This window comes from Dyella sp. C11, from assembly GCF_003121485.1.
Taxonomy (GTDB): domain Bacteria; phylum Pseudomonadota; class Gammaproteobacteria; order Xanthomonadales; family Rhodanobacteraceae; genus Dyella.
On sequence record NZ_QAVX01000002.1, the window covers coordinates 214,454 to 271,791 of the forward strand.

53 protein-coding genes, 1 tRNA gene and 1 riboswitch are annotated in these 57,338 nt (G+C 64.5%); of the genes, 15 read left to right on the forward strand and 39 right to left on the reverse strand.

The genetic code is table 11. The annotated features are described in order from the left end of the window. The 4 genes from DK366_RS03325 to DK366_RS03340 form a co-directional block, all read left to right on the forward strand. The coding region (locus DK366_RS03325) for a YadA-like family protein (protein ID WP_198651398.1) at nt 1–1,199 on the forward strand (1,199 nt) is incomplete at its 5' end. 79 nt (nt 1,200–1,278) lie between these two features. Then, on the forward strand, nt 1,279–3,171 hold the full coding sequence (locus tag DK366_RS03330) for a S8 family peptidase (protein WP_109124092.1): 1,893 nt from the start codon (nt 1,279–1,281) through the stop codon (nt 3,169–3,171). A 143-nt stretch (nt 3,172–3,314) separates the two neighbouring features. After that, nucleotides 3,315–4,259 (forward strand): DNA-binding transcriptional regulator OxyR, encoded by a 945-nt coding sequence (oxyR, locus tag DK366_RS03335; protein WP_109124093.1) that lies wholly within the window; start codon nt 3,315–3,317, stop codon nt 4,257–4,259. A 7-nt stretch (nt 4,260–4,266) separates the two neighbouring features. Then, nucleotides 4,267–4,878, forward strand: coding sequence for a hypothetical protein (locus DK366_RS03340; protein ID WP_109124094.1), 612 nt, complete (start codon nt 4,267–4,269; stop codon nt 4,876–4,878). Between the two features lie 127 nt (nt 4,879–5,005). Here the strand turns inward: DK366_RS03340 and msrA are convergent, their stop codons facing one another. From msrA to DK366_RS03355, 3 genes are all read right to left on the reverse strand, one after another. Next, entirely contained in the window at nt 5,006–5,662 is a 657-nt protein-coding gene (msrA, locus tag DK366_RS03345; protein ID WP_109124095.1) for a peptide-methionine (S)-S-oxide reductase MsrA, read from the reverse strand. Between the two features lie 81 nt (nt 5,663–5,743). After that, complete coding sequence (locus DK366_RS03350) at nt 5,744–6,265, reverse strand: adenine phosphoribosyltransferase (RefSeq protein WP_109124275.1); 522 nt, start codon at nt 6,263–6,265, stop codon at nt 5,744–5,746. 101 nt (nt 6,266–6,366) lie between these two features. Then, nucleotides 6,367–6,645 (reverse strand): DUF2007 domain-containing protein, encoded by a 279-nt coding sequence (locus tag DK366_RS03355; protein WP_109124096.1) that lies wholly within the window; start codon nt 6,643–6,645, stop codon nt 6,367–6,369. A gap of 195 nt (nt 6,646–6,840) precedes the next feature. Between DK366_RS03355 and DK366_RS03360 the strand changes: the two genes are divergently transcribed. From DK366_RS03360 to DK366_RS03375, 4 genes are all read left to right on the forward strand, one after another. Continuing rightward, complete coding sequence (locus DK366_RS03360) at nt 6,841–8,613, forward strand: glutamine--tRNA ligase/YqeY domain fusion protein (RefSeq protein WP_109124097.1); 1,773 nt, start codon at nt 6,841–6,843, stop codon at nt 8,611–8,613. 351 nt (nt 8,614–8,964) lie between these two features. Continuing rightward, on the forward strand, nt 8,965–9,522 hold the full coding sequence (locus DK366_RS03365; RefSeq protein ID WP_109124098.1) for a nucleoside deaminase: 558 nt from the start codon (nt 8,965–8,967) through the stop codon (nt 9,520–9,522). Beyond that, nucleotides 9,519–10,256: a VTT domain-containing protein gene (locus DK366_RS03370; RefSeq protein ID WP_109124099.1), complete on the forward strand. Its 738-nt coding sequence runs from the start codon at nt 9,519–9,521 to the stop codon at nt 10,254–10,256. Before DK366_RS03365 ends, DK366_RS03370 begins: the two co-directional genes overlap by 4 nt. A 110-nt stretch (nt 10,257–10,366) precedes the next feature. Further along, on the forward strand, nt 10,367–12,265 hold the full coding sequence (locus DK366_RS03375) for a hybrid sensor histidine kinase/response regulator (protein ID WP_109124100.1): 1,899 nt from the start codon (nt 10,367–10,369) through the stop codon (nt 12,263–12,265). A 3-nt stretch (nt 12,266–12,268) separates the two neighbouring features. Here the strand turns inward: DK366_RS03375 and DK366_RS03380 are convergent, their stop codons facing one another. Continuing rightward, the gene (locus tag DK366_RS03380) at nt 12,269–14,035 is read right to left on the reverse strand and encodes a type VI secretion protein IcmF/TssM N-terminal domain-containing protein (RefSeq protein WP_109124101.1); all 1,767 of its coding nucleotides are present in this window, start codon (nt 14,033–14,035) and stop codon (nt 12,269–12,271) included. Nucleotides 14,036–14,590: 555 nt separating this feature from the next. Here DK366_RS03380 and DK366_RS03385 point away from each other — a divergent pair. Then, a complete protein-coding gene (locus DK366_RS03385; protein ID WP_109124102.1) occupies nt 14,591–15,274 on the forward strand; it encodes a response regulator transcription factor in 684 nt (227 codons plus the stop codon). Nucleotides 15,275–15,309: 35 nt separating this feature from the next. Next, nucleotides 15,310–16,431: a phosphate/phosphite/phosphonate ABC transporter substrate-binding protein gene (gene phnD, locus DK366_RS03390; protein WP_109124103.1), complete on the forward strand. Its 1,122-nt coding sequence runs from the start codon at nt 15,310–15,312 to the stop codon at nt 16,429–16,431. A 10-nt stretch (nt 16,432–16,441) separates the two neighbouring features. Here the strand turns inward: phnD and DK366_RS03395 are convergent, their stop codons facing one another. Next, nucleotides 16,442–16,963, reverse strand: coding sequence for a DUF3617 family protein (locus DK366_RS03395; RefSeq protein ID WP_109124104.1), 522 nt, complete (start codon nt 16,961–16,963; stop codon nt 16,442–16,444). Nucleotides 16,964–17,349: 386 nt separating this feature from the next. Between DK366_RS03395 and DK366_RS03400 the strand changes: the two genes are divergently transcribed. Further along, nucleotides 17,350–18,798 carry a HAMP domain-containing sensor histidine kinase gene (locus DK366_RS03400; protein WP_109124105.1) on the forward strand — a complete coding sequence of 483 codons (1,449 nt, stop codon included), beginning with the start codon at nt 17,350–17,352 and terminating at the stop codon, nt 18,796–18,798. Nucleotides 18,799–18,866: 68 nt separating this feature from the next. On the opposite strand, the gene DK366_RS03405 is transcribed toward DK366_RS03400, so the two are convergent. From DK366_RS03405 to clpB, 32 genes are all read right to left on the reverse strand, one after another. Beyond that, nucleotides 18,867–18,942: transfer RNA gene (locus tag DK366_RS03405), tRNA-Lys, on the reverse strand. A 61-nt stretch (nt 18,943–19,003) separates the two neighbouring features. After that, entirely contained in the window at nt 19,004–19,690 is a 687-nt protein-coding gene (gene queC, locus DK366_RS03410; protein WP_109124106.1) for a 7-cyano-7-deazaguanine synthase QueC, read from the reverse strand. Nucleotides 19,691–19,845: 155 nt separating this feature from the next. Next, nucleotides 19,846–20,544, reverse strand: a complete 699-nt coding sequence (gene queE / locus DK366_RS03415) for a 7-carboxy-7-deazaguanine synthase QueE (RefSeq protein WP_109124107.1) — start codon at nt 20,542–20,544, stop codon at nt 19,846–19,848. Nucleotides 20,545–20,548: 4 nt separating this feature from the next. Then, nucleotides 20,549–21,421 (reverse strand): tol-pal system protein YbgF, encoded by an 873-nt coding sequence (gene ybgF, locus DK366_RS03420; protein WP_198651400.1) that lies wholly within the window; start codon nt 21,419–21,421, stop codon nt 20,549–20,551. After that, nucleotides 21,421–21,927, reverse strand: coding sequence for a peptidoglycan-associated lipoprotein Pal (gene pal / locus DK366_RS03425; protein WP_109124108.1), 507 nt, complete (start codon nt 21,925–21,927; stop codon nt 21,421–21,423). Before pal ends, ybgF begins: the two co-directional genes overlap by 1 nt. A gap of 252 nt (nt 21,928–22,179) precedes the next feature. After that, nucleotides 22,180–23,508 carry a Tol-Pal system beta propeller repeat protein TolB gene (gene tolB / locus DK366_RS03430; protein WP_109124277.1) on the reverse strand — a complete coding sequence of 443 codons (1,329 nt, stop codon included), beginning with the start codon at nt 23,506–23,508 and terminating at the stop codon, nt 22,180–22,182. A gap of 8 nt (nt 23,509–23,516) precedes the next feature. After that, on the reverse strand, nt 23,517–24,464 hold the full coding sequence (gene tolA / locus DK366_RS03435) for a cell envelope integrity protein TolA (RefSeq protein WP_109124109.1): 948 nt from the start codon (nt 24,462–24,464) through the stop codon (nt 23,517–23,519). Further along, a complete protein-coding gene (gene tolR / locus DK366_RS03440) occupies nt 24,461–24,898 on the reverse strand; it encodes a protein TolR (RefSeq protein ID WP_109124110.1) in 438 nt (145 codons plus the stop codon). The genes tolA and tolR overlap by 4 nt, the downstream gene beginning before the upstream one ends. 16 nt (nt 24,899–24,914) lie before the next feature. Then, entirely contained in the window at nt 24,915–25,601 is a 687-nt protein-coding gene (tolQ, locus tag DK366_RS03445; RefSeq protein ID WP_109124111.1) for a protein TolQ, read from the reverse strand. Between the two features lie 32 nt (nt 25,602–25,633). Continuing rightward, nucleotides 25,634–26,065 carry a tol-pal system-associated acyl-CoA thioesterase gene (ybgC, locus tag DK366_RS03450; RefSeq protein WP_109124112.1) on the reverse strand — a complete coding sequence of 144 codons (432 nt, stop codon included), beginning with the start codon at nt 26,063–26,065 and terminating at the stop codon, nt 25,634–25,636. Further along, on the reverse strand, nt 26,058–27,107 hold the full coding sequence (gene ruvB / locus DK366_RS03455; protein ID WP_109124113.1) for a Holliday junction branch migration DNA helicase RuvB: 1,050 nt from the start codon (nt 27,105–27,107) through the stop codon (nt 26,058–26,060). The genes ybgC and ruvB overlap by 8 nt, the downstream gene beginning before the upstream one ends. Nucleotides 27,108–27,203: 96 nt before the next feature. Then, nucleotides 27,204–29,105 (reverse strand): potassium transporter Kup, encoded by a 1,902-nt coding sequence (locus tag DK366_RS03460; protein ID WP_109124114.1) that lies wholly within the window; start codon nt 29,103–29,105, stop codon nt 27,204–27,206. A 1-nt stretch (nt 29,106) separates the two neighbouring features. Then, entirely contained in the window at nt 29,107–29,706 is a 600-nt protein-coding gene (gene ruvA, locus DK366_RS03465; protein ID WP_109124115.1) for a Holliday junction branch migration protein RuvA, read from the reverse strand. Further along, complete coding sequence (gene ruvC, locus DK366_RS03470) at nt 29,703–30,221, reverse strand: crossover junction endodeoxyribonuclease RuvC (RefSeq protein ID WP_109124116.1); 519 nt, start codon at nt 30,219–30,221, stop codon at nt 29,703–29,705. The genes ruvA and ruvC overlap by 4 nt, the downstream gene beginning before the upstream one ends. Nucleotides 30,222–30,258: 37 nt before the next feature. Continuing rightward, on the reverse strand, nt 30,259–30,993 hold the full coding sequence (locus DK366_RS03475; protein WP_109124117.1) for a YebC/PmpR family DNA-binding transcriptional regulator: 735 nt from the start codon (nt 30,991–30,993) through the stop codon (nt 30,259–30,261). Nucleotides 30,994–31,095: 102 nt separating this feature from the next. Then, nucleotides 31,096–31,728, reverse strand: a complete 633-nt coding sequence (locus DK366_RS03480) for an alpha/beta hydrolase (RefSeq protein ID WP_109124118.1) — start codon at nt 31,726–31,728, stop codon at nt 31,096–31,098. A 6-nt stretch (nt 31,729–31,734) separates the two neighbouring features. Further along, nucleotides 31,735–33,111 (reverse strand): hypothetical protein, encoded by a 1,377-nt coding sequence (locus DK366_RS03485; RefSeq protein ID WP_157956437.1) that lies wholly within the window; start codon nt 33,109–33,111, stop codon nt 31,735–31,737. Between the two features lie 8 nt (nt 33,112–33,119). Beyond that, nucleotides 33,120–34,880 carry an aspartate--tRNA ligase gene (aspS, locus tag DK366_RS03490; protein ID WP_109124120.1) on the reverse strand — a complete coding sequence of 587 codons (1,761 nt, stop codon included), beginning with the start codon at nt 34,878–34,880 and terminating at the stop codon, nt 33,120–33,122. 130 nt (nt 34,881–35,010) lie between these two features. Further along, nucleotides 35,011–35,589, reverse strand: a complete 579-nt coding sequence (locus DK366_RS03495; protein ID WP_232820888.1) for a DUF3011 domain-containing protein — start codon at nt 35,587–35,589, stop codon at nt 35,011–35,013. Between the two features lie 118 nt (nt 35,590–35,707). Next, entirely contained in the window at nt 35,708–36,010 is a 303-nt protein-coding gene (locus DK366_RS03500) for a zinc ribbon domain-containing protein (protein WP_109124122.1), read from the reverse strand. Nucleotides 36,011–36,122: 112 nt separating this feature from the next. Then, nucleotides 36,123–36,842 (reverse strand): adenosylcobinamide-GDP ribazoletransferase, encoded by a 720-nt coding sequence (locus DK366_RS03505; RefSeq protein ID WP_109124123.1) that lies wholly within the window; start codon nt 36,840–36,842, stop codon nt 36,123–36,125. Beyond that, entirely contained in the window at nt 36,839–37,417 is a 579-nt protein-coding gene (locus DK366_RS03510; protein ID WP_109124124.1) for a histidine phosphatase family protein, read from the reverse strand. The genes DK366_RS03505 and DK366_RS03510 overlap by 4 nt, the downstream gene beginning before the upstream one ends. Then, entirely contained in the window at nt 37,414–38,460 is a 1,047-nt protein-coding gene (gene cobT / locus DK366_RS03515) for a nicotinate-nucleotide--dimethylbenzimidazole phosphoribosyltransferase (protein ID WP_109124125.1), read from the reverse strand. Before cobT ends, DK366_RS03510 begins: the two co-directional genes overlap by 4 nt. Further along, entirely contained in the window at nt 38,457–38,978 is a 522-nt protein-coding gene (cobU, locus tag DK366_RS03520) for a bifunctional adenosylcobinamide kinase/adenosylcobinamide-phosphate guanylyltransferase (protein WP_109124126.1), read from the reverse strand. The genes cobT and cobU overlap by 4 nt, the downstream gene beginning before the upstream one ends. Further along, complete coding sequence (locus tag DK366_RS03525) at nt 38,966–40,450, reverse strand: cobyric acid synthase (RefSeq protein WP_109124127.1); 1,485 nt, start codon at nt 40,448–40,450, stop codon at nt 38,966–38,968. Before DK366_RS03525 ends, cobU begins: the two co-directional genes overlap by 13 nt. Next, nucleotides 40,447–41,445 carry a threonine-phosphate decarboxylase CobD gene (cobD, locus tag DK366_RS03530; RefSeq protein WP_109124128.1) on the reverse strand — a complete coding sequence of 333 codons (999 nt, stop codon included), beginning with the start codon at nt 41,443–41,445 and terminating at the stop codon, nt 40,447–40,449. The genes DK366_RS03525 and cobD overlap by 4 nt, the downstream gene beginning before the upstream one ends. Further along, on the reverse strand, nt 41,438–42,364 hold the full coding sequence (gene cbiB / locus DK366_RS03535; RefSeq protein WP_232820897.1) for an adenosylcobinamide-phosphate synthase CbiB: 927 nt from the start codon (nt 42,362–42,364) through the stop codon (nt 41,438–41,440). The genes cobD and cbiB overlap by 8 nt, the downstream gene beginning before the upstream one ends. Beyond that, on the reverse strand, nt 42,364–43,659 hold the full coding sequence (locus tag DK366_RS03540; RefSeq protein WP_198651412.1) for a cobyrinate a,c-diamide synthase: 1,296 nt from the start codon (nt 43,657–43,659) through the stop codon (nt 42,364–42,366). The genes cbiB and DK366_RS03540 overlap by 1 nt, the downstream gene beginning before the upstream one ends. 45 nt (nt 43,660–43,704) lie before the next feature. Then, on the reverse strand, nt 43,705–44,331 hold the full coding sequence (gene cobO, locus DK366_RS03545) for a cob(I)yrinic acid a,c-diamide adenosyltransferase (protein ID WP_109124278.1): 627 nt from the start codon (nt 44,329–44,331) through the stop codon (nt 43,705–43,707). Beyond that, nucleotides 44,328–44,906 (reverse strand): hypothetical protein, encoded by a 579-nt coding sequence (locus DK366_RS03550; RefSeq protein ID WP_109124131.1) that lies wholly within the window; start codon nt 44,904–44,906, stop codon nt 44,328–44,330. Before DK366_RS03550 ends, cobO begins: the two co-directional genes overlap by 4 nt. Nucleotides 44,907–44,970: 64 nt before the next feature. Beyond that, the gene (btuB, locus tag DK366_RS03555) at nt 44,971–46,842 is read right to left on the reverse strand and encodes a TonB-dependent vitamin B12 receptor (RefSeq protein ID WP_109124132.1); all 1,872 of its coding nucleotides are present in this window, start codon (nt 46,840–46,842) and stop codon (nt 44,971–44,973) included. A gap of 109 nt (nt 46,843–46,951) precedes the next feature. Then, a riboswitch (cobalamin riboswitch) is annotated at nt 46,952–47,192 on the reverse strand. A 691-nt stretch (nt 47,193–47,883) separates the two neighbouring features. Beyond that, nucleotides 47,884–50,466, reverse strand: coding sequence for an ATP-dependent chaperone ClpB (gene clpB / locus DK366_RS03560; protein ID WP_109124133.1), 2,583 nt, complete (start codon nt 50,464–50,466; stop codon nt 47,884–47,886). Between the two features lie 201 nt (nt 50,467–50,667). Between clpB and otsB the strand changes: the two genes are divergently transcribed. Genes otsB through otsA form a run of 3 tightly spaced genes read left to right on the forward strand, consistent with a single transcriptional unit; the run spans nt 50,668 to nt 54,657 of the window. Next, entirely contained in the window at nt 50,668–51,477 is an 810-nt protein-coding gene (otsB, locus tag DK366_RS03565; RefSeq protein WP_157956438.1) for a trehalose-phosphatase, read from the forward strand. Next, nucleotides 51,443–53,269, forward strand: a complete 1,827-nt coding sequence (locus tag DK366_RS03570; protein WP_109124135.1) for a glycoside hydrolase family 15 protein — start codon at nt 51,443–51,445, stop codon at nt 53,267–53,269. Before otsB ends, DK366_RS03570 begins: the two co-directional genes overlap by 35 nt. Beyond that, a complete protein-coding gene (gene otsA, locus DK366_RS03575) occupies nt 53,269–54,657 on the forward strand; it encodes an alpha,alpha-trehalose-phosphate synthase (UDP-forming) (protein WP_109124136.1) in 1,389 nt (462 codons plus the stop codon). Before DK366_RS03570 ends, otsA begins: the two co-directional genes overlap by 1 nt. A gap of 30 nt (nt 54,658–54,687) precedes the next feature. Here otsA and pgeF read toward each other — a convergent pair whose 3' ends face one another. Both pgeF and rluD read right to left on the reverse strand, forming a co-directional pair. Further along, nucleotides 54,688–55,434, reverse strand: coding sequence for a peptidoglycan editing factor PgeF (gene pgeF / locus DK366_RS03580; protein WP_109124279.1), 747 nt, complete (start codon nt 55,432–55,434; stop codon nt 54,688–54,690). A 2-nt stretch (nt 55,435–55,436) separates the two neighbouring features. After that, nucleotides 55,437–56,414: a 23S rRNA pseudouridine(1911/1915/1917) synthase RluD gene (gene rluD, locus DK366_RS03585; RefSeq protein ID WP_109124137.1), complete on the reverse strand. Its 978-nt coding sequence runs from the start codon at nt 56,412–56,414 to the stop codon at nt 55,437–55,439. A 69-nt stretch (nt 56,415–56,483) separates the two neighbouring features. On the opposite strand from rluD, the gene DK366_RS03590 reads away from it, so the two are divergent. Continuing rightward, entirely contained in the window at nt 56,484–57,326 is an 843-nt protein-coding gene (locus tag DK366_RS03590) for an outer membrane protein assembly factor BamD (protein ID WP_109124138.1), read from the forward strand. Nucleotides 57,327–57,338 lie beyond the last annotated feature (12 nt).

Below are 57,338 nucleotides of genomic sequence, written 5' to 3' on the forward strand. Positions count from 1 at the left end.
CCAACAGCGTCGCGCGCGGCGCCGGTTCGCTGGCGGATCGCGCGAACAGCGTGTCGGTCGGCGCATCGGCCGACTGGACCGATGCCGCCGGCGTGGTGCATTCGGCCATCGATCGCCAGATCACCAATGTGGCTGCGGGCACCGACGACACCGATGCCGTCAACGTCGCACAGCTCAACCAGGCACTCGCCACCAGCAGCGGCAATCTCGGTGGCTCCATGTCCGCCATTGGCGAAGGCATGGCGCAGATCCTTGGCGGCGGCGCGAGCTACGGCGTGAACGGCTTCACGCCTCCCGCTTACCTGATTCAAGGCACCAGCTACGGCAACGTGGGCGATGCGCTGTCCGCACTCGATGGCGCCATGACGAATGCCGTGTCGAGCATCAACAGCCTGGGCAACCGGGTGAACCAGCTGACGGGTGGTCCGGCCATGGGAGACGGCAATGGCCTGGCCATCGGACAGGGAAGCGTGGCCACGGATGGCCGCGATACCGCTGTCGGCAACGGTGCCGTGATCGGCGCGGACGGCAGCACGGCGCTGGGCAACAACGCCACCATCGCTGCCGCCGCCACCAACGCGGTCGCCGTGGGCGCGGACAGCAACGTTACCGCTGCTTCGGGTACAGCCGTGGGCCAGGCGGCCTCCGTTACGGCAGCCAACAGCGTCGCACTGGGTGCGAACTCCGTGGCCGATCGCGCCAACACCGTCTCGGTGGGCAGCGTGGGGGCCGAGCGCCAGATCACGAATGTGGCCGCCGGCACGGCAGCCACCGATGCGGCCAACGTCGGCCAGGTGAACGAAGCACTCGCCACCGCCAAGACGTATGCCGATGCGGGTGACGTCACCACGCTCAACAGCGCCAAGGCGTACACCGATTCCAAGCTCACCAACACCGTCAGCACCAGCGACTTCAACGCCTTCCGCGACCAGGTCAACGACCAGTTCCATTCGGTGAACACGCGACTCAACCGCGTGGGCGCCATGGGCTCGGCGATGGCCGGCATGGCGGGCGCCATTGCAGCCGCACCGGGCACCGACAACCGCGTCAGCGCGGCGGTCGGGAACTACAGCGGCCAGGGTGCACTCGCCGTGGGCTATGCCCGTCACTTGCCGGGCAATGGCGCGGTGATCGTCGGCGGCACCATCGCCGGCGGCGGTGAATCCAGCGGCACGGTCGGCGTCAGCTTCGGCTGGTGACGACATCTCGCGGCCCGGCAGATCACTGCCGGGCCGTTGCTTTGCAGACCAACGTCAATGTCATTCGGGGAACTCACACATGTCCTATGCCTGCCTTTTCCGGCGCGCCACGCTGGCCGTTGCCCTTTCCTTCGCCCTGCCCTGCGCGTTTGCCGCCACGGTGTCGCCTGCCAAGGACGCACACGATCGCTTCATCGTCACCTACAAGCCCGGTACCGCAACGCACGGCAATAGCGCCGTGGTGGTGCAGAACGCCGCCGCCGCGCTGACCCGCGGCGGCATCAAGCTCACCGCCACGCGCGTGCAATCGGCACCGGTGATCTATCAGCGCAAAGTCGGTGCTGGCAGCGACCTGGTGCGCACCAACCGCAAACTCACCGTGGCCGAAGCCAACGCGTTCATGCAGCAGCTGGCGTCCGATCCGAACGTGGTGAGCGTGCAGCCCGACGTGCTGATGAAGAAGCTGGATGTTGCGCCCGTCACGCCGAACGATCCGAACTACACCAAGTATCAGTGGCACTTCCGTGCCGGCGACGGCACGCAGGAAACCATTGGCACCGACACCACGTCCTTCGCGAATCTCGGTGGTGCGAACGTGGCCAAGGCCTGGAACCTCGCCGACGGCCATGGCGTGACGGTGGCCGTGCTCGACACCGGCATCACCCAGCATTCGGACCTGGACATGTCGCTGGCCAATGCGGGCTACGACTTCATCAGCAGTGCCTTCATCTCCGGCCGTGCCGACGACTCGCGCGTGCCGGGCGGCTGGGACCTGGGCGACTGGACCACGGATGCGAAGTACACCGATCCGGCGAACGGCTGCGTCGACGCTTCGCAGGCGGAAGACAGCAGCTGGCACGGCACGCATGTGTCCGGCACCATCGCCGAGCTCACCAACAACAACCTCGGCATGGCCGGCATCGCCAACAAGGCGCGCGTGCTGCCGGTGCGCGTGCTTGGCCATTGCGGCGGTTACACCTCTGACATCGCCGACGCCATCACGTGGGCGTCGGGCGGTCACGTGGACGGCGTGCCGGACAACACGACGCCGGTGCAGGTGATCAGCATGAGCCTTGGCGGCGGTGGCGCCTGTTCCGATGACCCGGTGACGCGTGACGCCATTGCCGGCGCGATCAGTCGCGGCGTGCCAGTGGTGGTGGCCGCCGGCAACAGCAACGCGGACGTCGCCAACTTCACGCCCGCCAGCTGCCCCGGCGTCATCGCCGTCGCGTCGAACGGCATCGCCGGCAAGCGCGCCTTCTACTCCAACTACGGCAGCGGCGTGTCGCTTTCTGCGCCCGGTGGCGGCGTCTACGCCAACGACGCCAGCACCGGCACGTCCCCGGTGAAGGCGGGCTTCGTGTGGTCCACCCTCAACAGCGGCACGCATGAGCCCCTTGCGGAAACCTACGGTGGCATGGCCGGCACCTCGCAGGCCACTCCTCACGTGAGTGGCGTGGTGGCGTTGATGGCCAGCGCGCGCATGACGCTTGGCCTGCCGGCACTCACGCCGGCCCAGGTGCGCAGTGTGCTTATCAGCACCGCGCGCCCGTTCCCGAGCAAGCCGGACCAGACGGTCGGCAGTGGCATCCTCGATGCGTACGCAGCGGTGGTGAAGGCATCGAACCCGGCAACTACCGACCCGACCGCGACGCAGCTGATCAACGGCACCGCCGTGGCCAACCTGTCCGGTGCGGCAAGCGACACCCTGCTGTACGCGATCGACGTGCCCGCTGGCGCCCGCAGCCTCAACCTGCGCACGCTCGGCGGCACCGGTGACGTCTCGCTGTTCGTGAAGGTCGGCACCGCGCCGGCACTCGACGGCTCCGATGCCACGTACAAGTCGGTGAAGCCCGGCAATTCCGAATCCGTGGTGATCAGTGTGCCAACCGCCGGCACGTACTACCTGCGCGTGGTCGGCGTGGTCGACTTCAGCAAGGTCACCGTGATCGGCAGTTTTGTAGCCCCGTAAGACCCCGCAACCTTTGCCCCGCCTCCTAGGCGCCCCGGCGGCAACGCCGGGGCTTTTTTTTGGCCTCGCCCAAGCATTGCCTCAAGCGATCAACAACCCCACAATCATAGACACGACCTATCACAAGGACATGGACCCCACCCATGAACCTGCGCGACCTTCATTACCTCGTGGCCCTCGCCGAACATCGCCACTTCGGCCGCGCGGCCGAGGCCAGCTTCGTGAGCCAGCCCACGCTTTCCACGCAGATCAAAAAGCTCGAAGACGAGCTGGGCGTCGCCCTGGTGGAACGCACGCCGCGCAAGGTGCTGCTGACGGAGACCGGCCGCGAAATCGCCCGTCGCGCACGCGGCGTGCTGTCGGAGATCGAAGAGATCAAGCAGATTGCGCAACGTACGCGCGATCCGGAATCGGGCACCTTGCGCCTGGGCATCTTTCCCACGCTGGGGCCTTATCTGCTGCCGCATCTCGTGCCGCTGGTACGCAAGCATTTCCCGCGACTTGAACTGCTGCTCGTCGAAGAGAAAACCGAGCAAGTCATCCGCATGCTGCGCGAAGGTTCGCTGGATGTGGGCATCCTTGCATTGCCGCTGCACGAAGACAGCCTGCATGCGGAGTTCCTGTTCGAAGAACCCTTTGTGCTTGCCGTCCCCGAAGGGCACCCGCTTGCACACAAGCAGAAGCGCCTGAAGCTCGACGACCTAGAAGACGAAAGCCTGTTGCTGCTGGAAGACGGCCACTGCATGCGCGACCAGGCACTGGAAGTGTGCCAGCTGGCCGGCGCGGGGGAACGCTCGGGTTTCCGCGCGACCAGCCTGGAAACACTGCGCCAGATGGTGGCTGCCAACGTCGGCATCACGTTGCTGCCCACGCTGGCCGTGAACCCGCCCGTGGCGCGCACGGACAACGTGCATTTGCTGGAATTCGCCGGGCGCCCGCCGAGCCGGCGCATCGCGCTGGTGTGGCGCAAGAGTTCGTCCATGGCCACCTTCCTCAAGCGCTTTGCCGAAGTGATCCATGGCCTGCCCGCCGATCTGCTGCAACCGGGCATTGCCGAGGCAAAACCCACACGCCAGGCTGGACGCTGACGCGCGCATGCAGCGCCTTGTGCTGATCGGCCTGTTGCTGGTCGCATTGCTCGGTGGCGCGCAATGGTGGCGCCATCATCGACCCGAATCACCAGCGCCCGGCGTGCTTGCGCTGGAAGCACCGACGCAGATCAACCTCAACCCCGGCTCCACGCTGCGACATGGCGACGTCACTCTGGTCACGCGTGCGCGCTTCGAATTGACGGCGCGCGTGCTGTCGCGCGAGGACTATCACTTCGATGCCGGTGCATCGATTGCACCGATCGACCTCGCGCTTGGCTGGGGCCGCATGTCCGACAGCAGCGTGCTGTCGCAGATCCAGATCACGCAGTCGTTCCGGTTCTATCACTGGCATGTCGATCACTTTCCGATTCCACGGCGGGAGATCGAGCAATCCAGCGCCAACATGCACATGATTCCGGCCGACGACAACGCGCGGCGCGAACTCGAACGCGTTCGTCGCGGTGAAGTGATCCATCTCGAAGGTTTTCTTGTCGACGCCAGCCGGCCCGATGGCTGGCAATGGCATACGTCGATGACGCGCGATGACGTTGGCGATGGGGCGTGCGAGCTGGTTTATGTGGAGAGCGTGGAGCCGGCTGAACCCGTGGAACCGTGAGGGGCTTGTCGCGCACAGGGTGCGCTCCCACAACATCGCGTTGAATCTGTAGGAGCGTCGCGTACAGGGCGACTCCGTTGAACCTGTGGGAGCGCACCCTGTGCGCGACGCCTTGCGCCTCAGTCACTCACCCGACGCGCGCCATCCCGACGGGACAATTCACCCCCGTGCCGCCCAATCCGCAATAACCGTCCGGATGCTTGGACAGATACTGCTGATGTTCGTCTTCGGCAAAGTAGAACGGCCCGGCCAGCGCAATCTCCGTCGTGATCGGTCCGTGGCCTGCGCGCGTGAGTTCCTGCTGAAACCGATGTGCCGACGCTTCCGCCGCGGCCAGTTCTTTCACATCACCCACGTAGATGACCGATCGATAGGGCGTGCCGACATCATTGCCCTGGCGCATGCCCTGCGTGGGATCGTGGTTTTCCCAGAACGTGCGCAACAACGTATCCAGACTCACCTTCGCGGCGTCATACACCACGCGCACCACTTCAGCGTGGCCGGTCTGCCCCGAGCACACTTCGCGATAGGCGGGATTGGCGGTGTAGCCGCCCGCATAACCCACGGCCGTGGTCAGCACGCCGGGCACCGTCCAGAACGTGCGCTCGGCGCCCCAGAAGCAACCCATGCCGACGACCAGTACGTGCGCACCCGGAAACGCCTCGGGATGTAGCGACGCATGCAAGACATGATGTGGTGCGGAGGGTGTGATGGGTCGATCACGACCGGGCAACGCATCCTCGCGGTGCGGCATCCGTTGCTTGAAAGCGCCGATACCGAGCATGAGTTACCTCCGTCACTGATCGATATGACCGAGATGGCGTTGAGCCCAGGCCATATCAACGAGGCACAAAGGCCTCATTCGTCAGTAACGCAGCAACGCATGCAACGGTGTACCTTCATCGACCCAACGCTCGCGACCTTGCAGCGCAGCCAACTCGATCACCACGCTGGCTCCCACCAGCTCCGCGCCCAGCTTGAGCACCAGCTCGCGCGCCGCCGCCACCGTGCCACCTGTCGCAAGAACGTCATCCACCAGCAACACACGTTCACCGGGACGCAGAGCGTCGTTGCGCGCTTCCAGGCGATCCACGCCGTATTCGAGCTGGTAATCCACCGATACCACCGGTGGCGGCAATTTGTTGGGCTTGCGCAACGGCACGAAGCCGGCATGCAACTTCTGCGCAATCGCCGCGCCAAAAATGAATCCACGCGATTCGATGCCACACACCGCCTGCACGCGACTGCCCTGCCACGGCTCGGCCAAGGCATCGATGCAGCGGGCGAAGCCGCCGGCATCGGCCAGCAACGGCGTGATATCGCGGAAAGTGACACCGGGTTTCGGGAAATCCGGTACGGCGCGAATCAGCGACGCAATCTGTTGCAGCGAGGTGTCCAAGGTCTGCTCTCCAGTGAGACGGCCGGGCAGCATAGCGTGGCGCCCCCATCGGCCTCCCTGGCACCCGGCCGTGAATCAACCGATGGTGTTCAGCAAAACGCCGGCATCGGGGCGTCAGGGTCTTCGTCAGGGTCGGCGAGCGCCAGTCGGGCCTCCTGGAGGTCCCGCTCCACCTCACGCACCACCTGTTCGGCCGCCGCGAGGCTGCCTTCGGGAACCAGTACGGCCACGTAATCCAGGGCGGGCAGCTGCCCCACGGCCCCGGTGAGGTATTCGCCGGAGACGAACGCTGGAATCTCGGCGCGCTCCAGGGCGTCCTTCACCAGATGGGCGTCAATCAGGCTCTCGGCTCGGTAGGCAATGCGCATGGGTGAACGCTAGCGCTGGAGGGGGTTATGGGCAAGTTCTTGTCTTTGGCGTGTTGGCGGGGTGAAGACCGCCGTTGGCGGCCGTTTGCCGCACGTTGCCGGCCTAGGGTTCAGCCTGAAATCCGGGTGAAACACCCCCACCTAAGGACAAGGTAAACTTCACGGTTTCCGCCACCGCGTACGAGCTTCGCACCGATGTCTACCGAAAACGCCGCCGTTGAACCCATCGCCTCGCCCGCTGCCCCGCAGGCCGAGGGGCAACAGCGTGACTTCATCCGCCAGATCATCCGCGAGGACCTGGCCACCGGTAAGCATCACGCCATCCGCACGCGCTTCCCGCCCGAGCCCAATGGCTACCTGCATATCGGACACGCCAAGGCGATCTGCCTGAACTTCGGCATCGCCCGCGAGTTCACCGGCTGGTGCAACCTGCGCCTGGACGACACCAACCCCGGCAAGGAAGACCCGGAGTTCGTCGAAGGCATCAAGGACGACGTGCGCTGGCTGGGCTACGAGTGGCACGACCTGCGTCACGCCTCGGATTATTTCGAGGTGTTCTACGACTCGGCCATCAAGCTGATCAAGGACGGCGTGGCGTACGTGGACGACCTGAGCCCGGAAGACATGCGCGCCTATCGCGGCACGCTCACCGAGGCCGGCCGCAACTCACCGTTCCGCGATCGCAGCGTGGAAGAAAACCTCGACCTGTTCCAGCGCATGCGCGCGGGCGAATTCGCTGATGGCGCCAAGACGCTGCGCGCGAAGATCGACATGTCGTCGGGCAACATGAACCTGCGCGACCCGGCCATCTACCGCATCCGCAAGGTGACGCACCAGAACACCGGCGATGCGTGGCCGATCTATCCGATGTACGACTACGCGCACTGCCTGTCCGACGCACTGGAAGGCATCACGCATTCGCTGTGCACGCTGGAATTCGAAGACCATCGTCCGCTGTACGACTGGTTCGTCGACAAGGTGGATCTGGTCAATCATCCGGAGCTGTGGCAGCACCTGCGCGAAGGCGGTTTTCGCACGGAGCCGGCCAAGCCGCGACAGATCGAGTTCTCGCGCCTCAACCTTTCCTATTCCATCACCAGCAAGCGCAAGCTCGCCCAGTTGGTGAACGAAAACCTGGTGGATGGCTGGGACGATCCGCGCATGAACACGCTGCGCGGCCTGCGTCGCCGCGGCTTTACGCCGGGCGGCCTGCGCCTGCTCATCGAGCGCCTGGGCGTGAGCAAGCAGAACAGCATCATCGATTATTCGATTCTCGAAAACTGCGTGCGCGAAGACCTGGATGCCATTGCAGCACGTCGCATGGCGGTGCTCGATCCGATCAAGCTCGTCATCACGAACCTGCCGGAAGACCACGAAGAACAGCTCACGTTCTCCAACCATCCGAAGGACGAAAGCTTCGGTACGCGCAACGTGCCGTTCTCGCGCGAGCTGTGGATCGAGCGCGAGGATTTCGCCGAAGTGCCGCCGAAGGGCTTCCATCGCCTCAAGCCCGAAGGCGAAGTGCGCCTGCGCGGCGTGGGCATCGTGAAGTGCGAGGAGATGGTGAAGGACGCCGATGGCAACGTCGTCGAACTGCGCTGCTCGCTGGATCTCGAATCGCGCCAGGGCATGCCGGGCGCGGATCGCAAGGTGAAGGGCACCATTCATTGGGTAAGCGCCAAGCATGGCGTTGCCACCGAAGTGCGCGTATACGATCGTCTGTTCAATGTGCCGGACCCGGACGACGAAACCGATGGCAAGACGTGGATCGAGCACATCAACCCGGAAGCCAAGCGCGTCGTGCAGGCATGGCTGGAGCCGGCCGCTGCGCAGGTCGATCCGGAACAGCGTTTCCAGTTCGAGCGCCTGGGTTATTTCGTGGCCGACCGCATCGACCACACGCCGGCCAAACCTGTTTTCAACCGCACCGTCACGCTGCGTGACGCATGGGCGAAGCAGGCTGGTTGAGCTCGTGCGCAACGTCTGATGCAAGACGTTGCCTGGGGATGCGCTGAACAAGTTAACGCAGTCGCCACCGACTCTATCTGCTCGCAGATCACAGGGGCGTCGGCGAAGGCAGACTGGCCGTCTGTCGAGTCGACGCTCCGAAGAGATGCGGGCAGACAGGGCCGGCCATCACATTTGGTTTTAAGGGTTATGGTGATGTTTGGAACGCCCCCTGCGGGCACCGCACGACTTGGCAAGACGGCCAGTCTCCCCTGCGCCGCGCGGTGCCCGCAGGGGGCGTTCCAGACATCATGGCGACTGCGTTAACTTGTTCAGCGCATCCCTAAGCCCGGATTTCACAAGGAACGTTGCATGCTGCGTCAACAGATTCACCTGACCCTTCCGCCGTGGATCGACGAAGTGGTCGATACCCACAAGCGCTACATCACCGACGAGGAACGCGTGGCTCTTGCCATCGAACTCTCTCGCTTGAACATCGAGCGGAGCCATGGCGGCCCGTTTGGTGCTGCCGTGTTCGACGGCGAAGGTCGCGTGATCTCGGTGGGCGTGAATCGCGTGGTGCCGCAGACGTGCTCCGTCGCGCATGCCGAAATGATGGCGTACATGAGTGCGCAACAACGTCTTGCCACGTTCCGCCTCAACGCCGAGGGTGGCAAGTACACGCTGGCCACCAGTGCGCAGCCATGCTGCCAGTGCTACGGCGCCACCGTGTGGGCCGGCGTGGATGAGCTGTTGATCGGTGCGCGTGCCCAAGACGTGGAAGAGCTCACCGAGTTCGACGAAGGCCCGCTGCCGGCGGACTGGATCGGCGAACTCGAGAAGCGCGGCATTGCCGTGCGGCGCGACATCCTGCGCGATGACGCCCGCCGCGTGCTGGCGACCTACGGCCAGAGCGGACAGCACTATTGAGCCGCCTGCGCGCCGCCTTGCCGCTGATCCTGCTGGTGATCGCCGGCATCGTGCTGTTCAGCTCGGGCGTCATGGATCGGCTGCACCCGGAACAACTGGTGCAGCACCAGGCGCAGATGCGCGCGAATATCGAAGCCGCCCCCTGGCTTAGCCGACTCACCTTTATCGGCCTGCTCACGCTGGCCATGTCCACCGGCATTCCGGGCACGGTGCTGATCATCATGGCCGGCGGCTTTGCCTTCGGCGCGGTGGAAGGCAGCATTTATTCGTCCATCGGGCTGATCCTGGGCACGCTGATCCTGTTCCTCGCCAGTCGCTATGCGTTCGGCGCCGGCAGCAAGCACCCGCCCGCGCTGGTCGACAAGCTTCACCACGGCTTCGAGCGGCACCCGGTCGCCTACACCATGTTTCTGCGTTTCGTGCCCGTGGCGCCGTTCGGCCTGGTCACGGTGGCGCTGGCATGGCTGCGCTGCCCGCTGTGGCTGTTTGTGGGCGCCAGCTGGCTGGGTGGCACCGTCTCCACCATCTTCGAGACGTCGATCGGGGCGGGCCTTGGCGAGGCGCTGGCGCAAAGCCACGGCCGTTTCGGGCCCGGCTTGCTGATGCAGCGCGGCGTCTGGATGCCGCTCACCGCCATCGCCGTACTCGCCCTGTTGCCGCTCCTGGTCGAACGATTTACCCGACGCCGTCACAAAAGCGCCCTGTCGGATGAATCCGTCACCTCACGGCACTAAGCCTTACAGCCACCCCAGCCTAAGCACCTCGTCCGGTTGGCCTGCTGCCTGACAGGGTAAATCGCGCTAGTCTGATCCAACCTGGCGCATGTAGCGTGCAAGGGGATCCGATGGTCGCAGGGGCCAACTCTCGTACGGTGCAATGGTGGCGTCGCACGTCGCTGATGCAGCGGCTTGCGTTGGTGACGCTTGCACCGACGCTCATTACGGCCACGCTGCTGGTGGCCATGCTGGCCCCGCAACAGTTGATGACACTGCGCGGCATGGCGCAGAACACCGCCGATGCCATCGCCACGCAGGCCGCCTCCGTCACCGTCGCGCCCTTGCGTGACATGCAACGCCGCGAACTGGTGCGCATTGCCGAATCCATTGGTGACCTGCCGCACGTCGCCCGTGTGCAGATTCGTGCCGCCGACGGCGAAATCCTGGCCGACAGCCTCGGCCGCAGCGGCGCAGACAACGGCGAAAGCCTCACCGTCGTTCGTGACGTGGTGGACAGCGAACGTCCAGGCCAGCCCGTGCTGGGTTCGGTGGTGGTGGATGTAAGTCTTCGCGATGCGATTGCCATGCAGCAGGCAAGCCTGCGCCACGCACTGCTCGCACTGGCGATCAGTCTTTGCGTCGCCGCCGTCATTGCGTGGCAGGCCGCACGATGGATCAGTGCGCCTCTGCGTCGCCTTGTCGACGCCGTGCACCAGCTGGGTCGTGGCGATCGGCACGTCGAGGTGGAAGTCACCGACCAGACCGAAATCGGCGAACTCCAGCGCGGCTTCAACAGCGCCGCCATGGCGTTGTTCGACGTGCAGCGCGGCATGGAACGCGAGATCGAACACGCCACCGTGGAACTGGCGCGCAAGAACGCGGCACTTGAAGCAGCCAGTGTCGCCAAGGCGCGCTTCCTCGCCGCCGCATCGCACGACCTGCGCCAGCCGCTTTATGCGCTCACGCTGTTTTCTTCCGCGCTGGCGGAGGACGAACGCGATCCCGTGCGGCTTGATCGCATTGCGCACATCCAGGAATGCGTCGAAGCGCTGGACCATCTCTTCAGCGAACTGCTCGATCTTTCGCGCCTGGAAACGGGCGCCATGCAGATCGAGATCGCCGAATTCCCGCTTGACCAGGTATTCCAGGAAGTGAGTCGCAACTTCCGCATGATCGCGGAGCAGCACGGCTTGCGCCTGATCATGCGCACCACCGACCTGTGGGTACGCAGCGATCGCACCATGTTGTCGCGCATCCTCAACAACCTGGTGAGCAACGCCTTGCGTTACACCGGCCGCGGCGGCGTGCTGGTGGTCGCGAGGCACCGGGAAGATGGCACCGTGCGCGTGGATGTGTGGGATACCGGCAGCGGCATTGCACCCGAACACCAGATGCGTGTGTTCGACGAGTTCTACCGTGTGGAATGCCACAGCAACGAGCATGACGTGGGGCGCCGGCGTGGCCTGGGTCTTGGCCTTGCGACCGTGCAGCGCCTGGCCGAGTTGCTCGACACGCAGGTGTTGCTGAAGTCGAAGCCCGGCCGCGGCAGCGTCTTCAGATTCCACCTGCCTGAAGTTCCCGCGCAGCACATTCCCGTGCCGAGTGGCGAAGTATCATCACCCGACGTATCGGGCATGCGCGTACTGGTGATCGACGACGAGCCGGCCATTCTTTCCGGCATTCGCTACCTGCTGAAGAGCTGGGGTTGCGATGTGGCCGTTGCCGAAGATCGCGTGCAGGCGTTGCAGGCGGCCGAGGAATGGAATGTGCCGCCGGACATCGTCATCTCCGACCTGCGCCTGCGCGACGGCGAAAGCGGCCTCGATGTACTGGCCGCGCTGGACGCGCACTATCAGATCGACGGCAACCCGCCCTTCTCCCGCCTGTTGATCACCGGCGAAACACGCAGCGACCGCCTGCGCGAAATCATGGCCGCGCGCATACCCGTGCTCTACAAGCCGGTGTCTCCGGAACAGTTGCGGGAAGCGCTGATGGAGGCGTGGAGCACCACGCGCACCCTGGCCTGAGGGCTAGCTCTTCGGCGCTACACGTCGGGCAAGCACACGGTCGGCCGGAAGGAAGCGACCGAACAGGTCATCCACGAAATCGCCGCTGGGCGCTTCATTGCGCGAGCCGCCCGTTACATAGAGTCCCTGCCAGTGCAAGCGGCGCGCACCACCCGATTCATTCGCCTGCAGGCGATCGAGGAACGTCCGCAAGCCACGGCGCACGCCATGCAGTGATTGTGCGAAGGCAAACGCCTCGCGACGACGACGCGGATCGCGCTCCGTCGCCAGCACGGCCTGTGCAGTGGAAAGCAATCGCGCCATCACGCCGTCGGCCTGTGCTTCCAGGTTGGCATCGAGCACGCCATCGGCTGCCACGGCGGCATGGCGCCAGCCAAGCACGCGGCGAAATACCGAGGCAGGCAACGCCGAGCGGAACGTGGCATGGCCCGGCAGCGCTTCCAGCCCGGTCACGACCACGTATACCGGCAACTGAAGTTCCAGGCGGCGCGTGGCTTCATCGGCAAGACGATGCAGGCGATCCGCATGCGTTGCCACCACGGCATCCGGTTCGCGCAGGCTTTGGGCGGCGATGCAGATCACCATGCCGTCCAGGGGCAGCTTGCGGCGTTCCGTAGCCAGCATGGCCAGCGCCTTGGACCACGGCGCGTCGCCATCGCCGATGGTGGCGTGCGGATGCGACAGGCGCGGACCCGGTTCAATCGCCACCACCGAACGAAAAACCCACCAGTGCCACGGCCGTGTGTCGTTCGCGCGCGACAACTCGCGTGCATGCGGTGCCGAGGCCGCCGCCTGCAGCAGCGAGCGCACGTCGGCCGCACTGTCACCCAGGAACAGCAACCAGGGATGACGCGACAACTGCCGCCAGGGGCCACGACGACGGAAGGGATGCAGCACGGCACCGCGCAACCGGCGTGCGGCGTCCTTCACTGCGGCCGACAAGCTGCCAATGCCATAGCCGGCCTCGGTGCTGTCGGCCACGCGCGTATGCGCACGCATCATCACCAGCGATTGCCACGCGAGCACGCCTGTCCAGCCGAGCACAGCCAGCACGGCCACCGCGATGCCACCGGTAAACCACGCCTGCTGGGAAATGCCCTGACTGAAAACAGGCGCGACAAACGCCACGAACACCAGCAGCACAACCAGCGTGGCCACCAGCTGCGCCAGCCGCCTCCCCATCCATGTTCCCGGCAGGCGCAGCACGGGCGAACCGGGAACCATGTAGGGCTGCGGGGTTATCGATTCGCGCTGCAACGACTGCAGCACCGTCGTGGCGCCCGTGCTGGCCGGACAGTACAGGGCCTTGATGCGGCCCAGTTCGCCGCCGTCGCCCTTCTCGTAGTAGTACTGGCCGGTGAAACCCAGCAGCAGCGCCATGCTGAACACTTCGCGCACTTCTTCGTCGCTGTTGCCAAGACGGCCCAGCTGGTCGAAGAACTCGGTCGCCGCGTTACCCGTACGGAACAGCGTTTGCTGGAGCGGGCTCACCTGCCCTTGCCAGCCACCACGGCGGGACACCATTTCGTCGAACCACGCCGCCACGGCGAACGCGGCCAGCTCCACCTCAGCCAGTGACTTGCCACGCGAAAACGCCACGCCACGGCACTGTTCCACCAGCGCCAACGCGCGCGCGTGCACGGACGGCCATTCGTCGTCGCGAAGATCCTGGCTCGCGGCCTGCTCGTCGACCAGCAAGCCATAGGCAAACAGAGGTGCAAAACATTCCAGCAGCCGCATGGCACGTATAGCCGTCAGAGCCTGTTGCATGTCGCTCCAATGCCCCTGGCGGAGCACCTGGGTGCACGGGCCGGGGATGAGCGGCGGAGTCTACGACGATACACGCCGTCGTGCCGACCACGGAATGGCCAGCCTGAGACATAACGCGTGAAACCGGCGATCGGCGCCCAGCCCGAGGAAAGAGCCATCCATGGCCAACCACTCGTCGATGCGGGCATCATGTCCCGCACACCGACAGCTCCAAACGGTCCAGGGTAAGCATGACATCGCCTGCTGCATGGTCCGGCAGGCCGGTGACGCTTTGCGTGGGTCTCATCCAGGTACAAGGCTCTCGGTGTTCGGTAAATCGGACGTGCCGATGGTCTGCACGATCCGTGTTGTTCCGCACTCACCCAAGCGTGGTACCCATGAGCGACTCCCCCGGTCGTGAGCGAATTGTGTACGGCCAGCCATCCGGGCAGCCATATCCCGTTGAGGCTATGTCATTCGTAGGCACCCCAAGGTTGCCGCGCGCACGGGGTGGGGCTATGTTGCGCAGGCGGATGCGCGGCGATGGGAGTGTCGTGTGGCGCCATGGGGAATAACATGCGCATATTGATCGCAGACGACCATCGGCTGATCGTCGAAGGAGTCAAGCTCAAGCTAGCCGAGCTTGGGCCGGACATGGACTTCGTCATCGCCATGGACATGGCCGAGCTACGCGAGGCAATCCACGCACCGGAGGCCCCGTCGCTGGCGCTTGCGCTTATCGACCTGGCCATGCCTGGCGTGCAGGGCAGCGAGCATCTCGCGGAAGTCATCGAACACCTGCCTCATGTGCCCGTGATGGTGCTCTCCGGCTCCGAAGACGCCACGCTGATGAAAAGCCTGCTCGCCATGGGCATCCAAGGCTTTATTCCCAAGGCGTATTCGCCCGACGTCATGCTGTCGGCTGTGCGACTGGTGCTCTCCGGCGGCATTTACGTGCCACCGCTGCTGTTGCAGGAACGCGTGGACGGGGCCGTACCCACGCCTCCGCCCGCCACCGCCATGCAGACACCACAGAGCGCCGCCGATTCACTGGAGGAGCGGCTGCGCAAACTGCTCACCGAACGCCAGATCGACGTGCTGCGGCTGCTCTCGCAAGGCAAGCCCAACAAACTCATCGCCCGCGATCTGGGCATCAGCGAGGGCACCGTGAAGATTCACCTGGCTGCCATTTTCCGCGCGCTCAACGTACGCAATCGCGTGGAAGCCGTGGTGGCATCGCGCCGCATAAGCGGCCTCTGACACTGGCATAGAACCCCACGGCCACAAGCCAGCCCATGCCCCTCGCTCCGGACGCAACTGCCGCAGCACTCGCCGTCGGACGCCACGTTCGGTCCGATGGACACCTCGACGCCGCGCTCCCTGGGCCATTACGGAAACATCGATCGGCAAGCCGTCGCTGGACGGCCTTGCTGTGGCTCGCGCTGTTCTTCGCATTCCCATCCGCGTGGGCCGCGCCGCCGCAACAAAGCGGCCACATCAACACGCTGACGTTCGGCATCCTGCCCATCGGCGGGCCATCGGAATCGCTGGCCGCCTGGCGGCCCATGCTCGATGACCTGAGCCACACGTTGCACATCCCCATTCGCAGCCTTTCCGTCAGCACCTATGAAGGCCTCGGGCAGGCGATGGCGGAGGAACGCGTCGATTTCGCCTTTGTGTCGGGGCGATTGGCACTGGATGCCGTGATCCATGACCGCATGCAGGTCATTGCGCAGCTCACCCGCAGCAACGGATCGCGTGGTTATTACTCGGTGTTGCTGGTGGCGAAGGACTCGCCGATACACAGCCTCGACGACATGTATCGCCAACCCGGCAAGCTGCGCTATGCGCGTGGTGAGGTGTTATCGGTATCGGGCTACCTGGTGCCGGAAACCCAGGTGTTCGCCAATCGCAAACTGGACTCGGACACCTTCTTCGCCAGTGTGTCCGTGGACAACCACCAGAACAACGCGCTGGCCGTGGCCAACAACGAGGTGGATGTCGCGACCAACAACACGGCGGACATGGAACGCTTCGCCGAACGCTTTCCCGACCAGTACGCGCGCCTGCGCGTGCTTTGGACGTCCAGCCTGATTCCGCATGCGGTGGTGGTGATTCGTACGGATCTGCCGCCCGACCTGCGCCAGCGTGTCGCCGCTGCGCTCACCAGTTACGCCAAGGGCAAGAACGCGGCGCCTGAGTTGGCCAAGCTGCATCTCATCCACGACATCAGCGGTTTTTCGCCGGCCGGCAACGAGACCCTGGTGCCGTTTGCCGATATCGAATTCAACCTTGATCGCCGTCGCGCCTACAGTGCGCAATGGGTAAGCGACGCGGCAATGCAGGCGCGCCTGAAGAAGATCGACACCGAACATGAGGCGCTGGTGCGCCAGTTGATGGCGCCCAGCAGCCCGTGATCAGCAGGGCTTAGTGGCCCGGCATGTCCTTGATGTTGATGGTCTGTCCGTTGGGCAGAACCATGTCGCCCGGCTTCTGGCCGGCCTCGCACTGGCCCACCCAGCGACCCGAGCTGGTGACGTCCATGTCGCTGTGACCCATGATCGCCGGCTCGTACTTGATGTGGCCCTGCGTGCTGTACGAGGTATCGCCCTGGTACGTGGTTTCGCTGTGGCTGGTCATGTTGACCGCGCCATTGGGCGTATTGAGCTTGCATGCGGCATCGGTGGTCACCTTGCTGCCGTCCGCCTGGATGTTGAACTTGCTGCACATCTGGCCGCTCATGTGCGTGCCCATCTTGTACATCGCCGTATCGGTGTCGGCATCGAGGCAGAACTTGGTCGTCTGCGACTGGCCGCCCATGCCGGAAGTCTGCATTTCCCACAGACCCGGCTTGCGCTTGGGCATGTTGGCGGGAATGTCCTGCGCCACGGCCACACCGGCCAGACCCAGCAGGGAAACAGCGAGCAACCAGCGACAACGTGAAGACATGAGGTTCTCCTATCGGCCCGGGGCGGACCGTGCGGCTGGCAAGGTAGCGCCAAACGCGCCCGACGTCATGCCAAGGCATCCTGCGATGCAACACGCCAGACGTGTATCCACCAGAAAAACGCGGACATGCGTCACGAAACTGACCCATAGACCGTTAGCACTATGGCGCCTCGCGCTAGAACGAAGTGCGTATCGTCGCCCCCGGGGGGATTCTTTACAGTGCCAATCGAGGCCATTCCGCATCGCGCGGAGCCCATGGGTTCTTTTGTTTCCTGTTGCCGGAACCAAGCGTCATGCCGTTGAGTTGTGCCATTGCGTGTTCAAACCTCCGGTGGCAGAACAGCCGCCGGCCTGCGGCGCGTTTTCGCGCCCGGGAGGTCTGACGCATGGAGTCGCGCGCGCGCCTGCTGCCTCGCCTGTTCATCGATGTGGTCCTGCCCAGCACCATCGCCGCACTGGCCCTGGTGCTGGCGCTGTGCGTGCAGCAGACCCACAACCTGAGCGAGCGCCAGGATGCCGCGGCTGGACAGCGGCTGGCACGACTGGCCGGTGAGCTGGATGCCAGCGACGGCATATCGCCGCAGGCCGCACTGGACCGCACCCTGCAGGAAGGCAAGGTAGACCAGGTTCTGCGCGTGGAATGGCACGGCTCGGACGGACGACTGTTGAGCAGCGGTGCATCGCCGAGTCTGGACGTCTCGACGTATCGCAGCGAGCTGCGGCCACACGGCAGCATTTCGTCGTGGGTGAGCATGGATGTCGACACGCATCCGTTGCGCAAAGCCCAGCTGATGGTGTGGCTGCTCGGCGCACTGTGCGGCGCGGGCATCCTGGTGCTGGCGTGGTTGGCGCGCGTATCCATCCGCCATCGCGTGCTCGAACCGCTGTCGCAGGCGCGCTACGCCGTGCACGAGCTGGTGAATGCGCGGCATCCGCAACTCGATGACACGCCGGTCAGCGCGGAATTCGTCGAATTGCGCCGAACCCTGCAACGCGTTTCCGAATTGCAGGAAGAACAGCGCCGCGACTGGAGTGCCATGCAGCACGACAACGCCGTCGAGGCACTCGATCGACTGCGCCAGAGCCAGGCCGCCACGCGCAGCAAATCCCAGTTCATCGCCCTGGTAAGCCATCACTTCCGCCAGCCGCTGCAGGCGCTGGAATTGTTTGCCGCCGGCCTGGACCAGAACGCCAGCGGCGAGCAGCAGTCGCTGTTCCAGCAAATGCGTCACAGCATTGCCTCGATGACACGCCTGCTTGATGCGCTGCTGGAGATCTCGCGGCTCGATGCCGGCGTGATTGCCGTAAAGCCCGTCGGTTTTACCGCGGCCGAACTCTTCATGCGCGATCGCACATCGCTCAATCACGAAGCGGCCCAGCATCACGTCGAGCTGACCTGGCGCGGCAGTCACCACCAATTGCACGGTGACGCCGACGTCGCCGCCAGCCTGCTCTATCAACTGGCGAGCAACGCCATCGCCAACGCACCGGATGGGCGCGTGCTGATTGCCGCGCGCCGTCGCGGGCAGGCCGTGCGCATCGAAGTGCGCGACAACGGCCCGGGCATTGCCGTGATCCACCAGCAACGCATCTTCGAAGAATTCGTCCAGCTGCAGGCCGGCGAAAGCGAGCGCAGGGGCGGCTATGGATTGGGTCTGGCCATCGCGGAACGTCTAGCACGCCTGCTGGGTACGCGCATCGGCCTGCGTTCGGAACCAGGGCGTGGCAGCACGTTCTGGTTCGACCTGCCGCGCATGCCCGTCATGGAACGGCATTCGACCAACAGCAACCCTTCGCAGAAGCAGGCCCCGGCCGCGTGGCGCCAGGCCAGCTGAGCCTTAGCCGGCAGCCCTCTTATCGCAGACAAAAAAAGACCCGCATGTCTGCGGGTCCCGGATGCATTTGGTGGGCCGTGATGGATTCGAACCATCGACCAATAGATTAAAAGTCTACTGCTCTACCGACTGAGCTAACGGCCCGCACTGCAAAAGCAAGCCCTATATTTTATGGGCTACACGCCCATGGCACAAGCGAGCCCGTTCAGCTGTAGCGCGTGGGGTCCGGCAGGCCGGCCGCGCGGAAGCCGTCGGCACGCAGGCGGCAGGCGTCGCAATGACCGCAGGCGCGGCCCTCGGCGTCGGCCTGGTAGCAGCTCACGGTTTCGGCGAAATCCACGTTCAGGCGCTGACCTTCGCGGGCAATGTCCGCCTTGCTCATGCGCATCAGCGGCGCGTGGATGCGGATGCCGGCGCCTTCCACGCCTGCCTTGGTAGCCACATTGGCAAGCTGTTCGAAGGCTTCGATGAAGGCGGGGCGGCAGTCCGGATAGCCGGAATAGTCCACGGCATTCACACCGCACCAGATATCGGTGGAACCGAGCACTTCGGCCCAGCCCAGCGCAATGGAAAGCATGATGGTGTTGCGGGCGGGCACGTAGGTCACCGGAATGCCCTGCTCGCCGGTCTGGTCGAGCGGCACGTCGATATCCGCCGTCAACGCGGAGCCGCCAATGGTGCGCAGATCAACGTGCACCGTCTTGTGCTCGACCGCGCCCAGCAGGCGCGATACGCGCTCGGACGCCGCCAGTTCCGCGCTGTGGCGCTGGCCGTAGGCCACGCTGAGCGCATGGACCTGATAGCCCTGCTCGCGGGCGATAGCGATGGTGACCGCGGAATCCATGCCGCCGGAGACAAGCACGACGGCCTTGCGGGAAGAAGTTTGAGACATGGGATGACATCCACTCTTGGGTTCAGGCCGGTGATCCAGCCGAGAAGCGCCATCGGCAAGATAGGCCGACGCGCGGAAATACTAAGTTGGGGGCTTGCTGGCAAAGGTGAAAGGTCGGCAGCGCGACACGTGGGGTGCCGCGCGAATTGGCCTGCTCAGTGCCCGGGTTCGTCGTTCCAGAGCAACTTGTGCAGCTGCAACTGGAAGCGGACATCCAGCTTGTCCTCGATGATCCACTCCGCCAGTTCGCGCGGCTTGATCGCGCCATGCACGGGTGAGAACAGCACCATGCAGCGCTCGACCAGACGGTGTTCGGCCACCACGTCGCGCGCCCATTCGTAGTCCGCGCGACTGGCGATGACCACCTTCACCTGGTCATGCGGAAGCAGATGTTCGATGTTCGACCACAGGTTGCGCTTGGACTCGCCCGAGTCCGGCGCCTTCAGGTCCATCACCTTGCGCACGCGTGGGTCCACCGGGGACACATCCAGTGCGCCGGACGTTTCCAGCGACACGTCGTGGCCTGCATCGCACAAACGCTGCAAAAGGATCAGGCAGCGCTTCTGCGCCAGCGGCTCGCCACCGGTCACGCAGACGTGTTTGGCACCATGCGAGGCGACTTCAGCCACGATGTCGTCGATGTTGCGCCAGTCGCCGCCGTAGAACGAATACTCGGTATCGCACCACACGCAACGCAGCGGGCAGCCGGTGAGTCGCACGAAGACGGTGCGCCAACCGATGGCATCGGCCTCACCCTGGATCGAGTGGAAGATTTCTGTGATGCGCAGACGCTCTGCGGGCGCCTGCTCGGACGTGGTGGATGCCACGCTCTCTTTACTGCCGACCACTACCATGACCTCAGTTGGCCGGCTGGGCCTGCAGACGACGCAGGCGCTCCTGAGCAAGGCTGGCGGCCTTGGAGCCGGGGTACTTCGCGGTCACGTTCTTCAGCGTCGCCTTGCCCGCATCGACCTGCTTCAGCTCGATCTGGCTGTAGCCGACCTTGAGCAAGGCGTCCGGCACCTTCTCGCTCTGCGGAAACTGGCTGACCAGGTGCTGGAACGCTTCCATCGCCACCTGGTAGTTGCTGGTGGCGTAATAGGACTCGCCCAGCCAATAGAACGCGTTGGGCAGCAGGGAGCTGTCCGGGTACTGCTGGATGAAATCGCGGAAGTTGCGCGACGACTTCACATAGTCGCCCGCACGCAGCGACTTGAAGGCATCGTCATAGGCAGCCTGCGCAGCGGCATTGTTAGAAGCTGCGCCACCCTTGCCTGCCGCGGCGGGTGCCGGCTTGCTGGCATTGGCTGCGGGAGCCGGCGCAACGGCCGGCGCTGCCGGTGCCGCATTGGCGGCCGGCGGCGGATTCGCGTTGGCATTCCCCGGATTGGCGTTCGCTGCACCGGCACCGTTTTCAATACGGCCCAGGCGCGAGTCGAAATCCGCGGCTTGCGCTTTGTTCTTGTCGTTGGCTTCCTGCAGCTGGTGCTGCAGTTCCTCGATCTGGCCTTGCATCTGCTGCAGCTGCGATTGCAGCGCCTGCACCTGATTGACCAGCGTGGTGCCACCCTGATTCTGGTTCTGCGCCTGCTGTTCCAGCCGCGACACGCGGTCGGCAAGGCTCAGGCGGGAATCCTGCGCGTGGGCCGAGGCACAAAAAAGCATGGCGGACGCTAGTGCGCCCGCCATGCCCATCCTGGCCGTGAAACTGTTAGCCAGAGTCTTCTTCATTACTTCGCCGTGTAGACGATCTCGACGCGACGGTTCTTGGACCAGCAGTCTTCGTTGTGCTCACGGCACACCGGCTTTTCCTTGCCATACGAGATCACGTTGATCTGGCTGGCCGAACCACCGTTCGACTGCAGGGCGCTGGACACGGCGTTGCCGCGGCGCTCGCCGAGGCCGAGGTTGTACTCGCGGGTGCCGCGCTCGTCGGTGTTGCCTTCAAGGCGCATCTGAGCCATCGGGCGGTCCTGCAGGTACTTGGCGTGGCACGCCATGATCTGCTGGAACTCCGGCTTGATTTCGTCCTTGTCGAAATCGAAGTACACAACGCGCTGACGCAGGCAGGCGTCGGTGTCGAGGTCAGCCGGGGTGTACTTCTGCGGGCCAGCCGGAGCGGTTGCAACCGGAGCCTGCTCCACGGGAGCCTGCGGCTTGACTTCCTGCTTCTTCGAGCATGCGGCCGCGCCAACGCAGAGCAGGGCGACCAGGGCGACGCGAACGGTCTTATTCATGGTGGACGTTCCTTCAAACAGGTTTGAGTTCCGACAGTCAATAATGATTGCGGTTTCGGGACAGTTTTCGCCGGTGAACCGGCTGTTATTTTGACATTTTTGCTGGCGGCGGTGCGCTGTCTCGCAACCACCTGGCCCGCCTTCCGCGACGGATTGCCGCGGCTGGCAAGCTGTTTGACCCGGTGGTGTCGCCCAAGGCTTCACGTCCAGATCACATGGTCATGACGCTTACGCGCCACAACATGAACTGCTTTATCGCTGACGATAGGGACCCCAAGCCGGTTCGCGAACGTCGCCATCGGCAAGCACCAGTCGCTGACGGACCAAGCCATCCGCGGACACGGCGTACAGCACACCGCGTCGACCTTCGGAGGCGGCATACAGCAACATGCTCGCGTTGGGCGCGAAACTCGGCGTTTCGTCGATCGGACCCGGCGAGATGAAGCGCACCTGCCCACCCAGACTGCGATCCATAATGGCAATACGATACACGTTCCCGTTGCCCTGCACCATCGCGATCTGCTTGCCGTCATAGCTGACGGAGGCGTTGGCGTTGAACTGGCCCTGGAAGCTGATGCGCTCTGCCCCGCCGCCGCTGGCGGACATCTGGTAAAGCTGCGGCTTGCCGCCACGATCCGAGGTGAAGATGATGCTCTGGCCATCCGGCGTCCAGCGCGGCTCGGTGTCGATGGCCAGGTTGTTCGTCAGACGGGTTTCCTGGCGCGAACCCACGTCCATCACGTAGATCTCGGGGTTGCCCTGGTACGACAGGGCCAGTGCCAGCTTGGTGCCGTCCGGCGACCACGAAGGCGCACCATTGATGCCCTTCGCGCGAGCCGAGATCAGCTGACGCGAACCCGTGGTGATGTCCTGCACGTAGATGGCCGAGTTGCCGCTCTCGAACGACACGTAGGCGATCTTGCGACCATCCGGCGACCAGGCCGGCGACAGCAGCGACTCGCGCGAGCGCGCCACGACCTGCGGGTTGTAGCCGTCCGAATCGGCCACGATCAGCGAGTAGGTGGTGTTGTCACCCAGGCCCACGGACGTAATGTAGGCAATGCGGGTCCAGAACGCGCCACGCACGCCGGTGATCTTTTCGTAGATGGCGTCGGCGATCTGGTGGGCGACGCCACGCAGGTCGCCGGCAGGCGCGGTGAACGCCTGGGCCAGCAGGCTCTGCTGCTTGTTGACGTCCCACAGTTCGTATTCGACGCGAAGCATGCCGCCGCCCGCATCGCTGATGCGGCCGATGGTCAGGTAGTCCTGCTTGAGCAGGCGCCATGTGGCGAAGTTGATGTCGGCACCCTTGGACGGCGTCTCCACGATTTCGCTCTTGGCGAGCGAGCGGAATTTGCCGGAGCGGTTGAAGTCGTTGCGCATGACATCGGCGATGTCGGTGGGCAACGGTGCACCGCCCGCCTGGGCGAAGGGCACCACCGCAATGGGCGTGGCCGTCTTCAGGCCGCCGACGATGTCGACGTTGAGCGACTGGGCAGACGACTGGGCTGCGGCGGGACCGGCGATCAACGCGGTCACGAGAAGCAGGACGAGGGCGAAGGTAGAACTCAGTTTGCGCATGGGATCCATCACTGCGGCCTGAAGGTGAAATCGATCTGGCGCTGGAACACGCTCTCGAAGCCCTTGTAGGGCAACGGTTGAGCGCGCAGCACGGCATTTTCGATGGAGCGCTTGCCGGCCTCGTCGTACGGACAACTCGAGTCGACCTTGGCACTCATCACGTCGCCACCTGGCAACTGCACGATATGCACGACGCACGGCGTGTTCGGCATGTTATCCGGGCGAAGCCAATTCTGCGTGACCGCGTTCTGAATCGCCGCCAGATACTGGGCCAAAAGGCCTGCATCCGGACCGTTCTGACCGGTCTGGCGCTGGGCGGCGACCGGCACATTGTCCTGGCTGTCGGCCTGGGCGTTCTTGAGGTCGGCCAGCTGCTGCTTGGCCTGGTTAGCCTTACTTTGCGCAGCCTTCACCGATTTGTCGGCCGCATCCATCTTGGCAAACAGCTCGTCGACCTTCTTCTGTTCTTCCAGTTTCTGCTTGGCCGCCTGGGCGTCCAATTCGGCAGCACGCTGGCGCTGCTTCTCTTCCTGTTCCTTCTTCGCGTCCTCAGCCTTCTGCGCAGCATCGGCCACCACCTTCTCCTGATCCTTGGTATCCGGATGCTCGGGCGGAGGCGGCAACGTCTTGATCTTCGGCGTTTCTTCCGAAGGCGGCGGAGGGATGGACGGCGGCGGTGGAACTGTGGCCGGCGTGGGCTTGGACTGCTGTGCGGACTTCGGCGGCGGCGCACCGGTGGGGCCGACCAGGGTCGCCTCGATGATCTCGCCCTGCAGCTGAATGGGCTTGGCGCAGGTGATCGGGTTCCAGTTCGCCGGCAAATGCAGCGTCTCGAACACCTTCTCGTAGAACGAGCACGGGATCACCGCGAGGGTCAGGAAACCCACGATGCCCAGATGGAGGATGGCGGAAAGGACGACCGCGGTGGACGTTCCCTTGGGGGTCTCATCCCTCATTTCTTGCCGCCCGACTCCGGTGCGCTCATCAGGCCGACCTTGGAGACGCCGGCCTGCTGCAGGTCGGCCAGTACCTGATAGACGCCGTCATACTTGCCGTCACGGTCACCCGCCACGAGCACGCTGACGTCCGGGTTCGCCTTCACGAAGGCGCCCACCTTGGTCTTCATGGTGTCGACATCGATCGGCGTGCGCTTTTCCGTACCAAGAGTCAGATAGAGCTGACCGTTCTGGTCGACGGCGACGATCACCGGGTCCTTCTTGTCCTGCAGCGACTTGGCGTTCGCCTGCGGCAGGTTGATGTCGACGTTCTTGTTGATCATGGGTGCGGTGACCATGAAGATGATCAACAGCACCAGCATCACGTCGATATAGGGAACGACGTTGATCTCGGATTTCAACTTGAAGCGCTTGTGGCGCGCAGAGCTACGCATGGCTTAGCTCCTCTGCTCAGGCCGCTTCGTCGGTCTGGATCTGACGCTGCAGCACCGAAGAGAACTCTTCCTGGAACACTTCGTAGCGCGAGGCGACGCGTTCGACCTTGTTGGCGAAGCGGTTGTACGCCCACACGGCCGGGATGGCGGCGAACAGGCCCATGGCCGTGGCGATCAGCGCTTCGGAAATGTGCGGCGCGACCACGGCGATGGTCACGTCCTTCATTTCGCCCAGGCCCTGGAAGGCGCCCATGATGCCGATGACGGTGCCGAACAGGCCGACGTACGGGCTGATGGAGCCGACGTTGGCGAGGAATTCCAGGTTGCGCTCAAGGCGGCCGATTTCGCGGGTGCCTGCCACGCGCATGGCGCGCTCGGAGCCCTCGATGACGATGCGCATGTCATGCACGCGGCGCTGCCGCTGGCGCACGAATTCGCGGAAGCCGGACTCGAACACGTTTTCCATGCCGCCATTCTCGGCGCCGCGATTGCTCACTTCGCGGAACAGCTGGGCAAGGTCGGCGCCGGACCAGAAGCGCTCCTCGAAGCCCTCGGCTTCTTCCATCGCCGCCTTCAGCTGCTGGTGCTTGCGGATGATGATCACCCAGGAGAGGAAGGAGAACACCAGCAAGACCAGCATGACGGCCTGCACCAGGATGCTCGCTTCCGCGATCAACTTGAAAATGTTCAATCCACCGTTCATTGCTTGAAGGTTCTCCAGCGCACGTACTTAATTTATTGAGGGGGAAGGCCGGGGATGAGGTCGGCCGGAATCTGCACCGGGCGCATGCGGCGAACATCGACGCACGCCACGCGCACCTTTGCGCGGATCAGCTCCGCGCCGTCCGCCCGGCGGATCGTCTGGGCGAAAAGGATACTGGCTGCCCGGCGTTCTTTGACTTCGACGCTTACCGCCAGTTCATCATCCAGCAGGGCCGCGCGCAGGAAATCGTTCTGCATTTCCCGGACCAGGAAGGCCAGGCCGGTGTTTTCCTTGACCACGGACTGGTTGATGCCCATGGCGCGCAGCCATTCGCTGCGGGCACGCTCCATGAAACGCAGGTAGCTGGCGTGGTAGACCACCCCGCCGGCATCCGTGTCTTCCCAATACACGCGCACCGGCCATTGGAAGGGCTCGGCGGCGGAAACCTGCTTGACGTCAGACATCGGAGTTGTCGGCAGTGAAAAGGTCGGCGGCAACCGGGTGCCGCGGCGGGGGCGTCAGGCCAAGGTGGCGCCAGGCCTTGGCGCTCGCCATGCGGCCACGCGCCGTGCGGATCAGGAAGCCCTGCTGGATCAGGTACGGCTCGACCACGTCTTCCAGCGTGCCGCGGTCCTCACTGAGGGCGGCAGCCAGCGACTCCACACCCACCGGGCCACCATCGAAACTCTCGATGATGGTGGAGAGCAGGCGGCGATCCAGCTCATCGAACCCTTCGGCATCCACCTTGAGCATGTCGGTGGCAGCACGGGCAGCCTCGCGGGTGATCTGGCCACCGGCACGCACTTCGGCGTAGTCGCGCACACGGCGCAGCAACCGGTTGGCGATGCGGGGCGTGCCGCGCGAACGGCGCGCGATCTCCACCGCACCTTCCAGCTCACAAGGAATGCCCATGATCCGCGCGGAGCGACGCACGATCGCGGTGAGCTCATCGGGCGTATAGAACTCCAAACGCTGCACGATGCCAAAGCGATCGCGCAGCGGCGCGGTGAGCAGGCCGGCGCGCGTGGTGGCGCCGATCAGGGTGAAAGGCGGAAGGTCCAGCTTGATCGAACGGGCCGCGGGGCCTTCGCCAATCATGATGTCGATCTGGAAGTCTTCCATCGCCGGATAGAGCACTTCTTCCACCACCGGCGAGAGGCGATGGATCTCGTCCACGAACAGCACGTCATGCGGTTCGAGGTTGGTCAGCAGGGCGGCCAGGTCACCCGCCCGCTCCAGCACCGGGCCAGAAGTGGATCGCACATTGACGCCCAGCTCGTTGGCGATGACGTGGCTCAGCGTCGTCTTGCCGAGGCCGGGCGGCCCGAAGATCAGCACGTGATCCAGCGCGCCACCGCGCTTCTTGGCCGCCTCGATATAGATCGACAGCTGTTCGCGCACCGCTTGCTGGCCCAGGTATTCGGACAGCCGCTTGGGGCGGATGGAGGCTTCCAGTGCCTCGTCGTCCATCTGGGCGGCAGCAGTAACGATGCGATGTTCGGTCATGGGCGAAATTATGGCAGAGCCCGATGACGACGGCTTGAAATTTGGCCGCCGTGCCAAGCTCCACAACGAAAAAGGGCGCCATGGGCGCCCTTTTCATCAGATTTCGACCTGGGCTCCCAGCTCGATCAGTCGATTGCCCGGAATCTGGAAGAACGCCGTGGCCGGCAATGCGTTGCGCGCCATGAACGCGAACAGCTTGTCACGCCACAACGCCATGCCGGGACGCTTGGCGTCCGCGATGATGGTTTCGCGCGACAGGAAGAACGTGGTGTCCATCATGTCGAACGGCAGGCCCATCTTGGAGCACTTGGACAAGGCGCGCGGGATGTTGGGATCCTCCGCAAAACCGAAGCGCAGGTTGAGCCCGTAGAAATCGCCACCCAGTTCGGAAATTTCGATGCGCTCGCCGAAATCCGCCGTGGGTGTTTCGAGCATTTCCACCGTGAGCAGCACGTTGCGCTCGTGCAGCACCTTGTTGTGCTTCAGGTTGTGCAGCAGCGCATGCGGCACGGCGTTCTGGTTGGCTGTGAGGAACACCGCCGTACCCGGCACGCGCAGCGGCGGATGCTCGGCGATGTTCTCGATGAAGGGCTCCAGCGCCAGGCCCGACTGCTTGATCTCGCGCACCACCAGCTCGCGGCCGCGGCGCCAGGTGGTCATGACGATGAAGATGCCCACGCCGAGCACCAGCGGGAACCAGCCGCCGTACTCGATCTTGATCAGGTTGGCGCCCAGGAACGACAGATCGATCGTGAGCAGCAGGATGCCGGCGCCGATCACGGTAAGGCGACTCCAGTTCCACTGACGGCGCGCCACGATCAAGGCAAGGATGGTGGTGATCGTCATGGTGCCGGTCACCGCGATGCCGTAGGCCGCGCTCAGGTTGTCCGAACTGCGGAAACCCAGCACCGCCGCCAGCACCATGATCAGCAGAAAGTTGTTCACCCACGGGACGAAGATCTGACCAGACATCTCGCGTGAGGTATGCACCACCGGCATGCGCATGGAATAACCCAGCGACATCGCTTCGCGCGTCATCGAGAACGCACCGGAGATCACCGCCTGCGAAGCAATCACCGTCGCGACGGTCGCCAGCCCAATCATCGGGTACAGCAGGGGCGCGGGCGTCAGCTTGAAGAACGGGCTGTCGATGGCTTCGGGATGATCGAGCAGCAAGGCACCCTGGCCAAAATAATTCAGCACCAGGGCCGGCAGCACAAAGCTGAACCAGGCCAGGCGAATCGGCCGCTTCCCGAAGTGGCCCATGTCCGCGTAAAGCGCTTCGGCACCCGTGAGCGCCAGCACCACGCCACCGAGCGCGATAAAGGCCTGCAAGCCGTGAGAGAAGAAGAATTTCACACCGTACATCGGATTGAGCGCAAACAGCACGTGCGGATTCTGGGCAATCATGCGCACGCCCAGCAGCGCAATGACGATGAACCACACCACCATGACCGGGCCGAACAGTTTGCCCACGCGATCGGTGCCGTGCCGCTGCAGCGCGAACAGGAAGAACAGGATCACCGCGGTAACGGGCACCACCCAGTGACCCAGGTTCGGCGCGGCGACCTTCACACCTTCCACTGCGGATAGCACCGAAATGGCCGGCGTGATGACGCCATCGCCATAGAACAGGGCCGCGCCGAAAATACCGATGATGGCCAGCGCCCAGCGTTTCCGCGCGTCGCCGCGCACGCTGCGCAAGGCCAACGCGAGCAGCGCCATGATGCCGCCCTCGCCCTTGTTGTCCGCACGCATGATGAAAACCACGTACTTCAGCGACACCACGATGATCTGCGCCCAGAAGATCAGCGACAGCACACCGTAGATGCTTTCCGGCGTCGGCTTCATGCCGTCGTGGCTGAGCGTGGTCTGCAAGGTGTAAAGCGGGCTCGTACCGATGTCGCCATAGACCACGCCGATCGCGCCCAGCGCGAGCGCGGCGAGGCGGCGTTTGTTGTCGGCGTCGGCCGTGCCGTGGGTGGAATCCGGAGTCACGTCAATGTCCTAGTGCGGCGCGCAGCGCCTTGCGGATAATCGATTCGGCCGTGTCGCCATCAGCGGCAACCTTCTGCACCAGGCGAGTCACTTCCGCCGGTTTGTAGCCCAGCTGCTGCAACGCCACGGTAGCCTCGCCTGCCGGATCGAGCGGCGCACCGTTCGATGCGGGATGCGCGCCCGCGAGCGTGGTGCCAAGTCCGTCCACGCGATCGCGCAGCTCCACCACCATGCGTTCGGCCGTCTTCTTGCCGATGCCGGGAATCTTGGTGAGGGCCACCACATCGCCCGCCTGCACGAGGCGCGCGAAGTCGCTGGTGGAGACACCGGAAAGCACGGCCAGCGCGATCTTCGCGCCGATGCCGCTTACTTTTTGAAGATTGCGGAACAACGTGCGTTCGGCTTCATGCATGAAACCGTACAGCGCCACACTGTCTTCCTTCACGGCGTAATGCGTGAGCAGCGTGACTTCCTTGCCCGTTTGCGGCAGGTCGTAAATGGTGGACATGGGCGCTTCAAGCTCATACCCCACGCCACCGACTTCCACCATCAGCCACGGGGGCTGCTTTGAAACGAGCGTACCGCGCAGACGGCCAATCATCGACGCCTCCAGGCGGTACGGGGAATACCCACGCGCGCCAGGCTGGCGCGGGTGTGGGCATGGGTGACGGCAATGGCGAGCGCATCCGCCGCGTCGGCCTGCAGCGGGCCCTTGAGTCCGAGCAGGACACCGATCATGTGTTGCACCTGGGTCTTGTCGCCTCGGCCGCTACCGACCACCGATTGTTTGACTTCCGTGGCTGCGTACTCGTGCACCGCGATCCCCTGGCTGACCACCGCGCAGATCGCGGCACCCCTCGCCTGCCCCAGCTTCAACGCCGAGTCCGCGTTGCGCGCCATGAAGACGCGCTCCACACCGCACTCGTCCGGTCGATGGGCCGCGATGATGTCACACAGCTCGTCAAATATGCGTTTCAGGCGCAGCGGAAAGGTGGCTTCGCCAGCCACCGCCAGCGCGCCATGGAATACGTGGGACAGCTTGCCGCTGGCGTCGACATCGATGATGCCGACACCGGTGCGCTGGCTGCCCGGGTCAATGCCGATGATGCGTGTCATGGGCGAGGAATTCGCCGGGCCTGGACGGCTCAGCGAATTAGCCGGCTGCCTCGGCGGGCAGCAACGCGTTGTGCGAGACCTCGCTGACGTCATCAAGACCGTCGAGCTTTTCCAGGAGGTCGAGCAGCGACTCCAGCGCCTCTTCCGGCACCGCCATGCGGTTGCTCGGACGCATGCCGACGCCGGCATGCTGCGCGCTGAGACCGGCGGCGCCCAGCGCCTGCTGCACGGCTTCGAAATTTTCCGGCGCACACAACACGGTGCTTTCACCGTTCTCGTTCACCACGTCGTCCGCGCCAGCTTCCAGTGCCGCTTCGAGAACCTTCTCTTCTGCCGCTTCATCGCCATGCGTCGGGAACACAAGCTCGCCCACGCGCGCAAACTGGAATGCCACGGACCCCGAGGTGCCGAGATTGCCACCGTGCTTGGTGAGCGCATGACGCACCTCGGCCACGGTACGGGTCGGGTTGTCGGTGAAGCAGTCGATGATGAGCGCGATGCCACCCGGGCCGTAGCCTTCGTAGCGCAATTCTTCCATCGCCGCGCCGCCGTCGGCACCCGAGCCGCGCTTGATGGCGCGCTCGATGGTGTCCTTGGGCATGTTGGCCGACAGCGCCTTGTCCACCGCCGAACGCAGGCGCGGATTGAGCGCAGGGTCGGGCATGCCGGCGCGCGTGGCGACGGTGATTTCGCGGATCAGCTTGGTGAACACCTTGGCGCGCTTGGCGTCTTCAGCGTTCTTGCGACCTTCGATGGACGGGCCTCTACCCATGGCACTTCCTGCAAATCTGGTGAACGGACAAGCGGCAAATTCTATCGCTTCAGGGTGTCGAGCAGGCAAGCAGCGACAAAAAACCCGACGAATGGCGCCAGATCAGGCCTCGGCGCGGAGAAAACGCCCCTGATGCAGGAATTGCGTGACCTGTCGCGCGGCCTCCTGCGAAAACAGCAGGCCGGTGTGGTTGGTTTCGATGGCGCAATGGTCGGCAATGCCGGGCAGGCAGGTCTCTTGCACGGTGACGCAGCCGTCGTTGTCACCCTCGAACTGTCCGATCACCGCTCCCAGCCCCAGCGGCACGCGACCGGCAATGACGCCGACCTCGCGCTCACCCGTCCAGCGATCAAAGCCATGTTCCAGAAGGTCGCGGTTGTGGCCGAGCAGCACCTCGCCACCCTTGCCCATGCCGGCGAAGCGCCGCGCGGCCGCGCTGCCCTTGAGTGGCGATCCCATGCACACCACGCGTCCCGGTGGCAGCCCCGCATCGACGCAGGCCTGCAGGGCCAGAAGGCCACCCAGGCTGTGCCCGACCAGGTGCACGGTGTGCCCATCCTGACCCAGTTCGTGCACACGCGACTGCAGGCTGCCCAGGATCCGTTGCTGGGTGGCGGCCACGCTCATGTAGTCGAAACGATGAACGCGAAATCCTGCTTCCATCATTCGCCGGTGCAGCAGGAGTAGCGCGAAACCGCGCATCCACAGGCCGTGCAGGAGAATCACATGATCCATGCGCAATCAGCGGTTGGGTCCGGGAACCGACATTCCAGCGCCTGCCGCGTCACGGGAAAGCGAATGTGCCGCACGCGCCCGGTAATCGCGGAATGCCGTCGCGCCCCACACCATGCCGCGCAAGGCGAGCAGGAATTCCACGCCGCGGAACGGCGTCACATAGCGCCCGTCCGGCGTCAGCACCCAATACAGCAGGCTGAAGTACCAGAACAGCAGGCTCAACAGCAGCAGCGACCATGAGCGATGCCGCCCACGCAACCAACCCACCACGCCCTGGACGGCAGCAACAAAGGCGAACAACAGCAGGATCGAACTGAGCGTGATGCTGATGGCGGCCGTAAGGCGGTAGAACGGATTCGTCTCGAAAGGCGATTCGATATTCGGGTACACGTAGATGCCGCCCGCGCCCTGGATCACCGGCCAGAACCAGATGTCCCCGGGTTTTTCGACGAAATACCAGTGCAGGTACTTCCCGGGCTGCGCGGCAACGCGTTGCCACATCTCGGCGTAGAACGCATCCGGCTGCCGGTCGTGCAGGTCGAGCATATGGTGGAAATCGGCGAAGACGCTTTCGCCTTCCGGGCTGCCGCGATCGTTGTAATAGCGCTTGATGTCCGGCGACATGCCGATCAGCACGTTCTCCGCCAGGCGATGTCCCTGGCTGATGCTTTCCGACGCCTGCGGCAAATGATCGTTGCGCACATGCCAGGCAGCCCAGGGAATGGCGATGAAGGCGACGAACAGCAGCGCCGCCTTTCTGTTCCCGAGCAACCCGAGCACCGCGGCGAGCGCCAGCGGGAACGGCGCGATCATCGGATTGATGGCGGCGGCATACGCCAGCAGCGCGGCAGAGGCGGCGTAGAGCGGCAAACGGGTGCGGGCATGCGCCACGCAGGCCAGCCACAAGCCGCCCATCAGGAAACAACCGAAAGCCGTTTCCGTCAGCAGGTAACCGCTCTGCGTGATCGCCATGGGCCACAACGCCAGCAGCAGGCTTGCGATGAAGGCTGGCCAGAAGCTGAGAAAATGGCGCCCGAGCCGGAACGTAAACACGACCGTCAACGCGGCCATCAGCGCCTGCACGGTAAGTGCCAGGGCGTAGAAGCGCTGCAGATCCTGACCCGCGATCACATAGATGATCGCCAGGATCACCGGATAACCCGGCGTACGATAACTCTCCGGCAGCATCACCGCCGAGCCCGGATCGGCGCTCGACAACACGTGATGCTGCAGAAGGTTGATGGCCAGCTTGGCGTATTGCGCGGCGTCCGCGCGCAACGGGCCATCGATGACGGCGTGCGCCTGGTAGTACAGGCAAAGACCCAGTGCCAGCACGAAGCCGGCGACCGTGGCCCACGTATCCCTCCCCCCGGCGACACGCATGGTGGGCGTCAGCTCTTGGCGACCACGTTGACGTGCAGTTCCTTGAGCTGGGCATCGCTGACCAGCGACGGCGCGTCGGTCATCAGGTCCTGTGCGCTGGTGGTCTTGGGGAAGGCGATCACGTCGCGGATGGATTCCGTGCCGGCCATCAGCGCGGCAATGCGGTCGATGCCGAACGCCAGGCCACCGTGCGGCGGCGCGCCGAACTTCAGCGCCTTGAGCAGGAAGCCGAACTTGGCCTCGGCCTCTTCCGCGCCGATGCCGAGCAGTTCGAACACCGTGCTCTGCATCTCCGGACGATGGATACGGATGGAACCGCCGCCGATCTCGGCACCGTTGAGCACCATGTCGTAGCCGCGACTCACCGCGTTGGCGGCGTTGGCACGCAAGTCGGCCATGTCATCGACCTTCGGCGCCGTGAACGGATGATGGAGCGCGACGAAGCGCTTTTCTTCCTCGTCGTACTCGAACATCGGGAAGTCGGTGACCCACAGCGGCTTCCAGCTGTTTTCCACCAGGCCCTTGTCCTTGCCGACCTTCAGGCGCAGCGCGCCCATGAAGTCGGTGACGGCCTTCCACGTACCGGCGCCGAAGAACACCATGTCGCCGCTCTCGGCGCCGGTGAGCTTGAGCACACCTTCCAGTGCCTTGTCGTCGAGGAACTTGGCGACCGGCGAGTTGATGCCTTCGCGACCCTTGGAAAGGTCGTCCACGCGCATCCACGCCAGACCCTTCGCGCCGTACTTGGCGACGTACTCGGTGAGTCCGTCGATGTCCTTGCGGGTGAAGGTGGCACCGCCGGGCACGCGCAGCGCAGCCACGCGGCCGTTGTCGGCGTTGGCCGGTTCGGCGAACACCTTGAATTCAACGTGCTTCACCGCCTCGGCGATGTCGACCAGCTCCAGCGCGATGCGCAGGTCCGGCTTGTCCGAACCGAAGCGACGCATCGCTTCTTCCCACGTCATGCGGGGGAAGGTGGCGTCGAGTTCCACGTTCACCACTTCCTTGAAGACGTGGCGAATCAGTGCCTCCACGAAATCCTGCACGTCCTTCTCTTCGACGAAGGCGAACTCAAGGTCGAGCTGGGTGAATTCGGGCTGGCGGTCGGCGCGCAGGTCTTCGTCGCGGAAGCAGCGGGCAATCTGATAGTAGCGGTCGAACCCGGCCATCATCAGGATCTGCTTGAACAGCTGCGGCGACTGCGGCAGCGCGTAGAACTGGCCCGGATGCACGCGGCTGGGCACCAGGTAGTCGCGCGCGCCTTCCGGCGTGGCCTTGGTGAGGATGGGCGTTTCGATGTCCTGGAAGCCACGCGCGTCGAGGTAACGACGCAGCGACTGCACCAGCTTGATGCGCGTACGCATCATCTTCTGCATTTCAGGGCGACGCAGGTCGAGGTAGCGGTAGGTCATCCGCATGTCCTCGTTGGGGTTCTCGTGCAGCGCGAAGGGAAGATCCTTCGCGGCGTTGAGAATCTCCACCTTGTCGGCAACCAGTTCCACCGTGCCGGTGCGCAGCTTGTCGTTCACCGACAGGCGCTTGCGGATGGTGCCGGTGACGCGCAGGCAGTACTCATTGCCCACTTCGCCCGCCACGGCGAACGCATCGGCGTTCTCGCGCTCGATCACTACCTGGGCCAGGCCCTCGTGGTCGCGCAGGTCGACGAAAGCCACGTGGCTCTGCAGGCGAATCGTGTTGACCCAGCCACACAGGGTGACAGTCTGGCCGACCAGTGCCTCATCGATGAGGCCGCAGTAATGCGTGCGCATGCGCTTGGAACTCCGGGCCGCCTTGGCGGCGTAATGCGTGGACAAGAAGACCCGGAATGTTAACACCGGCGCCCTGTCGGGCGAGCCAGGAGGCAGCGTTCAAACCGCGTCCTGGCCCATTCTCCGGCGTTTACCAGCGGCGCTGGACCGAGAACAGGCCTCGGCAGCCCTTGGAAATCCACACGCCGGCACGGTTCCAGCCCCAGCTGTAACCCTCCTGGCAAGGTGAGCCGGACAGCTGCCTCAGCAGCACCACGCTGCCGTGGCCGCCCACGTCCACCTGGCAGAAGTGATACGCGTGGTCGTTGCTTTCGCACTGGAAGCGGATCTCTCGGTTCCAGTCCGGACCTGGCTGCCAGCCGCCCCCGCCGGGTGGCGGGGGCGGCGGCGGGTAATAGCCACCACCCCCCGGCGGCGGATAACCGCCACCGCCGCGGCGGATTTCAACAAATTGGCCGCGACAACCGCGATCCACCCACAAGCCACCGCGGTCCACACCCCAGGTCTGGCCACGGGTACACGGGCTGTTGGATTCCTGGCGGATCATTTCCGCGTCGCGCCAGGGCACCTGGCAGCGGGTAAAGCGGCCGTCGTCGCTGCCGCAGCGGACCGCGTTGCCCTGCGCATGGGCGGCAGGCGCGGCCATCCACACCAGACCGGCCAGCAAGCCGGTCGCTACACCCATCAAACCCGTTCGTATCCGGAACATCTATCCCACTCCTTGCCGTGACTGGACGTCACGCTAGTGGGCACATCTTCAACCGGATTTGAATATCTTGCGACTAGTCGTAGAAACCTGCCGGCCGGCTAGCCGGCATTCAGGCAACTCAGCTGTCGCTGGACGAACTGCCGCCCGACGAACCGCTGCGGGACGACCCGGCCGAGCTTGACGTGGAGGCCGACGACGATGCACCGCCGTCTCCCGCCAGGTTGCGCTTCTTGTCGCCGTCCTTCTTGAAGTCGGTCTCGTACCAGCCACTGCCGGCAAGGCGAAAACCAGGCGCACTCAGGCGGCGCTTCACTTCGGCCACGTCACAGGCGGGGCAGACCGACGGATCGGGATCGGACATCTTCTGCAGGCGATCAAAACGGTGGCCGCAGCTGCTGCATTCGAATTCGTAGATAGGCATGGAAACTCCGGAAGATCGGTCGACGCCGTGCCGGCAAGAGACCGGCCGCGGACGGCGATAGCCCACCATTATCGAGGCGTGCGGCCCGAATTCAACGATTCAAGCCATGGCGCTACAGCGCCCAGGCCACCAATACAGCCAGCTCGGTCAATTCGGTGAGTGCGCCGCAGGTATCGCCGGTCATGCCGCCCAGGCGCCTGACGCAAACCCATCGCCACCATGCGAACACGGCGACCGAGACCAGCAGCGCGCGAATCCCGTGCCATCCCGTGCACAACACCAGCACCGCGGTAGCGATGGCCGCCACAAGGCAGGCCGCGCGGGACGCCTCGGCCAGGCCACTGCCCAGCCCACCGCTGCGCACGTAAGGCGTGGTCATGAAGGCCACGGTAAGCGCGGCGCGTCCCAGCATCGGTGCCACCAACAGCACCACCGAAGGTTGGGCAAGGCTGGCAAGCGCGGCGAACTTCACCAGCAGCACGAGCACCACGGCCGCGACGCCCATCGGCCCGCTGCGGGGGTCTTTCATGATGACCAGCGTGCGCTCGCGATCGCCCAGGCCACCGACCCATGCGTCCGCACTATCCGCCAGGCCATCGAGATGCAGCGCCCCGGTAAGCGCGACCCACGCAGCCAGCAGCAACGCGCCGGCCAGCAGCGGCGGTGCGCCGGAAAGCAGCCATCCAAGCACCCAGAGGCATGCGCCGATCACCAGGCCGACCATCGGATACCACGGCAGCGGCGCCGATGGTGGCGTCGCTTCGTCAAATGCGCGCGCCGGCAAAGGAATGCGCGTAAGGAAGCCGATGGCGGCGAAGAAACCGCGCATCATTCCTTGCCCTGCGCACCCGATGCCGGTACCCACTCCAGCGGATGCAGCGACGCGTGGGGCACTTCGATATTCGCCATGTCGCCGAAATCGCGCTCTTCGGCCTCGCAGCGCAGAAGCCGGATCACGCCGCCGTGCGTGACCACCAGGACACGCTGCGTTTCCGCGGCCACGGCCACCTCGTCCAATGCCGCCGTCGAGCGCTTGCGAAACTGCGCGAACGACTCCCCACCCGGCGGTGGATGCGCCACAGGGTCCTTCCAGAATCGCGCCAGCGCATCGCCCTGCTCTTCTGCCAGGGTCTCGATGGGAACACCCTGCCACTCGCCGAAGTGGTACTCGGCCAGACGCGGATCGACGCGCAATGGCACCCGGCGCGCACCAGCCAGGTCCTGTGCGAATTCAGCGCAACGACGAAGCGGCGAGGTGACGATGGCATCCCAGGTGCGCCCGAAGATCGCGGCACGCAACTGGCTCCAGCCGAGCGAACTGAGTGGATCATCAAGCTGACCACGATAGCTGCGCTGCCCGGTGTCGCCGTGGCGCAACAGGTCGATGCCGACGTGCTTGCCGATCATGCGCCGCTCACCCCCGCCTGCGCGAAGGTCGCCATGCGCGAATGGAGTTCGCACGCCAGGCGCATCAACGGCACGGCCGTGGCGGCGCCACTACCCTCGCCCAGGCGCAGGCCAAGGTCGAGCAGCGGATCGGCATCCAGTGCGGCAAGCAGTCGTGCATGGCCACGCTCACGCGAGCGGTGCGCGAAGAACATCCAGTCGCGAGTCGAAGGATTGATGCGCACGGCAGCCAATGCCGCCGCCGTGGTGATGAAGCCATCCACCAGCACCGGAATGCCGCGTTGCGCCGCTCCGATGTACGCACCGCACAACGCCGCGATTTCGAAACCACCCACGCGCCCCAGCCACGCGAGCGCATCGTCGTCGGACGGATAGAGCGCGAGCGCCCGTTCGATCACCGCGGCCTTGTGCTGGATACCTGCCGCATCAAGACCGGTACCTGCGCCAGCGAGTGCGCCAGGCGATTCACGCAACAAGCCGCACGCCAGCGCCGCAGCCGACGTGGTGTTGGCAATGCCCATCTCGCCACCAATGAAAAGCTTTGCGCCCGCTTCCTGCGCAAGCTGCGCACTGTCCGCGCCGGCGGCCAAGGCACGCTCCAGTTGCAGCGCGCTCATGGCAGGGCCTTCGCAGAAATTGTTCGTTTGCGCCGCGATGATGGCGCGACGCACGTTGGGCAATTCGCCAGGATCGTTCACCGTGCCCAGGTTCACCACTTCCAGCATGGCACCCAGACTGCGCGCCAGCACGCTGATGGCGGCGCCACCGCTGGCGAAGTTGCGGATCATCTCGCCCGTGACCACCTGCGGAAACGCGGACACACCTTCCGCCGCCACGCCATGGTCGGCCGCGAACACGCTGATCCACACCGACTGCACGGCGGGCGTCGTCACGTGTTGCATGCTGGCGAGTCGAACGGCCACGGCCTCCAGAGCCCCCAGCGAGCCCGGTGGCTTGGTCAACTGCGACTGATGTTCCAGCGCGCGCAGTCGGCTCGCTTCGTCAATGGCGAAACAGGGTTCGGTCAGCCAGTCGTGGCTCATGCAAGGCTTCCTTTGAGAGGCATCGGCAATCCGGCGGCCACAAACACCACGCGCTCGCATTGGGTAGCGAGCGCCTGGTGCAGCCGTCCGGCTTCATCCACAAAACGTCGTGTCAGCTCGCCCATGGGGACAACGCCCAACCCCACTTCGTTGCTGACCATCACGACCTGCCCCTTCAGCGAAGGCAGCAGATGCAGCAGCGCGTCGCGCTCCAGTTTGAAACGTTCGTCATTCGGCATGGCCAGCAGGTTGCTGAGCCACAACGTGAGGCAATCCACCAGCACGCAACAGCCGGGGCGCGCATGGGCGGCGAGCGCGGCAGCCAACGACAGCGGCTCTTCCACGCAGTGCCAGTGCGTCGGGCGCTGTGCTCGATGGTGTGCGATGCGCGCAGCCATCTCGTCGTCGTGCGCCTGCGCCGTGGCGATATAAACCACCTCGTGTCCCGATGCCGCCGCCAGTTGTTCGGCAAACGCGCTCTTGCCGGATCGGGCGCCACCAAGGATCAGCGTTCGCATGATGTGGACTCCTTCGCCAGATGCAGCAGTTGAAGCAACGCTGACGTATCCAGATGCGCTTCCACCGCATCGGCCACGCGATCGATGGCGGCTTCGCGAATCGCGCGCATGTCGAGCGGCGCAGCGTCACGCAGGCCGGCCCAATGGAGCAATGCGTTCAGTGCCTGCGGTTCATCAAACAGGCCATGTACGTAAGTGCCGACGATTCGACCATCCGGCGACAGTGCTCCGTCAGGTTCACCCGAACCCAGGATGCTTGCCGGTTGCTCCAACGCTTCACCGCGACTCACGCCGCAGTGGATCTCATAGCCGCTCACCCGCGCATCTCCCAGGGCCAGTCTTCCCTCCACGCGGCGCAATTGCTTGCGCGCTTCCAGCGTGGTTTCCATCGGCAACCAACCCAATGCTTCGCTCGAGCCCGGCGTGCTCTCGACACCCAGCGGATCATGCACGAATCGCCCCAGCATCTGGAAGCCACCGCAGATGCCGATGACCTTGCCGCCATATCGAAGGTGTCGCGCAAGCGTTTCGTCCCAGCCCTGCGCACGCAGCCACGCCAGGTCGTCGCGCGTGGACTTCGAACCGGGCAACACGATCAGGTCGGCAGGCGGATGCGTTTCGTCCGGTCCCACGAAGCGCAGGTCGACATCCGGGTGCAAGCGCAACGCGTCGAAGTCGGTGTGATTGCTGATGCGGGGCAACGCAGGCACCAGCACGCGCAGGCGCGCGTTGACGTTGCTGCGCACATCGCGCGGCAGCGCATCCTCTGCTTCCAGCTCAAGGCCGTGCAGATAGGGCAAAACACCAAGCACGGGTTTTCCGGTCTCGCGTTCCAGCCAGTCCAGGCCGGGCTGCAACAAACCGATATCACCGCGAAAACGGTTGATGACGAATCCCGCCACGCGATTGCGCTCGCTCTGCGAGAGCAAGGCGAGCGTGCCTACCAGGTGAGCGAACACGCCACCGCGGTCAATGTCGGCAATCAGGATGACCGGGCAATCCATTGCCTCGGCATAACCCATGTTGGCAATGTCACGGTCGCGCAGGTTGATTTCCGCCGGGCTGCCCGCGCCTTCCACCACCACCGCGTCGTACTGCGCCACCAGACGATGGTGCGAAGTGAGCACGGCATCCATCGCGAGACGCTTGTACTCGTGGTAATGCCGCGCATCCATGTTGGCCACGGCCTTTCCGTGCACGATCACCTGCGCGCCAATATCGCTGTTGGGCTTGAGCAGGATCGGGTTGAAATCGGTATGTGGCTGCAAGCCGGCCGCCTGAGCCTGCACGGCCTGCGCGCGACCGATCTCGCCACCGTCCACCGTCACGGCAGAATTCAGCGCCATGTTCTGCGGCTTGAATGGCGCCACCGCCACGCCCTTGCGGCTCAGCCATCGGCACAAGCCTGCCACCAGCGTGCTTTTGCCCGCATCAGAGGTGCAGCCTTGCACCATCAGCACGCTCGCGGTCATGGCGCATGCTCCTTCATGTCGAGCAAATGCAGTGCCTGCTCCAGCTTCGCGAAACCAGCATCATCGGGTGGCAATCCAAAGCGCAGGCTTGCCGGTGCCTCGAACAGCCGCGTGAGAATGCCCTGCCTCGCGAGCGCAGCATGCACGTCGCCGGCTCGCTCATCGCACCACCATTGGAAGAACGCACATCCCGCCGTCGGTACCAGGCCGCGACGCGCCAGCACGCCCGCAAGACGCTCACTTGCCTTATGCAGCCACTCGCGCGCCCGCACTTGCCATGCGTGATCGGCGAGCGCCTGCTTGACCACGACACGCGTGGGCCCCGTCAATGTCCACGGCCCCAGCCGCTCGCCCAGCGCCTCCAGCTGTGCGGGATGGGCCGCCACAAAACCGGCGCGTGCTCCAGCAAGCCCGAAAAACTTGCCGGTGGAGCGAAGCACGATCAGTCCTTCGCGATGCGCTTCGCCGCACAGGCTATCCTGCGGCGTGGCGTCCATGAACGCCTCATCCACCACCAGCCATCCGCCGCGCGCCGCGAGGTTTTCGTGACATGCCAGCAACGCATCGCGGGTGAAGCGATCGCCAGCGGGATTGTTGGGATGGATAAGCACGATCACGTCGAAGCGCGATGCATCGTCCAGAAGCACGCTGGCCGGCGCCGTTTCAACAACATGTCCGGCGCGACGCCATGCATGCGCATGTTCGTTGTATCCCGGCGAGATCACACCGACACGAGAACGGGAACGCAAATCCGGCAGCGCCTGGATGGCTGCCTGCGAGCCCGCGACGGGCAACATGTGTGTCGAGCCGTAATACGCGCAGGCGGTTTCCACCAAGCCATCATCGTCTTCCGGCAGACGCTGCCAGGCCGAGGCAGGCAAGTCCGGCACCGACCACGCGAAAGGACTGATGCCCGTGGACAGATCCAGCCATTGCGCAGCCGGAATGTTGTAGATGCGTGATGCGCGCAGCAAGCGTCCGCCGTGCTCAAGCATGACGTGCTCCCTGGACGACCCAGCCAAGCAGGAGCATCACCGCGAGCCACAGCAGCACGCTTCGTCGCACCAGCTGCCACGCGCGTTCGATGGTATGCGCATCCGGCAAGTTGCCTTCACCCAACGCGGGACGCGGCTCCCACACACCGTCGTAGGGCGCGGCACCACCAAGGCGCACGCCGAGCGCACCCGCGCCCGACGCCATCACCGGTCCGGCGTTGGGGCTGTCCCATTGCGGCGCCTGCGTGCGCCAGCATCGCCACGCACGTGACGCGTCGCCCAACAACACGTAACTCAGTGCGGTGAGCCGCGCGGGGATGAAATTCAAGACATCGTCGATGCGCGCAGCGGCCCAGCCGAAGTTTTCGTAACGCGCGTTGCGATAGCCCCACATCGCATCCAGCGTGTTGGCAAGCCGATAGAGCACCGCACCCGGCGCTCCGAGCACGGCAAACCAGAACAGTGCGCCAAACACCGCATCGTTGCCGTTCTCCAGCACTGATTCGGTGGCTGCCGCCGCCACCTGCGCATTGTCGAGCGCCAGCGTGTCTCGACTTACCATGCGTCCCACGGCGTCGCGCGCAGCAAGCAGATTTCCGCTTTCCAACGCACGCGCCACCGGCAACGCGTGGTCGCCAAGGCTGCGAAGACCCAGGGTGAGATAAAGCAACACGGTGTCGAACAGGAAAGACAACCAGCGCACCTCATGACGCAACGACGCGGACAGCCACCACGCCACAGCCACTGGAGGGATCACCGCCAGCATCCACGCAAGCACACCCGCGTACCGGCGACCCTGGTACACGCGCGATTCAATACGGATGGCGAGACGTCCAAACATCACCAGCGGATGCGCACGCCGGGGCTCGCCGAGCCACGCATCCAGCAACACCGCCGCCGCCATGGCCAGGGCCGTCATCATGGCCGGAACAAGGCCAACGCCGCTTGCGGGTTCGATGGAAAATACAGGTGCATGAAGCTGGCAGTGAAACGATTTCGCCGATAGATCCCTTCGCGGCTCGGGCCACCGTCGGGATTGCTGGCCATGGCCAGCGGCTCCTCACCGATCTGCGCCAGCGCGTAATGGAAGGTGTGCCCGCGCAATGCGCCTTCAGGCAAAGCCACCGATTGCATGCCGAGGCCGCCCAGGCGAGCCTGCATGGCGGCGTGTCCACGCAACAGGCCGGCCATGGGAAACGCGACACCATCGGTTCCCGCCAACGCGTCCAGCGCGTAAAGCATGCCGCCGCATTCAGCGAGCAAGGGGCGACCGGCATTCACGTGAGCATGCAATGCATGGCGCAATGCGTCGTGCTGCGACAGTGCCGGCAGGTGAAGTTCGGGATATCCACCCGGCAGCCATGCGGCATCGCATTCGGGCAGCGCATCGCCGGCCAGTGGCGAGAAGAAGCGCAGCTCCGCGCCGGCTTCGCGCAGCAGGTCGAGATTGGCCGGATAGAGAAAGCAAAACGCCGCATCGCGCGCAATCGCGATGCGACAGCCACGCAGGTCTGTCGGCACCGACGCTTTCGCCTGCGACTGAAACGCAATGGCTGGCGGAAGTTCCTTGCTCGCATGCTTGCCCCAGGCATCGGCCAGGGCATCCAGTCGCACATCCATGTCGTCGAGCTCGCTGGCAGCCACCAAGCCCAGGTGTCGTTCGGGGAGCGCCAGCGCGGCATCGCGCGGGAGTGCGCCCAGCCAATGGAGGCCAGGGGGCAAACTGCCCTCCAACAATTGCGCGTGGTAAGCGCTGCCGATGCGATTGGCGGCCACGCCGTGCACGCGCAGACCGTCGCGATAACGCGCGAGTCCCAGCGCCAATGCACCAAACGTCTGCGCCATCGCCGAGCCATCGATGACGACCAGCACGGGCAAGCCGAGACGCTCGGCCAGGTCCGCACTCGACGTGCCACCGTCGAAAAGACCCATCACGCCTTCGACCAGGATCAGGTCCGCCTCGGCAGCCGCGGCGTGCAAACGAGCGCGCACATCGGCCTCGCCGTTCATCCACAGATCCAGCTGATGGACCGGCGCACCGCTTGCGCGCTCCAGCACCATCGGATCGAGGAAGTCCGGGCCAGTCTTGAAGACGCGCACGCGCTTGCCCTGCCGGCTATGCCAGCGTGCCAGCGCCGCCGTCACCGACGTCTTGCCCTGCCCCGACGCTGGTGCCGATACCAGTAACGCGGGACAGGAAGCTGGCGTGCCGATCATCGATGACTCCGTGAATTCAAACGTGGGCGCAACACCTGCGACTTACAGCTCGATGCCTTTCTGAGCCTTGATGCCGGCCTGGAAGGCATGCTTCACCAGGCGCATCTCCGTCACCGTATCGGCCAGCTCGATCAACGCGTCCGGCGCACCGCGACCCGTGATCACCACGTGTTGCTGCGGCGGGCGCGCCCGCAGCGCATCGCACACCCGCGCGACGTCGATATAACCCTTCACCAACGCGATGTTGAGTTCATCCAGGAGAACGAAGTCGATGGACGCGTCGGACAACATCGCTGCGGCGACCTGCCACGCAGCCTCGGCTGCCTGGATATCGCGCGCCTTGTCCTGCGTCTCCCACGTGTAGCCTTCGCCCATCACGTGGTAGTTCAGCTCATCGGGAAAGCGACGAAAGAAGGCTTCCTCGCCCGTGGAAAAACTTCCCTTGATGAACTGCACCACGCCGCAGCGAAATCCATGACCGAGCGAGCGGGCGAGCATGCCGAACCCGGATGAACTCTTGCCCTTGCCGTTGCCCGTATTCACCACCAGCACGCCACGCTCGATGGTGGCGCGGGCGATCTTGCGGTCCACCAGTTCCTTCTTCCGCTGCATGCGCTCGCGGTGGCGATCTTCCGCACCGGCCGATGAAGGCTGATTACTCACGCTCAGGCTTCCTTGCGATGCGTGAAGGAGGACGATGCGAGGCGCAATGCCACGGCATGCAGCGCCAACGCTACAGCGACATAGCTCATGGTGGTGCGCACGAACAGCGGACCCCACTGCCACAGGCGCGAGAGGTATTCGGTCATGTGCGGATTGGCGTAGCGGCCGCCCAGCCAATAGAACGAGCCATTGGAGATGGCAAACGAAAGCGACGCAGCCACAAACGCCACTGCAAAAGCGACGACAAAGGACGTGGCTCGCTGATCCATGCGCGGCGCGTACCAGCGGCCGGCATACCAGAGCACGGCATATGCCAGCGGCAGGAAGGAATAAGCCAGCGTGACGCAGAAATTGCTGACGCCCGCGTAGCTGATGGAGATCCAGTCCAGCGCAACGGCAAGCAGAACCATCGTCACAAACGTCCAGTGGCGACGAAGGTAAAGACCGCCAAGAAAGAACACTGCCATCGATGCGTCAGGTAGATGCAGCAGGTCGCCGAAGTGCTTGAAGCGCGTGGCAATCATCACCGCCACGAGAACCAGCCACAGCGCCTTGAAACGGGAACCGGAGAGTGCCTTCATGAAACGACTCCTGATCGATCCATCACGAACGAGCCGGGCCCCTTGCGGAGCCCGGCTTCACGGTTTACTGCGCCGGCTGATAACGCAGGGTCAACATGTAGTTACGACCCGGCTGGTTGTAGTACCAGGCGGTCTCGTAGTTCTTGTCGAAGGCGTTGTTGAGCGCGAGCTGGAGCTTGAGATCCTTCGTGAGCGCGTACGCCACGCGCAAATCGGCAATGGCGTAGGCACCCAGGGGATGCGTGTTGGCCAGGTCGTCGTAACGGCGGCCTGAGTAGAACCACGTGCCACCCACGCTGAAGTCGCCGAAGTTGCGGTCGATGTCGATGTTCGCAGTGTCACGTGCTCGACGCGGCAGCAGGTTGCCCTTGTAGGCCGCCGATTGATCAATAGGATCAAGCCAGGTGGCCGTGCCCGTTACCTGCCAGCCCACCACCTTCGTGCTCACCACGGCTTCGGCGCCGCGGATGCGCGCCTCGTCCACGTTACCCGGCGCCTGCGTGGCGGCGTCGTAGGTGATGAGGTCGGTGACTTTGTTCTGGAACGCGTTCAGCGACCAGTAGCCCCAGCCGTACGTGCCGCGCAGGCCCAGTTCGAAGTTCTTCGAACGCTCCGGCTTCAGATCCGGATTGCCGTAATACGGGTAGTAGAGATCGTTGAAGGTCGGCGCCTTGAACGCGGTGCCGTAGCTGGCGGTAAGGCGAAGCGTCTGCGTGAAATCCCAGCCCCAAAGCAGGCTGCCGGTGTTCTTGCTGCCGAACTGGCTGTTGTCGTCGTGGCGCACGCTGGCCTGGACCGACTGGCTGCCGAACGTCTGCTGCCACTGCGCGAATACGCCACGATTGATACGGCTATCCACCGGGATATCGGTGAGGGCATTGACGTATTCGGTGGTGCTTTCCACATGGTCGCGCTGCCAGTCGAAACCGGTGCTCAGCAGGCCGCCCCAGAAGCCGATATCCGCCTGCAGCGAAGCGACGTCACGGTGCGTGTCGAAACGGTCGACGTAGTCGCCCTGGTAAAAGTCCTTGCTGAAATCGCCGCTGGTACCTGCGTTGAGGGTGAGCTTGACGTTGTCAGCCGGACGATAGTGCACGCTGCCACCCACCACCTGCGTGGCGCTCTCGTCAGAGTCGGTGTACGTGCCGTCGTAGTAGTTGTGACCTTCGGCGCGGAACAGGCGCACATCCGCATCCCACTGGTCATCGAACTTGTAGCCGCCCTGCACGGTGGCCGAGGTATTGCGGTAGCCATCCTTGTCAGGCTGGTCGGCAAAGCACGCCGCACCTACTTCCGCCGCGCCGACGCGACACGAGTTGATGCCGTGCGTCTGATCGTGCGACACCTCCACCGAATACCAGCCGTTGCCGCTCTTGCCGGCAAAGCCCGCCGAACCGTTGAGCGTGCTGTAGCTGCCCACGCCCAGGCTGAAAGACGGTACGAATGCGCCCTCCGGGCGACGGGTAAAGATCTGGATCACGCCACCGATGGCTTCCGAGCCATACAGGCTGGAGAACGGACCACGCACGATTTCGATGCGCTCGATCTGGTCGACCGGAATGTCCTGCAATGCCGCCGTGCCCAGCGTGGCCGAGCCGATCTTGATGCCATCAATCATCACCAGCACGTGATCCGATTCGGTGCCGCGCAGGAACGCGCTGGTCGCCTTGCCCGGGCCGCCATTGTTGGCGATCTGCATACCGGGCGTGCCACGCAGCAGGTCGGCCAGCGACGAGGGCTGCAAGCGTTCGATATCCGCGCGATCGATCACGGTGATTGCCGACAGCGTCTGGTCCTGCGTCTGCTCGGTACGCGTGGCAGTCACCACGACGCTGTCGAGATTGGTGGTGGTGTCGTCCGCAAACGCGGGCGCAATAACGGTGAAAAGCGCCGCTGCCAGGACGGAGCGACGGATGGTGGAAATTCGGATGGCCAAAGCATTGCTCCTCAACCGCGCCTGCCCGCGCGGAACGCTTGGATAAGGACAGGCGGAAGGATGCGTGGCTGCCGTCAGAGATACGGCACCCATGACACGGCCCACCGCCTGTCTGGTCGTACCTCAAGGCCGGTCTCCGGGCTCGCGGGCGAAGACGCTGACGTCTTCCGGTCCGACGCCTTCCCGTGCGCTTGGCACAGTGGCTATATGTCGTTCCGTCGATCCCCTCTGGATCGCGCTCGCCTACCGTTGCGGGGGCAGCTCCGGACTTGGCACTGATGCACCTCACCGGATTCCCGTTTCAACCTCCAGCCGACTGGCTGGGGGTCACCTCAGGCGGGGCGAATGGTAGCAGAGAGGGGGCGTGGGGCGATTTGGGGTCTGGGGGCACGCGATGCGATGTGCAGCGAAGCTGCACGAGCCGTCAGGCCGGCTCTTGACCTTGGGCCCCCTGTGCGGCGGTGAGGGGTGGACGATCAGGCCCGCAGGGGGATCGGCACGGATGCCGATCCCTTTTCGCCCGGGCAGGATGCCCGGTCGAAAAGCCCGGCCGCCCCTCACGGACTGGCTGGGCTGCAAGCCCAGACAGCGCCAAGTGGGGGTGCCTTTTCTTTTGGTTACTTTTCTTTGGGTATGCAAAGAAAAGTGACCCGGCCTCCGGCAGGAGGTCGGAAGCCCGCGGCAGGCGAGCCAGGTCGCGTAGGGATCGCAAAAGAGCCGAAGAGCAAAGTCACTGGATGACCGGCCCTTCGGCCGTTGAAAAGCGCCTCCCGCCTTCGCGGGAATGACGGTGAGGAATAGAGACCCCATCGCGAGGATGACGGTGAGGGATTGGACATCAGGGCCAGGATGACAGCGCGGGATAGAAACGCTCCCGCGAGCACCCACCCCTCACCCCAACCCTCTCCCCGGAGGGGAGAGGGAGCCAAGCGCTCGCCCACGACGAAATCAGCCACAGCAAAAACTCGACCGTCGCCCAAAGAAAACGCCCGCCCCATTTCCACAGGACGAGCGCTTCTCCAAAACAGTGACAACGAAGCTTTACTGCGTGCGGAAGGCCAAATGCCCCTGCTCCGCCTCCACCACAATGGTGGCGCCCGCCTGGAACTTCCCTTCCAGTATCTCCCTCGCCAACGGATTCTCCAGTTGCTGCTGGATCGCCCGCTTCAACGGTCGCGCGCCGTACACCGGGTCGAAGCCCACGTTGCCCAGCAAATCGAGCGCCTTGTCACTGATCTCCATGCGCAGCTGCCGTTCGGCGAGGCGTTTCTCCAGGTAAGTCAGCTGGATCAAGGCGATCTTGCGGATCTGCTTCTTCTCCAGCGGGCGGAACACCACCAGCTCATCGAGTCGGTTGATGAACTCGGGGCGGAAGTGAGCCTGCACCACGCCCAGCACCGCCGCCTTCATCTGCACGTAGTCGGCTTCGCTGTCGCCCGAGTGCTCCTGGATCATCTGCGAACCCAGGTTGGAGGTCATCACGATGACGGTGTTGCGGAAATCCACCGTGCGACCCTGGCCATCGGTAAGGCGACCGTCGTCCAGTACCTGAAGCAGGATGTTGAACACATCCGGATGCGCCTTCTCCACTTCGTCCAGCAGGATCACGCTGTACGGACGGCGACGCACCGCTTCGGTGAGGTAACCGCCTTCTTCGTATCCCACGTAGCCCGGAGGCGCGCCGATGAGCCGGCTCACGGAGTGCTTCTCCATGAACTCGCTCATGTCGATGCGCACCATCGCATCCTGCGTGTCGAACATGAATTCGGCGAGCGCCTTGCACAGCTCGGTCTTGCCCACGCCGGTGGGGCCAAGGAACAGGAACGAGCCATACGGACGATTGGGATCGGAAAGGCCGGCGCGGGCGCGACGAATGGCGTCGGACACGGCACGCACGGCCTCGTCCTGGCCGACCACGCGCTTGTGCAGGGCATCTTCCATGTGCAGCAGCTTTTCGCGCTCGCCTTCCAGCATCTTGTTGACGGGAATACCCGTCCAGCGCGAGACGACCTCGGCGATTTCCTCCTCGGTCACGCGGTCCTGCACCAGCTTGAAATCCTGTTTTTCGGCGGCCTGCGCGGCTTCGAGCTGCTTTTCCAGTTCCGGCAGCTTGCCGTACTGGATCTCGCTCATCTTGGCGTAGTCCTGGCGACGCTGGGCGGCTTCCAGCTCAAGGCGAGCCGCCTCGATCTGCTCCTTCACCTTGGTCGCCCCTTGCAACGCGGCCTTTTCGGACTTCCAGATCTCGTTGAGGTCGGAGAACTCGCGCTCCAGCTTCTCAATGTCCGATTCCAGGTCGGCGAGGCGCTTCTTGGATGCGTCGTCGGTTTCCTTCTTCAGCATCTCGCGCTGGATCTTCAGCTGGATCAGGCGACGCTCCAGGCGGTCGAGTTCTTCCGGCTTGGAATCGATTTCCATGCGGATGCGCGACGCCGCCTCGTCCATCAGGTCGATGGCCTTGTCAGGCAGCTGGCGATCCGGAATGTAGCGATTGGACAACGTGGCCGCGGCGACGATGGCCGGGTCGGTGATTTCCACGCCGTGGTGCACCGCGTAGCGCTCCTTCAGTCCACGCAGGATCGCGATGGTGTCTTCCACGCTCGGCTCGCCGACATAGACCTTCTGGAAGCGTCGCTCCAGCGCGGCATCCTTCTCGATGTACTTGCGGTATTCGTCCAGCGTGGTGGCGCCGATGCAATGCAGTTCGCCGCGCGCCAGCGCAGGCTTGAGCATGTTGCCGGCGTCCATGGCGCCATCGGCCTTGCCGGCGCCCACCATGGTGTGCAGTTCGTCGATGAACAGGATGATCTGGCCTTCGTTCTTGGCCAGGTCGTTGAGGACCGCCTTCAGGCGCTCTTCGAATTCACCACGGAACTTGGCGCCTGCAATCAGCGCGCCCATGTCGAGCGCGAGCACGCGACGGTCACGCAGGCCTTCGGGCACTTCGCCCTTCACGATGCGCTGCGCCAGGCCTTCGACAATGGCCGTCTTGCCCACGCCGGGTTCACCGATCAGCACCGGGTTGTTCTTGGTGCGACGCTGCAGCACCTGGATGGTGCGGCGGATTTCCTCGTCGCGGCCGATCACCGGATCGAGCTTGCCCGACTCGGCCCGGGCCGTAAGATCGATGCAATATTTCTCCAGCGCCTGCCGCTGGTCTTCAGCGTTCTCGCTTTGCACCTTTTCGCCGCCGCGCAGCTTCTCGATCGCGGCTTCCACGTTGGCCTTGGTGGCACCGGCGGCCTTCAGCGCCGCTCCCAGTTCGCCCCGCTCTTCCACTGCGGCCAGCACGAACAGTTCGCTGGCAATGAACTGGTCGCCGCGCTGCTGCGCCAGCTTGTCGGTGAGGTTGAGCAGGCGCGTCAGTTCGTTGCCGACGTGCACGTTACCTTCCTGCCCGCTGACGCGCGGCAGGCGCTCGACCATTTCATTCACGCGCTGGCGCAGCGTGGGCACGTTGACCTGTGCCTGCGTCAGCAACGGCGCCGTCGAGCCGCCCTGCAGGTCGAGCAGCGCGGCCATGACGTGCACGGGTTCGAGCATGTTGTTGTCGCGACCAACGGCCAGCGACTGTGCGTCGGCCAATGCCTGCTGAAAACGCGACGTGAGTTTGTCCATTCGCATTGGGTTGTCCCCTCGATCAATAGGATCTGGCGGCCCCGCCGCCACTGGCACCAGAGATGCGGATCGCACGCGCGTGATTCAACCCGCGTCAACGTAAGGTGTATGTCTTTTTCTTCAGTTCGTGTTTGGCCACCCATAGGTCGCCTTCACATTCGCCTTGATAGTCTGCGCCACGTGCTATCCCCCGTGCCCCAAGCTGCCATGCCCGCCCAACTGCCCCTGCCGGCGCCGCCTTTGCCTGGCGTGGATGATCGTTGGGCGCTGTTCCTCGATGTCGACGGAACGCTGCTCGATTTTGCCGACCACCCTGATCAAGTTTGCGTGGACTCCCGTCTGCGCGAATTGATGGAAGACCTCTACGGCGCGCTCGATGGCGCGCTCGCCCTGGTGAGCGGCCGCGGCCTGGACGATCTCGACGATCTGTTCGGCCATCCGCCGTGGGCCATGGCCGGATTGCATGGACTGGAATTGCGAGGCATGGACGGCCGCTACCGTGGCGTGCACATCGGCGCGAGCCGCCAGACGCTGGTGCGCAACATCGCCGGTTCGGTGGCGGCCGAACTTCCCGGAGTCATGCTCGAAGACAAGGGCATGGCCGTCGCCCTGCATTGCCGCACTTCGCCGCAGATGTTCGACCGCCTGCGCCAGCGTGTGCAGGACGTGCTGCCGTCGCTGGCCGGCTACGAGATGCAACCGGGCAACCTGGTGATCGAACTGAAGCCCGAAGGCATGGACAAGGGATCGGCCGTGGCCACGCTGATGTCCGCCTGGCCATTCCAGGGACGTCAGCCCGTTTACGTGGGCGACGACCTCACCGACGAACATGGTTTCGCCACCGCCAACCTCCAGGGCGGTTTGAGCGTGCGCGTGGGTTCCCGCGAACCGAGCGTCGCCCGCTATTCGCTGCCGGAGCCCGCCGCCGCGCGAGCCTGGCTGTTCCGCGTGCTGCACGCGCTCAAGCATGGAGCCCTTTCACATGCCCACTCCTCAGCCTCAGGAGGAAACCACTGAATCCAGCAACACCCGTTCCAGCCTGGAACTGGGTGTCATCGGCAACGGCAGTGTTGCCGCACTGATCGACGGACGCGGACGCATCGTCTGGTGCTGCCTGCCGCGTTTCGATGGCGATGCGACGTTCTGCTCGCTGTTGTCGCCACAGTGTGAAGGTGGCGACTGGGCCATCGAGCTGGAAGACCTGGAACGTACCGAACAGCACTACATGCCGAACACGGCCGTGCTGGTGACACGCCTGTACGATCGCCATGGCTCAGGCCTGGAAATTGTCGACTACATGCCGCGTTTCCGTGCGCGCGGACGCTTCTACCACCCCGTATTGCTGGCACGGCGCGTGCGGCCCATCGGTGGCTCACCGCGCATTCGCGTACTGCTCCGACCGCTCTGCAAATACGGCAGCGAGGTGCCGCAGACCACGTCGGGAAGCAATCACATCCGCTTTCTGCTCGATGGCGTGGTGCAACGCCTGACCAGCGACGTGGCGTCCATCATGATCGAGCGGGGGCTGCCGTTCTTTCTCGAAAAGCCCGCGCATTTCGTGTTCGGTCCGGACGAAACGCTTACCGACAATCCCGCCGATTTCATCCATCACACGCTGGAAAGCACGCTGGCCTACTGGCGCGAATGGGTACGCAATTTGTACGTGCCTTACGAATGGCAGGAACCGGTGATCCGCTCCGCCATCACGTTGAAGCTGTGCCAGTACGAAGCGACGGGCGCCATCGTCGCCGCGCTCACCACGTCCATACCCGAATCCGCCGATTCCGGGCGCAACTGGGATTACCGCTACTGCTGGCTCCGCGACGCCGCCTTCACCGTGCGCGCACTCAACCGTCTCGGCGCCACCCGGAGCATGGAGGAGTACATCCGCTACGTCTTCAACCTGGTCGCCTCCGACGGCGACCGCGAGATCGGACCCGTGTTTGGCATCACCTTCGAACATCAGCTGCCCGAAACACAGGTGGAAAGCCTTGCCGGCTATCGCGGCATGGGGCCGGTGCGCGTAGGCAACGATGCGTGGCGACAACGGCAGAACGATGTGTACGGATCGGTGGTGCTCGCCTCTGCACAGATTTTCTTCGATAGACGCCTGGAACATCCCGGCGACGAACTCACCTTCCGCCGGCTCGAACGCATGGGTGAAATCGCGCTGCGCGTGGCGGAGACGCCCGATGCGGGTTTATGGGAATACCGCGGCCGTGCCGCCGTGCATACCTATTCCGCCGCCATGTGCTGGGCGGCATGTGATCGACTGGCGCACATTGCCACGGAACTGGGCCTGGACGAACGTGCACGCTACTGGCACGACGAGGCCGTGGCGCTGCACGCACGCATCGAAGTGCACGCATGGAATGAAAAACTCGGCACGTTCGTTGACGCCTACGATGGCGAACACCTGGACGCCAGCCTGTTGCTGCTGGCCGACATCGGTTTCGTGGACGCCATGGACCCGCGCTTCATCGCCACGGTGGATGCCATTGGCACGGCGTTGGGACGCGGCGACTATCTGTTCCGTTACATCGCGCCCGACGACTTCGGCGCACCGGAAACCAGCTTCAACATCTGCACGTTCTGGTACATCGAGGCGCTCGCCGCCACGGGTCGCAAGGAGCGTGCGCGCCTGATGTTCGAAAACATGCTGTCGCAGAGAAACCCGCTGGGCCTGCTGTCGGAAGACATCGCGCCGGTCAATGGCGAGCACTGGGGCAATTTTCCGCAGACCTACTCGATGGTGGGTTTGATCCAGGCTGCCATGCGGCTGTCGCGACGATGGGAGGACGCAATGTGATGATGGTAGGACGCAAGAACGATCAGGGACGATTGATCGTGGTTTCCAATCGTGTGGCTTTGCCCGACCAGACCGCCACCGGCGGCTTGGCCTCGGCCATGAGGGCCGCCCTGCAGGAACGCGGCGGCGTGTGGTTCGGCTGGAGCGGCAAAGTGGCGCGGCAGACGGCCGGCGAGGTGCACCGGCAGAAAGACGGACCGGTGGAATACGCGACGATTGATCTTTCCCGGACCGACCATGACGACTTCTACGACGGTTTCGCCAATCGCACCTTATGGCCGTTGCTGCATTACCGGCCCGATCTGGTCGATTACGACCGCAAGCATCTGGCCGGCTACCTGCGCGTCAACAATCTTTTCGCCGAACAGCTGATGTCGCTGATCCAGCCGGACGACCTGGTGTGGATCAACGACTATCACCTGATCCCCCTGGCCGCCATGTTGCGCGAGCGCGGCCTGCGCAATCGCATGGGGTTCTTCCTCCATACGCCGCTGCCTGCGGCGAGCCTGCTGATTGCGCTGCCGCATCACCTGGAACTGCTGGAGACGCTGGCGAGCTACGACCTGGTGGGCCTGCATACGCCGCGTGATCGCCGCGCACTCGACGAATATTTCCTCTACGAAGTCGGTGCCACCATGCGTCGCGACGGGCGCATCCGCACTCCTGAGGGGCGTACGTTTCGCGCCGAAGTGTTCCCGATTGGCATCGACACGGCGCACGTGGCGGAAACAGCGAGCCATGCCGACGAGCAGGAGGAAGTGCACGCGCTGAAGGAAAGCCTGCAGGGGCGCGCGCTCATCATTGGCGTCGACCGGCTGGACTATTCCAAGGGCCTGCCCGAGCGTTTCCATGCCTACGACCGCTTGCTGCAGCGCTCGCCGCAACTGCACCGCAAGGTGAGCTTCCTGCAGATCGCCCCGCCGTCGCGTGGCGGCGTACCGGAATACCGGCAGATTCGTCGCGAGCTGGAACGTTTGGCTGGCCACATCAACGGCGTTTACGCAGCGCCGGATTGGGTGCCGGTTCGCTACGTCAACAATTCCTACCCGCACAGCCTGCTCAGCGGCTTCTACCGGCGTGCACGCGTGGGACTGGTGACGCCATTGCGCGACGGCATGAACCTGGTTGCGAAGGAGTACGTGGCAAGCCAGGACCCGGAAGACCCCGGCGTGCTCGTGCTGTCCCGTTTTGCCGGTGCCGCGCAGGAGTTGCGCGACGCCTTGCTGGTCAACCCGGCGGATACCGAAGAGCTGGCCGAGGCACTGGGCGTGGCGCTGGAAATGCCTCTGCACGAACGGCGCACGCGCTGGCGCCGCATGATGGATGTGCTGGAAAAGCAGGATGTCACGGCCTGGCGCAACGCCTTCCTGCGGAGATTGGCGGAATAAGCGTGCCTTCGGTGTTACCCGCTGGAGGATTCAGCCTTCCAGCCAGATCAGGCTGGCGAAACGCCCACTCTGCGCACCGTCGCGGCGATAGGAATAGAAACGGTCGTCGGTGCGCGTATCGAACCCGCCGCCATGCACGCTGGCCACGCCCGCTTTCTCCAGGCGACGGCGCGCGAGCCAGGCCAGGTCGCACAGCCAGTGTCCCGGTCGCGTGGCTTCGAAACCTTCCGCTGCATCCGCATCGAGCGCAATGAACGCATCACGCACTTCGGCGCCCACTTCGTAGCTCGCCTTGCCGATGCACGGCCCGAGCCACGCCATGACCTGCGAGGGGGGCACCTGCAACGAATGCACGGCAGCCTCCAGCACCCCGGCCTGCAGGCCGCGCCAGCCGGCGTGCGCGGCGGCGACGGCGCGACCGTCGGTGGTGCAGAACAGCGCGGGCAGGCAATCCGCGGTGAGGATGGCCAAGGGCTCGCCAGCGTGGCGAGTAACCGAGGCATCGGCACGCGGCTCCTCGGTGTCATCGAGTCGGTCCACGTCGACGACATCCACACCGTGGACCTGCTGCAGCCAATGCGGATCGCGATCCAGTACCAGCGCCGTACGGACGGCGGCGCGATTGGCGACCACGGCCGCCGGTTCATCACCGCAGCGGGCGCCCAGGTTGAAGCGGCCCCAGGGGCCGTCGGAAACACCGGGCCCCTCCCGGGTGGTCACCGCTGCCCGCACGTTGGCCGGGGCGGGCCAGCGCGGGACAACCCAGTTGCCACCCAGGCTCACCGCCAATCGTCCGGATCGGCCTGGGCGGCGTCGGCGCGCAGGGCGTCGATCAGGGCCTGCTGGTCGGCCGGGCGTTCCGCGCTGAAGGACAGCGGCTCATGCGTCACCGGGTGTTCGAAGGCCAGGCGCTCGGCATGCAGCGCCTGTCGGCGGAAGCCGCGCAAGGCCGCCACCAGCTCCGGCGAAGCGCCCTTGGGCAGCCGCAGGCCGCCGCCGTAAAGCGGATCGCCGATCAGCGGATGGTTGATATGGGCCATGTGCACGCGAATCTGGTGCGTGCGGCCGGTTTCCAGGCTGCACTGGATCAGGCTATGGGCGCGGAAGCGCTCGCGCAGGCGGTAATGGGTGACGGCACGCTTGCCGTCCTCCTCGTCACGGACGGCCTGGCGCAGGCGGTCACCCATGTGGCGGCCGATCGGCGCATCCACCGTGCCGCCAGCCACCAGGGTGCCCAGCACCACGGCTTCGTACTGGCGCTCCACGTCGTGGCGCGAAAGCATGTCCACCAGCGCCGTATGGGCGGGCAGGCTCTTGGCGACCACCATCAGGCCCGAAGTGTCCTTGTCCAGGCGGTGCACGATGCCGCCGCGGGGCAGCTGAGCGAGCTTGGGGTCGTGGTGAAGCAAGGCGTTCAGCACGGTGCCGGCGCTATTTCCTGCGCCCGGATGCACCACCAGACCCGCCGGCTTGTTCAGCACCAGCACGTGGTCGTCCTCATGGACGATGTTGAGAGCGATGGCCTCCGGCTCCAGCTCCACTTCGGTCTCAAGTTCCGCTTCCAGCTGGACTTTTTCCCCGCCGCGCAGCAGCTGGCGAGGTGGCGCAACCACGCCATCCAGCGTCACCGCGCCGGCCTTGATCCAGGCCGTGAGACGCGATCTGGAATAGTCCGGGAACATCTCGGCCAAGGCTTGGTCGAACCTCCGACCTGCCGCGGACAGGGGCACCGTGGCCTCGTGGCGGATCGTCGTCATGGCCGATTCCCCGGGTACCCGGCGGTTTCGGCTATCATCCCTTTTCGCTCAAACATCTGAACCCTTCTCATGCGCGTAACCAAGCTGCAGGCTTTCAAAGTCTTTGTCGTGCTCGCCATCGTCTTTTCGATGAGCGCATGCTCGATGTTCCACCACAAGAGGGACACCAACGATACGCTTCCGGTGGACAAGCTTTACGCCAAGGCGCATGACTCGATGGAGCACGCCGACTATTCGGCAGCCACCAAAGCGTACCAGCGACTGATCGCGCGTTTCCCGTCCGGCGAATACAACGAGCAGGCCCAGCTTGATTTGGCCTACTCGCAGTACAAGGACAACCAGCCGGACGACGCTTATTCCACGATCAACCGCTTCATCAAGACGTACCCGACGCAGAAACATGTCGATTATGCCTATTACCTGCGCGGCCTGATCAATTTCGATCGCACCGGCGGCGCCATGGAGCGCCTGCTGCAGCGCGGCGACGCGGCCCAGACGCGCCGCGACCAGGGCTTCAACCTGAAGTCGTTCGACGACTTCTCGGAGCTGTCGCGCCGCTTCCCGGACAGTGCCTACACCGCCGACGCGCGCCAGCGCATGATCTACCTGCGCAACGTGCTGGCGCAGTTCGAGATCAACGTGGCCGAGTACTACCTGCGCAACAAGGCCTACGTGGCCGCTGCCGACCGCTCGCAGTACGTCATCGAGCATTATCAGCAGGCACCGCAGACCGGCGACGCGCTGGCCATCCTCACCCGCAGCTACCTGGGCATGGACCAGAAGAACCTCGCCGACCAGACGCGCCAGGTGCTGGCCCTGAACTACCCGGATCACCCGTACCTGAAGGATCCGAAGTGGCCGCATCCGCCGTCGACGATCCGCAAGATGATCCCGTTCTCGGGCCATCACTAAGACGGTGAGTCG

Bases quoted from the DNA above. Each gene is read 5' to 3' on its own strand.
- DK366_RS03330 (WP_109124092.1), top strand. From the start codon at position 1,279: ATGTCCTATGCCTGCCTTTTCCGGCGCGCCACGCTGGCCGTTGCCCTT.
- oxyR (WP_109124093.1), top strand. From the start codon at position 3,315: ATGAACCTGCGCGACCTTCATTACCTCGTGGCCCTCGCCGAACATCGC.
- DK366_RS03340 (WP_109124094.1), top strand. From the start codon at position 4,267: ATGCAGCGCCTTGTGCTGATCGGCCTGTTGCTGGTCGCATTGCTCGGT.
- msrA (WP_109124095.1), bottom strand. From the start codon at position 5,662: ATGCTCGGTATCGGCGCTTTCAAGCAACGGATGCCGCACCGCGAGGAT.
- DK366_RS03355 (WP_109124096.1), bottom strand. From the start codon at position 6,645: ATGCGCATTGCCTACCGAGCCGAGAGCCTGATTGACGCCCATCTGGTG.
- DK366_RS03360 (WP_109124097.1), top strand. From the start codon at position 6,841: ATGTCTACCGAAAACGCCGCCGTTGAACCCATCGCCTCGCCCGCTGCC.
- DK366_RS03365 (WP_109124098.1), top strand. From the start codon at position 8,965: ATGCTGCGTCAACAGATTCACCTGACCCTTCCGCCGTGGATCGACGAA.
- DK366_RS03375 (WP_109124100.1), top strand. From the start codon at position 10,367: ATGGTCGCAGGGGCCAACTCTCGTACGGTGCAATGGTGGCGTCGCACG.
- DK366_RS03380 (WP_109124101.1), bottom strand. From the start codon at position 14,035: ATGCAACAGGCTCTGACGGCTATACGTGCCATGCGGCTGCTGGAATGT.
- DK366_RS03385 (WP_109124102.1), top strand. From the start codon at position 14,591: ATGCGCATATTGATCGCAGACGACCATCGGCTGATCGTCGAAGGAGTC.
- phnD (WP_109124103.1), top strand. From the start codon at position 15,310: ATGCCCCTCGCTCCGGACGCAACTGCCGCAGCACTCGCCGTCGGACGC.
- DK366_RS03395 (WP_109124104.1), bottom strand. From the start codon at position 16,963: ATGTCTTCACGTTGTCGCTGGTTGCTCGCTGTTTCCCTGCTGGGTCTG.
- DK366_RS03400 (WP_109124105.1), top strand. From the start codon at position 17,350: ATGGAGTCGCGCGCGCGCCTGCTGCCTCGCCTGTTCATCGATGTGGTC.
- queC (WP_109124106.1), bottom strand. From the start codon at position 19,690: ATGTCTCAAACTTCTTCCCGCAAGGCCGTCGTGCTTGTCTCCGGCGGC.
- queE (WP_109124107.1), bottom strand. From the start codon at position 20,544: ATGGTAGTGGTCGGCAGTAAAGAGAGCGTGGCATCCACCACGTCCGAG.
- ybgF (WP_198651400.1), bottom strand. From the start codon at position 21,421: ATGAAGAAGACTCTGGCTAACAGTTTCACGGCCAGGATGGGCATGGCG.
- pal (WP_109124108.1), bottom strand. From the start codon at position 21,927: ATGAATAAGACCGTTCGCGTCGCCCTGGTCGCCCTGCTCTGCGTTGGC.
- tolB (WP_109124277.1), bottom strand. From the start codon at position 23,508: ATGCGCAAACTGAGTTCTACCTTCGCCCTCGTCCTGCTTCTCGTGACC.
- tolA (WP_109124109.1), bottom strand. From the start codon at position 24,464: ATGAGGGATGAGACCCCCAAGGGAACGTCCACCGCGGTCGTCCTTTCC.
- tolR (WP_109124110.1), bottom strand. From the start codon at position 24,898: ATGCGTAGCTCTGCGCGCCACAAGCGCTTCAAGTTGAAATCCGAGATC.
- tolQ (WP_109124111.1), bottom strand. From the start codon at position 25,601: ATGAACGGTGGATTGAACATTTTCAAGTTGATCGCGGAAGCGAGCATC.
- ybgC (WP_109124112.1), bottom strand. From the start codon at position 26,065: ATGTCTGACGTCAAGCAGGTTTCCGCCGCCGAGCCCTTCCAATGGCCG.
- ruvB (WP_109124113.1), bottom strand. From the start codon at position 27,107: ATGACCGAACATCGCATCGTTACTGCTGCCGCCCAGATGGACGACGAG.
- ruvA (WP_109124115.1), bottom strand. From the start codon at position 29,706: ATGATTGGCCGTCTGCGCGGTACGCTCGTTTCAAAGCAGCCCCCGTGG.
- ruvC (WP_109124116.1), bottom strand. From the start codon at position 30,221: ATGACACGCATCATCGGCATTGACCCGGGCAGCCAGCGCACCGGTGTC.
- DK366_RS03475 (WP_109124117.1), bottom strand. From the start codon at position 30,993: ATGGGTAGAGGCCCGTCCATCGAAGGTCGCAAGAACGCTGAAGACGCC.
- DK366_RS03480 (WP_109124118.1), bottom strand. From the start codon at position 31,728: ATGGATCATGTGATTCTCCTGCACGGCCTGTGGATGCGCGGTTTCGCG.
- DK366_RS03485 (WP_157956437.1), bottom strand. From the start codon at position 33,111: ATGCGTGTCGCCGGGGGGAGGGATACGTGGGCCACGGTCGCCGGCTTC.
- aspS (WP_109124120.1), bottom strand. From the start codon at position 34,880: ATGCGCACGCATTACTGCGGCCTCATCGATGAGGCACTGGTCGGCCAG.
- DK366_RS03495 (WP_232820888.1), bottom strand. From the start codon at position 35,589: ATGTTCCGGATACGAACGGGTTTGATGGGTGTAGCGACCGGCTTGCTG.
- DK366_RS03500 (WP_109124122.1), bottom strand. From the start codon at position 36,010: ATGCCTATCTACGAATTCGAATGCAGCAGCTGCGGCCACCGTTTTGAT.
- DK366_RS03505 (WP_109124123.1), bottom strand. From the start codon at position 36,842: ATGATGCGCGGTTTCTTCGCCGCCATCGGCTTCCTTACGCGCATTCCT.
- DK366_RS03510 (WP_109124124.1), bottom strand. From the start codon at position 37,417: ATGATCGGCAAGCACGTCGGCATCGACCTGTTGCGCCACGGCGACACC.
- cobT (WP_109124125.1), bottom strand. From the start codon at position 38,460: ATGAGCCACGACTGGCTGACCGAACCCTGTTTCGCCATTGACGAAGCG.
- cobU (WP_109124126.1), bottom strand. From the start codon at position 38,978: ATGCGAACGCTGATCCTTGGTGGCGCCCGATCCGGCAAGAGCGCGTTT.
- DK366_RS03525 (WP_109124127.1), bottom strand. From the start codon at position 40,450: ATGACCGCGAGCGTGCTGATGGTGCAAGGCTGCACCTCTGATGCGGGC.
- cobD (WP_109124128.1), bottom strand. From the start codon at position 41,445: ATGCTTGAGCACGGCGGACGCTTGCTGCGCGCATCACGCATCTACAAC.
- cbiB (WP_232820897.1), bottom strand. From the start codon at position 42,364: ATGACGGCCCTGGCCATGGCGGCGGCGGTGTTGCTGGATGCGTGGCTC.
- DK366_RS03550 (WP_109124131.1), bottom strand. From the start codon at position 44,906: ATGAAGGCACTCTCCGGTTCCCGTTTCAAGGCGCTGTGGCTGGTTCTC.
- clpB (WP_109124133.1), bottom strand. From the start codon at position 50,466: ATGCGAATGGACAAACTCACGTCGCGTTTTCAGCAGGCATTGGCCGAC.
- otsB (WP_157956438.1), top strand. From the start codon at position 50,668: ATGCCCGCCCAACTGCCCCTGCCGGCGCCGCCTTTGCCTGGCGTGGAT.
- DK366_RS03570 (WP_109124135.1), top strand. From the start codon at position 51,443: ATGCCCACTCCTCAGCCTCAGGAGGAAACCACTGAATCCAGCAACACC.
- otsA (WP_109124136.1), top strand. From the start codon at position 53,269: ATGATGGTAGGACGCAAGAACGATCAGGGACGATTGATCGTGGTTTCC.
- rluD (WP_109124137.1), bottom strand. From the start codon at position 56,414: ATGACGACGATCCGCCACGAGGCCACGGTGCCCCTGTCCGCGGCAGGT.
- DK366_RS03590 (WP_109124138.1), top strand. From the start codon at position 56,484: ATGCGCGTAACCAAGCTGCAGGCTTTCAAAGTCTTTGTCGTGCTCGCC.